This window comes from Micromonospora sp. NPDC050686 (genome assembly GCF_040654475.1).
In the GTDB taxonomy this organism is placed as follows: Bacteria; Actinomycetota; Actinomycetes; order Mycobacteriales; family Micromonosporaceae; genus Micromonospora.
Window position 1 is genome coordinate 1 of the sequence record NZ_JBFAID010000049.1, and the last position, 53,140, is coordinate 53,140.

Below are 53,140 nucleotides of genomic sequence, written 5' to 3' on the forward strand. Positions count from 1 at the left end.
TGGCACTGGCTTATCAATAGCACCCTGTTGAGTTCTCAAAGAACAACCACACACCATCCGAAGCCCCACAACCGCAGGACCCCATCCGGGGCAACTCGTCCACCATGCCCGCCGCTCTCGCGCCGGGCACTTTTACTACGTTACCCGGTGGTTTCCGCAGTGTCAAACCGATGTTTCGCGGTTTGTCGCGCTTCGAACCAATTCCGGGCACCACAATTGAGCCGGCTCCCGCCGGGCCCCGTCGTGGATTCGGCAGGACGGCCGCCGCGGTTGCCCGATCGTCCGTTTCCCTGCCAGCCGAGAACCTTACCCGGTCGGTTCCGCCTCGCCAAATCCGCCTCCCGGCGAATCCGGGGCACCGCCCGTTTTCCGGTCCCGCGCTCCGGCCGCTCCAGGTCTTTCGCCCTGTTTCGTCCGTTCCGCGCTGGCAGAGAGAAAGTTACGCGCCCGGCGGTTTGATCGTCAAATCCGCCGGGCGCGTCCCGCGTCACACCGTCGATCGGCAGCTATCTTGCCAGCTCAACCCCAGCGAAGGAGCGCTTGCCCCGACGCAGCACGAGGTACCGACCGTGCAGCAGCTCGTCGGTGGACACCGTGGCGCCCACGTCGCTGACCCGCACGTTGTTGACGTAGGCACCACCCTCGGTGATCACCCGGCGGGCCTCCTTCATGCTCGGCACCAGGCCCGACTCCTTCAGCAGGCCGGCGACGTCGAGCAGCTCCGTCAGGTGCACCAGGCCCGCCTCGGTCAGCGCGGCGCGCAGCGTCGCCGCGGAGAGTTCCGCCAGCGAGCCGCGACCGAAGAGCGCCTGGCTGGCCGCCACCGCTTGGGCCATCTCCCGCTCCCCGTGCACCAGGGTGGTGAGCTCCTCGGCCAGCGCCCGCTGGGCGAGCCGCGCCTGCGGCCGTTCCGCGGTCGCCTTCTCCAGCTCCTCCAGCTCCCCCCGGGAACGGAAGCTGAAGTAGCGCAGGTAGCGGCTGACGTCCCGGTCGTCGGCGTTGACCCAGAACTGGTAGAAGGCGTACGGGCTGGTCATCTCCGGGTCCAGCCAGACCGCGCCGCCCTCGGTCTTGCCGAACTTGGTGCCGTCGGAGCGGGTGACGAGCGGCGTGGTGAAGGCCTGCACCGGCCCGGCGCCGCGCCGGCGAATGTAGTCGACGCCGGCGGTGATGTTGCCCCACTGGTCGGAGCCGCCGTACTGGAGCTGGCAGCCGTGGCGGCGGTGCAGCTCGAAGAAGTCGTTGGCCTGGAGCAGCTGGTAGCTGAACTCGGTGAAGCTGATCCCGCTCTCCAGCCGGGCCTTCACCACCTCGCGCGCCAGCATCTTGTTGACCGGGAAGTGCTTGCCCACGTCGCGGAGGAACTCCACCACCGACATCTCGCCGGTCCAGTCCAGGTTGTTGACCAGCTGGGCCGCGTTCTCCCCGGTGTACGACACGAACGGGGCCAGCTGGTCGCGGATCCGCCGCACCCAGCCGGCGACGACCTCGGGCGAGTTGAGGGTGCGCTCCGCGCTCTCCTTGGGGTCGCCGATCTGCCCGGTCGCGCCGCCGACGAGCAGCAGCGGGCGGTGCCCGGCGAGCTGGAGCCGGCGGGCCGTCATGACCTGCATGAGGTGGCCGACGTGCAGGCTGGGCGCTGTCGGATCGAAGCCCACATAGAAGGTGGCCGTCCCGCCGTCGAGCAGCTCACGCAGCTCGTCGGGGCCGGTCGAGTCCTGGATCAGGCCCCGCCACCGCAGGTCTTCGGTCAGGGAGTCCCGCCCGTGCGGGAGGTTGCTGTCGGTCACGGCCACCGATTCTCCCCCATCACGGCGGCGGAACCGTACCGGGTTTGGCCGGGCGGGGCCGCCGGCGCCGTCCCCGGGCGGCGGGACGCGCGGGTCAGCGGTGGCTCAGCACGTTGATCACGCGGCCGTTGGGGTCGCGGACGAAGAACCGCCGCACACCCCACTCCTCGTCCTGCAGCGGGTGGACGATCTCCGCGCCGCTGTCCCGCACCGCCGCGTACGCCGCGTCGACGTCGTCGACCTCGACGCTCATGTCGGGGGTCACCGGGGCGGTCTGGTCGCTGCTCATGACGCTGACCTGTGCCGCCGGGCTGGACGGCGAGGCGAACGTCATGATCCAGCCGAGGTCCATGACTTCCTCGAAGCCCAGCAGGCCATAGAACTCCCGACTCTCCTGCGCGGCCTCGGACCGGATGACGGGCATGACACGACGTACGGCCATCGTTTCCTCCGTGGTGAAAGAGCACGGGTCCGGGACGGCCCAGTCCTACTACGGCCGGCCCCTCGCCGGCAAGCGCGGGCTACCCCGGGTGCCGGTGCGCCGGCCGGGCGGCCCGGCGCACTAGGCTGGCGCCGCAGCCGGGTGAGGTGGTGTTGAGCGGGGCCCCCGCCTTGCACCTCAGCTGGCGCCGCGACCGGGTGAGGAGGAGCAGCAGTGGAGCTGCCGGACATGAACACGGGCCTGGCGGCCCTGCTGGGCCTGAAGATGGACGTGATGACCGGCGATCGGGTGGTCATCCGCTGGCAGGTCCGGCCGGAGCTGCACCAGCCGTTCGGCATCCAGCACGGCGGGGTCTACTGCTCGGTGGTGGAGACGGCTGCCAGCATCGGCGGCGCGATCTGGCTGGGCGAGCGGGGCCGGGTGGTCGGCGTGGCGAACCAGACCGACTTCCTGCGGGCGGTCCGCGACGGGGAACTGACCGCCGTGGGCACCCCGGTGCACCGGGGGCGCAGTCAGCAGCTGTGGCAGGTGGAGATCACCGACGCCGAGGACCGGCTGGTCGCGCGTGGCCAGGTCCGCCTGCAGAACCTCGGCGCCTGACCGGAACGTACGCGGCGGAGGCGCCGCCACCGGCCGGCGTGACGCGGCCCGGTACGGGATGTACCAATTGTCCCGACAAGAGCGGATAGTTGGGAATATCGTCGCTGCGATGACACCCGACCGCCGTGCGCCGTGAAAAGGCTGCTGGCCGCCACCCTCGGGATCCTCTCCGCCATCGGCGGTTTCGTCGACGTCGGCGACCTGGTGGCGGCGAGCCAGGCCGGCGCCCGCTTCGGGATGGCGCACGCCTGGGTGCTGCTCGTCGGCGTGCTCGGCATCTGCGCGTACGCCGAGATGGCCGGCCGGATCGCGGCGGTGAGCGGCCGGGCGGTCTTCGACCTGGTCCGGGAACGGCTCGGACCCCGGGTGGCGTTGCTCAACCTGGTGGCGTCCTGGCTGGTCACGGTGATCACCCTGGCCGCCGAGCTGGGCGGGGTGGCCCTGGCGTTGCAGCTGGCCTCCGGAATCGGCTACCTGATCTGGGTGCCGGTGGCCGCCGGCGCGGTCTGGCTGGTGCTCTGGCGGATGCGCTTCGAGCTGATGGAACGGGTCTTCGGCCTGGCCGGACTGAGCCTGCTGATCTTCGTGGTCGTGCTGTTCCTGCTGCCCACCGACTGGGGACGGCTGGGGCACGGCACCCTGCACCTGAGCGCCGGTGGGCACGGCTGGGCCGCCTACTGGTTCGTGGCGGTGGCGCTGTTCGCCTCCACGGTCAGCCCGTACGAGGTGTTCTTCTTCTCCTCCGGCGGGGTGGAGGAGAAGTGGAGCGCGGCCGACCTGGCCCGGTCCCGGTCCAACGTGCTGATCGGCTTCCCGGCGGGCGGGCTGCTCGCGCTGTCGCTGATCGCCGCCGCAGCGGTGATCTACCACCCGAGCGGTACGTCCCTGACCTCCCTCGACCAGGTGGCGCAGCCGGTGGTGCTGGTGCTGGGTGGCGTGGGGCTGGCCATCGCCGCGCTGGCCTTCTTCGCGGTGACCTTCGGCGCGGCGCTGGAGACCGGCATCTCCGCCGCGTACGCCGCCGCGCAGTACTTCGGCTGGCAGTGGGGCAAGCGGGTCAGCCCGCGCGAGGCGGCCCGGTTCCACAGCGTGCTGCTGGTCGGCGTGCTGCTCGCGGTGCTGCTGCTGATGACCACCGTCGACCCGGTGCAGCTGACCGAGTACATGCTGGTGCTCAGCGCGGTGGTGCTGCCGCTGACGTACCTGCCGATCCTGGTGGTGGCCAACGACCGCGCCTACCTGGGCGACCGGGTGAACGGGAGGTGGAACAACCTGCTCGGCGCGCTGTTCCTGCTGATCATCGTCGTCGCGTCGGTCGCGGCGATCCCGTTGGCGATCGTGACGAGGATGGGACAGTGAGGGTCCAACTCGCCAAGCAGCTGCTCGACCGGCAGATCGTCGACTCCGACGGCGGGCTGGTCGGGCGGGTCGACGACATCGCCTTCGCCGTCGACGACGAGGGCTTTCCGTACGTGGCGTACCTGCTCACCGGGCAGGGCGCGCTCGGTCAGCGGATCGGCGGCCGGATCGGGCGAGTCCTGGTGGCGATCGCCAACCGGTTCGTCGACGACCCACCGGTGCAACCGCTGCGCATCCCCCTCGACCAGGTCGCCCACGTGGGCAGCGCGGTCCGGCTGCGCTGCCCGGCGTCCGTACTGCCGCCCTCGCCCGTGGAGTCGTGGCTGCGCCGGCACCTGCTCGACCGGATCCCGGGGGCGAACCGTGCGAGCGGGTGAGCTGCTCGGACGGACCGCGTACGACCTGCACGGGCGCCGGCTCGGGCGGGTGGTGGACGTGGTGGTCCGGGGCGGTTGGCCCCCGCAGCGGCTGCGGATCACCGACGTGATCGTCGCCGGGCACTGGTGGACCCGGGTGACCAGCCGGCTGATCGGGCCGGAGCTGCACCCGTCGGGGCCCTGGCTGCTGCGGGCCGTCGCCCGGCTGATCGGCCGCAGTACCCACCAGGTCCCCGCCGACCGGGTGCGGTTGGTGCCGCCGGTGCCCGGCTTCCCGTTCGGCCCACCCGCCGGCCGGCGCTGAGGCCAGCCAGGCCCGGCCGGCACTGAGGCCGACCCGGCGCCGACAAGGCGCTGAGGCCGACCGGGCACCGGCCGGCGCCCGAAGGCGGTCAGCGGCGCGCCTCGTCGAGCGCCGGGGCGTCGGCCGGGTGGATGCCGTCCGCCGGGTCGGTGCCGTCCGCGTCGCCGTCTGTCCGCTCGCGGCGCGGGCGACGCCGGATGTGCACCTCGGTGATGGCGCGCTGGTCGACGTCGGCCACCGCCAGCTCCCAACCGTCGATGGTGACCCGCTCCCCCGCCACCGTCGGGATGTGCCCGAGGCAGATCAGCACCAGCCCGGCGACAGTGGTGTAGTCGCCGGCCGGCCGGTTGGGCAGTTCCACCCCGAGGTCGGTGAGGTCGTGCACCGGGAAGGTGCCGGGCAGCACCAGCGTGCCGTCCGCCTCGGTGCGGACCGCCTGCAGGTCCCGGTCGGTCTCGTCGTAGATCTCACCGACGATCTCCTCGAGGATGTCCTCCAGCGTCACGATCCCGTCGACCGCGCCGCGCTCGTCCACCACCAGGGCGATGTGCTGACGCTCGGCCTTGAAATGGCGCAACGCGTCGACCACGGGCAGCGAGTCGGGCAGCAGCATCGGCGGGCGGGCGATCTCGTCGACCGACCGGTCGTCGGAGACGCCGACCAGGTCACGCAGGTGGATGACCCCGACCGCGTCGTCCAGGCCGCCGTGCCGGACCACCGGCGCCCGGGAGTGGCCGGTCGCCGCGAGGACGAGCCGAGCGGCGTCCGCGGTGGTGCCGCTGTCGAGCGTGAAGACCTGCAACCGGGGTACGAGGACGGCACGCAGCTGCCGGTCGGCGATCTCCACGGCGCCGGCGATGATCGTGCGTTGTTCCTTGGTGAAGCCGTGGTTGCCGGCCACGATGTCCCGCAGCTCGTCCGGGCCGATCTCGTCCGGCTCGTGCTTCGGGTCGAGGCCGAAGAGGCGGACCACCATGTCGCTGGTGGCGCCGAGCAGCCAGACCGCTGGCCGGGTCAGGCTCGCCAGCACGTCCAGCGGGCGGGCCACCACCAGCGCCCACCGTTCGGCGGACTGCATGGCGATGCGCTTGGGTGCCAGTTCGCCGAAGACCAGCGTGACGAACGTGAGCACCAGGGTGACCCCGACGATGGCGGCCGTCTCCGCGGCGTTGCCGAAGAAGCCGAGCAGCGGCACGAGCGGTCGGGCCAGGGAGACGGCCGCCGCCGCGGAGGCGAGGAACCCGGCGAGGGTGATGCCGATCTGGATGGTGGCCAGGAAGCGGTTCGGGTCCTTGGCCAACCGGGCCAGCGTGCGGCCGCCGCGGCCGCTGCGCTCCAACCGTTGCAGTTGGCTGTCCCGCAGCGAGACCAGGGCCATCTCGCTGCCGGCGAAGGCCGCGTTGACGATCACCAGCACACCGATCAGGGCCAACTGGCTCCAGTAGCTCTGCACGACCGGTTCTCTCCCTCGGCCCGATCCGGGTCGGCCAATGGCCGACTCGCCGGCCAGCAGATCCGGTCGGCGTGGCCCCTCTGTGCCCAACCTGCCGGCGACTGAATCCGGTGTAAAGACCGACGCCCTTGCTCGCCGGCGAGCTGGCGCTGGCCGGGATCCGGCCGGTGGTGTGCGACCGGCTGTCCGCGCCGACCACCGAGAACCGGGCCAACGGGCTGATCGGCCAGGTGGTCCGGCTGCTCGATCGGCGTGGCCTGCACCAGCGCCTCAGCGGGGACGCCGGGCCGCCGCGGCCGGCGCCCGGGTTCGTCTTCGGCGCGCTGCCGCTGGACCTGCGCGGCATCACCGACAACCCGCTCTACGGGCTGCCGGTGCCACAGCGGCAGGTCGAGCGGGTGCTCGCCGAGCGGGCCGCCGAGCTGGGCGTGCGGGTCCGTCGCGGGTGCGAGCTGACCGGGCTGCGGCAGCGGCCCGACGCGGTGGAGCTCGGCTTCGCCGACGGCACGACGCTCACCTGCCGCTACCTGGTCGGCGCGGACGGCGGGCGCAGCACGGTCCGGAAGCTGGCCGGGATCGGCTTCCCCGGCGTCACCACGGACCGCTCGGTCTCGCGTACGGCCCAGGTCAGCGTGCCGCCGGAGCTGATCGACCCGGCCACCGGCGGCCGCGCGGTGCCCGGGTACGGGATCGTCCCGCCGTTCCGCCACACCCGCACCGAGCACGGGCTCATCGTCTGGGCGCCGTTTCCCGACCGGCCGCCCCTGGTCAGTACGAGCGAGTGGCCGGACACGACGGAGACGGACGCGCCGATGACGCTCGCCGCGTTGCGGGCCAGCGTGGCCCGGGTGCTCGGCGACGAAGTGCCGCTCGGCCCGCCGGCCGGGGACGGGCCGCACCTGCTGCGCCGCCTGGTCGGCGGCAACACCCGCCTCGCCGAGCGCTACCGCGCCGGCCGGGTGCTGCTGCTCGGCGACGCCGCGCACGTCCACTCCGCGATCGGCGGGCCGGGGTTGAACCTGGGCCTGCAGGACGCGGTGAACCTCGGCTGGAAGCTGGCCGCCCGGCTGCACGGCTGGGCCCCGGACGGGCTGCTCGACACCTACGAGGCCGAGCGCCGTCCGGCGGCCCAGCGGGTCACCATGTCGACCCAGGCCCAGTCCGCGTTGATCGCGCCGGGAACCGAGGTCACCGCGCTGCGCGAACTCGTCGGCGAGCTGCTCGCCCGGCCGGAGAACACCGCCCACGTCGCCGGGCTGCTGGCCGGCGCCGACATCCGATACGACGAGGGACCGGACGGGGTCGGCAGCTGGGCGCCGGACCTGGTGGTGCACGGCGACGCCGGGCCGGTGCCGCTGGCCCGGCTGACCCGCGACGGGCGCCCGCTGCTGCTCGACGGCACCGGCACCCTCGACGCGGCGGCCGAGCCGTGGCGGGACCGGGTCGACGTGATCACCGGCCGGCTGGCGGGAACCGCGTCGACCGCGCTGCTGCTGCGTCCGGACTGCTACCTGGCCTGGACGTCCACCTCGGCGGCGCCGGACCGCGACGAGCTGCGCGCCGCGCTCACCCGCTGGTTCGGCCGGCCCCGGGACTGAGCGGGCTCAGGCCGGGCCGGGCAGGTCGAGCACGTACGCGTCGCCCTCCCGCCGGAAGCCGAGCCGGTGGTAGTACGGGGCGATCATGCCGGGCGGGCTGACCACCCGGTGGAAGCCCCGGTCGGTGAAGAGGCGGCTGCGCCGGTAGACGAACTCGCCCGGGGTGAAGTCGCGGAACGGCGGGGTGACGTAGTCCAGGTCGATCTGGGCGACCCCGCCGGCCTCGGCGTGCGACACCACCACGCCGACCACCTGGTCGCCGCGGACCACCAAGAACGCCGAGCGCTCGGCGGCGGCCGGGTCCCAGCGGAAGTCGGGGTTGAACCGGGCGATGTCGGCGGCGTGCACCCGCAGCGTGTGGGCCAGGAACGCGTCGCCGGTGCCCACCTCGACCACCTGGTACGTCTGCTCGTCGTGCCGGGTGGCCAGCATCCTCCGCAGGTACCAGACGTTGATCACGGCGAGCACCACGTTGAGCCCGACCATCGGCCAGACGTGCACGGCGGCGTTGTAACCGATCAGGATCAGGCAGCCGATCAGGTTCAACGCGCGCAGCCGCAGGATGCGTGTCTGCAGCAGGGACCAGACCAGCAGCGCGGAGCCGGCCCAGCCGACGAGTTCCAGCCAGTTCACCCGGGGGACCCTAGTGGTTGCCCAGCTCAGCGCCGTCGGCGGGCAGCCGCAGCACCCATTCCTCCACCTCGGCGCCGCGCCCGTTGGCGTACCCGGAGTCCTCGCCGACGACGGCGAAGCCGCACTTGCGCAGCACCGCCAGGGAGGCGGCGTTGTCCTTGGCGGCGCGGGCGTACACCGGCCGTTGCGGCAGCTCGCGCAGCAGCGCGGCGAGCGCGGCGGTGGCGTACCCGCGACCCCACCGGGCCGGGTCGATCCAGTAGCTGACCTCCGTCCGGTCGCTCACCGGGAAGGCGTTCACGTGGCCGACCACCTGGCCGCCGGCGGTGACGGTGCGGGCGATGATCCGCTGGTCGGCCAGGATGCGCTTCCAGTGCGCGTCGAAGGCCGCCCGGTCGGCCGGGTCCGCCGGGCCGAACGCGGCCATCCAGTTGGCCTGCGGGTCCTGCTCGTGGGCGAAGAACACGGGCAGGTCGTCGTCACGTACCGGGCGGAGCCGCACCTCACTGGTCACCGCCGGAGGATACGTGGGCCGGCCGACACACTCGGGACCTCCGGCCCGGCCCCGGTCCCGTCCGGCCCTGCCGCGCCCGCCGGTCGCCCCGGTACGAAGAAGGAGGAACGACGCAGCCGAGGTGGCCGGACCATGCCGAAGTACGTCTACGACTTCATCGAGGGTGACCGGCGGGCCCGGGGCCGGTTCGCCGAGCGGGGGTCACGGCCTACTGACCGGCGTGGGGTAGCCGTACAGGTCCAGCAGCCGCACCCGGGACGCCTGGAGCCGGTCCACCACCACGGCCATGAACCGAGTGGTCAACTCCCGGCCAAGGCGGTCGTCGGACGCCATCAGCCGGCGCACCCCCTCGGCGGTGAACTCCACCGTCGTGGTACGCCGCACGGCGACCGCCCCGAACTGCCAGCGGTACGGCGGGAAGAGCCAGGACCAGCCGAGCACCCCACCCGGGCCGATCGTCTCGATCCCCACGTCGCCTCGCCCCGGCACCGGGAAGTCCAGTGCCACCTCGCCGCCGCGGACGAGCCAGAACCGTTCCGCCGGTTGCCCGGCCCGGAACAGCCGATGGCCGGGATGCCAGACCACCGGCCGCGCATACCCGTCCAGCCGGGGCAGCCACTGCGCGGGCAGGTCGGCCAGGAAGGGATGTTCACGGAGCATCTCCAGTGGCGTCATGCGAGGTCCCTCCGGTGACGGGGCGGGGCCCGGCGGACGACCGGGCCCCTGTGGTCGGCTCAGCGCTTCCCACCGTGCTCGACGGTCACCGGGATCTCCTGTGCGGTCGGCTCGGCCTCGCCGACCGTCGCGGTGATCTGGAGGATCCCGTCGGCGTAGCGGGCGGCGATGGTCTCCGGCCTGACGCCCGCCGGCAGCGGGAGCAGGCGGGAGAAGGATCCGTAGTGGAACTCGGAGCGGACCTTGTCCGCGTGACCCTCCCGGCGTACCACGTCCAGCCGCAGCGTGTCACCGGCGCGGGTGATGCGGACGTCCTTGGCCGGGTCGATCCCCGGCAGCTCGGCGCGCACCACGTACCGGTCTCCGTCGAGGTAGTCCTCGACCCGGATCGTCGGCGCCAGCAGCGGGAACCAGGAGAGATTCGTCCAGTCGAACGGCGCGAGCGCGCCGCCCCGGAACTTCGTGACGGTGGACATCGTCGACCTCCTTGTCGCTGGTCCTGTCTCCATCCGACTCCGGTGCGCGGCCACGCGTCAGGGCCGTTGGTCCCGGCCTCGCCAGGCGCATCGCCTCTGTCCCCGAGGCCAGCGCGGCGGGAGGGTGAGACGGGACGGCGTGCCCGCGACGCGCCGCGCGAAGCGGGGAGGAGATCGGTGGCCACGACCGGCGGGCGAGGCGGGACGTTGGAAAGCACCGTGCGGCGCGAGCTCGTCCCGGCCGGGTTGCGCGCCGACGAGGCCGCCGCCCGGCTACGCGCCGACGGACCGAACTCGGTGCTCCCCCCGCCCCGCCGGCATCTCGCTGTCCGCGTCCTGCGCCAGCTCACCGATCCGCTGGTCGCGTTGTTGCTCGCCGCCGCCGTGGTCACCACGCTGCTCGGCGACCTGCCGGACACCGCGGTGATCGTCCTGGTGGTCGTGGTGAACACGGTGATCGGGGTGGTGCAGGAGGTACGCGCGGACCATGCCATCGCCGCGCTGGACCGGCTCGCCGCGCCGACCGCCCGGGTGATCCGCGACGGTGTCGACACGGTGGTGCCCGCCGCCGATGTGGTCCGCGGTGATCTGGTCCGCGTCGAGGCCGGCGACGTCGTCCCGGCCGACCTGTCGCTGGTCGAGGCGAGCCGGCTGCACCTGGACGAGTCGGCGCTGACCGGCGAGTCGGTGCCGGTCGGGCGGGAGGTCGGCCAGGAGGTTCTCGCCGGGACGGTGGTCACCACCGGCCGGGGTGCCGGCGTCGTGGTCCGCACCGCCGGGGCGAGCGCCCTGGGTCGGATCAGCACGCTGGTCGCCGGCACCCGCCCCACCGCCACACCGTTGCAGCGCCGGCTGTCCGCCCTGGGGCGGGTGCTCGGGCTCGTGGTGGTGGCGTTGTCTGGGCTGGTCTTCGCCATCGGGGTGCTCGGCGGGCGGCCGGTGGTGGACATGGCGATCACCGCGGTCAGCCTGGTGGTCGCGGCGGTACCCGAGTCGCTGCCGGCGGTGGTGACGCTCGCGTTGGCCGTGGGCGCCCGCCGGATGGCCGGCGCGCAGGCCATCCCGCGGCGGCTGCACGCGGTGGAGACACTCGGCTCGGTGACCGTGATCGCCTCCGACAAGACCGGCACCCTCACCGAGGGGCGGATGGCGGTGCAGGCGGCCGTCACCGCCGACGGCGCCGCGTACGGCGTGACCGGGGCGGGCTACGCCCCGCACGGCACGGTGCACCGCGACGGCACGACGGTCGACGTACCGGAGGAGCTGCGCCGGCTGGCGCGGGCCGGCCTGCTCTGCAACGACGCCACGCTGTCGCCGCCGGACGACGAGCGACCGGACTGGGGCGCGATCGGTGACCCGCTGGAGGCGGCGCTGGTCGCCTTCGCGGCCCGCGCCGGTCTCGACCCCCAGCGCACCCGGGCCGCCTGGCCCCGCGTCGCCGAGCACCCGTTCGACCAGGCCACCCGGCGGATGGTCACGGTGCACCGGTCCTGCGACCGGGGATACCTGGTGGTGTGCAAGGGCGCGCCGGAGAGCGTACTGGCCGCGCCGCTGGTCGACGCCACGGCCGAGGAACTCGCCGAACTGACCGCCACCGCGCGCCGTCTCGCCGGCGAGGGGCTGCGCGTCCTCGCGGTGGCCACCGCCGTGGTGGACACGCCACCCGATCCCGCCGCACCGACCGGGCTGCGGCCGGTGGGTCTGGTCGCCGTCGGTGACCCGCTGCGCGCCGGCGCCCCGGAGATCGCCGAGAGCTTCGGCACCGCCGGGGTGCGGCTGCTGCTGATCACCGGCGACCACCCGGCCACCGCCGCCGCGATCGGTGGTCAGCTGGGCCTGTGGCGCGACGGTGACCCCCTGGCCCGGGGCGACGACGACGATCCGGCCGCCGCGCACCCGGAGACCCGGGTCTTCGCCCGCACCCAGCCGGAACAGAAGCTCGACATCATCGCCGGCCTCCAGGCGCGGGGGCACGTGGTGGCGATGACCGGTGACGGGGTCAACGACGCCCCGGCGCTGCGCCGCGCCGACATCGGGGTGGCGATGGGCGGCGGCACGGAGGTCGCCCGGCAGGCCGCCGACCTGGTGCTGGTCGACGACGACCTGTCCAGCGTGGCCACCGCGATCGGTGAGGGACGCCGGATCTACGACAACATCCGCCGGTTCCTGCGCTACGGGCTCTCCGGTGGGGTCGCGGAGATCCTGGTGATGCTGATCGGCCCGCTGTTCGGGCTGGCGGTGCCGCTGCTACCGGCGCAGATCCTCTGGGTCAACCTGCTCACCCATGGGGTGCCGGGGGTGGCGCTCGGGGCGGAGCCGGCCGAGCCGGGCACACTACGCCGCCCGCCCCGCTCGCCGCAGGAGTCGGTGCTCGGTGCCGGCCTGGGCCGGGACGTCCTGGTCACCGGCACCCTGATCGCGGCCGTGGTGCTCGGCGCCGGGGTTCGCCGCCGCCCGGGAGCTGCCCTGGCAGTCGGTGGTGTTCGTGGTCCTCGGGCTGGCGCAGCTCGGCGTGGCGCTGGCGGTACGGGCACCTCGTCCGGCGGGGACGCGGCGGGCCAACCCGGGGTTGCTGGTCGCGGTCGCCGCGTCGGCGGCGTTGCAGGTCGCCGGGGTGCTCGTCGGGCCGCTGCGGGAGCTGCTCGGCACCGATCCGCTGGGCGGGGGCGTGCTGCTGGCCTGTGCGGCGGTCAGCGCGCTGCCCGGTCTCGCGCTGCGACTGGCCCGCCACCGCCCCCGGCCCGACGGGGACGGCTGTGCGACGGTCCGGGGCGGGGCGAAGGACCCGGGTCCGGGTGTCCGACGCCTCTGACCGCCGCCACGGCCCGGGGGGATGCTGAGGACGAAGGAAGGAGGACGTGATGACCATCAGATCCGGTGCTCCCGTCGTGGTGGGTGTGGACGGTTCGGCCGGCGCCCTGGACGCCGTACGGTTCGCCGCCCGGGAGGCCGCGCTGCGGCACCGTCCGCTGCGGGTGGTGCACGCGTTCATCTGGCCGCTCATGGGCCGGCCGCTCGGACCGGCGCCGGGCGCCCCGCCGAACGCGGGCCTGCGGCCCCAGGCCGAGCGGTACGTCACGGACGCGGTCGCCGAGGCCGGCAAGATCTCCCCCGAGGTCGCCGTGACCGGCGAGCTGATCGACGGCGCGCCCACGCCGGTGCTGCTGGGCGAGTCCCGCGACGCGGCGCTGATCGTGCTCGGCAACCGGGGACTGGGCGGCTTCGCCGGGCTGCTGATCGGTTCGGCGGCCGTGCAGGTCTCCGCCCGGGCCGACGGCCCGGTGCTGGTGGTCAAGGGCGAGCCGCGGGCCGACGGCCCGGTGCTGGTCGGTGTGGACGGCTCGGCGCTGTCCACCGAGGCGCTCGGCTTCGCGTTCGAGGAGGCGTCGCTGCGCGGCACCTCGGTGGTGGCGGTGCACGCCTGGCTGGCTCCGATGCCGCTCGGCCCGGGCGACATGCTTCCCTTGGTCTACGACGTGGAGGCGGTCGCCGCCGAGGAGAGGCGGGTGCTGGCCGAGGCCGTGGCCGGCTGGGCGGCGAAGTACCCGGACGTGCCGGTGCGCCAGCTCGTCGCGCACGGTTCGGCGGCCCGGGTGCTGGTGGAACAGTCCGCCACGGCGCAGCTGACCGTGGTCGGCGCGCACGGCCGGGGCGCCTTCACCGGGCTGCTGCTCGGCTCGGTGAGCCACGCGGTGCTGCACCACTCGCACAGCCCGCTGGCGATCCTGCGGCACCGCAAGGGGGACGCGGCGGCCTGACCCCGCACCGTCCGCGCCGGCCGCTGACCCGGCCGGCGCGGGCGTGCGGCATCCGGCCGGCCGTCGACCGGCGGTCCTCCCGGCGGGCGGGGTGCGGGTCGGACGCGTCGGCGCGTCCCGGCCGAATGCCCGCGCCACGGGCCGGGTACGTCGACAATTATCGGACCGACCGTGGAGAGTGCCGATGAACCGACCTGTCGTGGTGGGCGTCGACGGATCGCCGTCCAGCCTGGTCGCCGCCGAACACGCGGCCCGCGCCGCCGTGCTGCGGCGCCTGCCGCTGCACCTGGTGCACGGGTATCTGCACCCGCTCGGCTACGGGGTGCCGCTCAACCCGTACGACCTGGGGCTGCCGGCACCCACCGAGGAGTCGCGGCGGATGCTGGAGAAGGCGGCGGGCGGGTTGGTCGACCGCTGGCCCGGGCTGACCGTGCAGGTACGCCAGATCGCCGGTGGGCCGGGCGCGTCGCTGATCGAGGCGTCCCGCCACGCCGCACTCGTCGTGGTGGGCAGTCGCGGGCTTGGTGGCTTCGCCGGGCTGCTGCTCGGGTCGGTGGGCAGCCAGGTGGCGGCGCACGCGCACTGCCCGGTGCTGGTGGTCCGGCCCGAGGAGCAGCCTTTCCCGGTCGACGGGCCGGTGCTGGCCGCGGTGGACGGCTCGGACGGGGCACGGCTGGCCGTCGAGCGCGCCGCCGAGGAGGCAACGCTGCGCGGAGCGCCGCTGGTGCTGGTGCATGTCGGCCCACCCGACGGGGACCGTCCGGTGCCGGAGGAGGTCGAGGAGTCGCAGGCCGCGTACCAGGCGCAGGCGGTGCGGCTGCTCGCGGCGGCGTCCGCGGCGGTCCGCGCCGACCACCCGGACCTGGTGGTGCGCGAGCATCCGGTACGGGCGGCCGGCGTGGTGCAGGGCCTGGTGGAGGCGAGCGGGGCGGCGTCGATGATCGCCGTGGGGACCCGTGGTCGGGGCGGGTTCACCGGCCTGCTGCTCGGCTCGGTCAGCCAGGCGCTGGTGCAGCACGCGCACTGCCCGGTGCTCATCGCCCATCCGTACGAGTGAGGCTCAGTCCTCCCGGCCGCCCAGCAGCTGGGCGAAGTCGGTGGTGAGGGCGAACGGGTCCGCCGGGCTGGTCGCGGCGGGGCGGCGCTCCACCTCCTCGGCCAGCTCGGCGGCGGCCCGCCGGATGCGGGACCGCAGCGCGCTCTCGTCGCGGTCGCCGGACCAGTCCTCCGGCGCCGCGAAGACCGCGGTCGGCACCACCACAGACCGCAGGTACGCGAACATCGGCCGGACGGCGTGCTCCAGGGCGAGCGAGTGCCGGGCGGTGCCGCCGGTCGCGCCGATCAGCACCGGCCGGCCGGTCAGGGCGTCCCGGTCGACCACGTCGAAGAACGCCTTGAACAGTCCGTTGTACGAGGCGTTGAAGATCGGCGTGACGGCGATCAGCCCGTCGGCGCCGGCAACCGTGTCCAGCGCCTGGCGCAGGCCCGCCGACGGGAAGCCGGTGAGCAGGTGGTTGACCACGTCGTGGGCGTGCTCACGCAGCTCGATCACCCGCAGCTCGACGTCGGTGCCGCGCCGGGTCAGCTCGTCGCGGGCGGCGGCGGCGAGCTGGTCGGCGAGCAGCCGGCTGGAGGACGGCTGGTTGAGACCGGCGGAGACGACCGCCAGGGTGCGGCGGCTCATCGGGCGGCCTCCGTGGCGGCGGCGTCGCGGGCGGCGAGCAGGCTGGCGTGGGTGGGCGCCTCGGGCACGTGCGCGGGACGCAGTGAGTCGAACTCCTTGCGCAGCACCGGGACGACCTCCTCGCCGAGCAGGTCCAACTGCTCCAGGACGGTCTTCAGCGGCAGGCCGGCGTGGTCGACCAGGAAGAGCTGGCGCTGGTAGTCACCGACGTACTCGCGGAAGCCGAGGGTACGGTCGATCACCTGCTGCGGGCTGCCCACGGTCAGCGGCGTCTCCCGGGTGAACTCCTCCAGCGACGGCCCGTGCCCGTACACCGGGGCGTTGTCGAAGTACGGCCGGAACTCCCGGACGGCGTCCTGCGAGTTGCGGCGCATGAACACCTGGCCGCCGAGGCCGACGATGGCCTGCTCGGCGGAGCCGTGGCCGTAGTGCGCGAAGCGCTGCCGGTACAGCCCGACCATCCGCTGGGTGTGCTCCTTGGGCCAGAAGATGTGGTTGGCGAAGAAGCCGTCGCCGTAGTACGCGGCCTGCTCGGCGATCTCCGGGCTGCGGATCGAGCCGTGCCAGACGAACGGCGGGACGCCGTCGAGCGGGCGCGGGGTCGAGGTGAACGACTGCAGCGGGGTGCGGAACTTGCCCTGCCAGTCGACCACGTCCTCGCGCCAGAGCCGGCGCAGCAGGTCGTAGTTCTCGATGGCGAGCGGGATGCCGTTGCGGATGTCCTGCCCGAACCAGGGGTAGACCGGCCCGGTGTTGCCGCGTCCCATCATCAGGTCGACCCGGCCGTCGGCCAGGTGCTGGAGCATCGCGTAGTCCTCGGCGATCTTCACCGGGTCGTTGGTGGTGATCAGCGTGGTCGAGGTGGACAGCAGCAGCCGCTCGGTGCGGGCGGCGATGTGGCCCAGCATGGTGGTGGGCGAGGAGGGCACGAACGGCGGGTTGTGGTGCTCACCGGTGGCGAAGACGTCGAGGCCGACCTCTTCCGCCTTGAGCGCGATGGTGACCATCGCCTTGATCCGCTCACGCTCGGTCGGCTCCTGGCCGGTGGTCGGGTCGACCGTGACGTCGCCGACGGTGAAGATTCCGAACTGCATGACCAGCTCCTCGCACGGCCGACCGGGGTCGGGAGAACAGTACGTCGCGCACAACATATTTGACGAGTCAACTATTCCGCCGGGGATGGCGTCCGGGGTGGCCCGGATCACCCGCTCAGCGCCGGCTGCGCGGCACGTGCCGCCGGTACGCGCTCACCGCCGGATCGCCGGTCACCCAGAACCGCCACGGCACGTCGTGCGCCCCGGTCACCCCGACCCGGGGCCCGGCGGAGACCGCCGCGTCCGGAACCGGGACCGCGGCGGGGCGCAGCCGCACCGGGCCGTCGCCGAGCAGGTCCACGCCGTACGCCGCGCGGTCGATGCCGAGGGTGGCGCACAGCCGCGCCGGGCCGCGCGCCAGGTCCACGTCCCGGCGTACGGCCGGCCGGCGGGCGCGGGCCACGTCGAGGCCGTCGACCACCTCGCCGGCACGCAGCAGCACCGCCGACGCCTCCCCGTCCGGCCCGGTGACCACGTTGACGCACCAGTGCATGCCGTAGGTGAAGTAGACGTAGGCGTGCCCGGCCGGACCGAACATCACCGCGTTGCGCGGGGTGCGCCCGCGGTGCGCGTGCGAGGCCGGGTCGCCGGCGGTGCCCGCGTACGCCTCGACCTCGGTGATCCGCACGGTCACGTCGTGGGCGGTCAGGGTGCAGCCGAGCAGCCCCCGGGCGGCCGGCACCACGGGACCGGCGAGCAGGTCGGCCAGCGGGGCGAGATCGGTGCCGGTCATCCGACCCGGCTCCGGACGGTGCGGCGGGGCATGGCCCGACGATATCCGCCCGCGCCGGCGCCGGCCCGCGCCACCGGGTTCGGCACGAGGTCGGCCCAGCCGCCAACTGTCGGCCAGCCGACGCAACCGGACACCGCCACCAACGGTGTAACTGCTGTCACCGCCGGACGACCTCGCGTTGCCGGGCCGGGTGACCGGGCCGACGACAGCCCCGGCACGGGGCCGGGGGCACGCCGTCGCGGCACCATCCGCCGAGGAAGGACCACCATGAACCTGTCCCGCATCCGCGTCCCACTGGCCGGCGCCGCCCTCGCCCTGGGGGCGACCCTCTCCTTCGCCGCGCCGGCCCAGGCCGACGTCGCCACCCAGGCCGACCCGGGCTGGATCCAGTCGTTCGCGCTCGGCGACCCGCTGACCGTCGCCGGCAACGGCCTGGTCGCGTACGTGCCGGTCTCGATCACCTGCACCGACGCCTCGCCGGCGATCTCCGGGGTGAGCGTCAGCCTCCGGCAGACCCGGGGGCAGGACGTCATCACCGCCTACGGCAGCACCCGGCTGACCTGCGACGGCACCGCGCAGAACCTGGTGGTGACGGTGACCGCGCAGGACCAGCGGTTCCTGCCGCGCGAGGTGTACGCCACGGCGCACGCCCAGGCCTGTGACGCCTGGGGCTACGAGTGCAGCTTCGCCGACGACGCGGCGTTCACCCGACTGGTGTACGCCGCCGGCTGACCGGCCACTGGCCGCCGGGACCACGTAGCGGATGGTCCCGGCGGGCACAGCCACGGTACGCCGGGCGGTGTGATCCGCGCCGCCCGGCACGCCGCGCTTCCCGACGGGGACTACCAAATTAGGGCAGGCTTACCTTAGAGTCTGTCCGCGTGACCTCCCCGCCCGAGCTGCTGCCGGCCACCGGCGCGGTGCCCTTCGTCCGCGACCTGGCCAGCCACGGCAGCCGCCCCGCCGTCGTCACCGCCGATGGCACGCTCTCCTACGCCGAGCTGGCCGCCCGGGTCGAGGAGGTCGCCCGCACCCTCGGCGCGCGGCGGCGACTGGTCCTGGTCGCCGGGGCGAACACCGTCGACGCGCTGGTGGCCTACCTGGCCGCCCTGCGCGGCGGCCACCCGGTGCTGCTGGTGCCCGGCACCGGGCCGTCGACCCGGGCGCTGGTCGAGGCGTACGACCCGGACGTGGTGATCGGGCCGGTCCACGGGACCTGGACGATCCAGGAACGGCGCCCCGGCACCGCCCACGAGCTGCACCCCGAGCTGGCGCTGCTGTTGAGCACCTCCGGCTCGACCGGCTCGCCGAAACTGGTCCGGCTCTCCGCGGCGAACCTGACCGCCAACGCCGAGTCGATCGCCGGCTACCTGGGCATCCGGGACACCGACCGGGCGGCGACCAGCCTGCCGCTGCACTACTGCTACGGGCTGTCCGTGGTGAACAGCCACCTGGCCCGGGGCGCCACGCTGATCCTGACCGACCTGTCGGTGGCCGACCGCTGCTTCTGGGAGCTGTTCCGGGCCGCGCAGGGCACCACGTTCGCCGGCGTGCCGTACACCTTCGACCTGCTGGACCGGGTCGGCTTCGCCGGCCTGGACCTACCGCACCTGCGGTACGTCACCCAGGCCGGCGGCCGGCTCGCCCCGGAGACCGTGCTGCGCTACGCCGAGCTGGGCCGCCGCCGGGGCTTCGACCTGTTCGTCATGTACGGGCAGACCGAGGCGACCGCCCGGATGGCGTACCTGCCGCCGGACCTGGCGCGCACCCGCCCCGAGGCGATCGGGGTGCCGGTGCCGGGCGGGGAGTTCCGCCTGGCCCCAGCACCGGACCAGCCCGACGGCGTCGGCGAGCTGGTGTACACCGGCCCGAACGTGATGCTCGGCTACGCGCGGACCCCCGCCGACCTCGCGTCGGGGCGTACCGTCGACGAGCTGGCCACCGGCGACCTGGCCCGCCGGGGCCCGGACGGCCTGTGGGAGATCGTCGGCCGGCGCAGCCGGTTCGCCAAGCTCCTCGGCCTACGGGTCGACCCGCAGGCGGTCGAGGCGCTGCTGGCCCGGCACGGGGTCGACGTGGCCTGCCTCGGCGCCGACGACGAACTGGTGGTGGCCGTCGCCGGTGGCGCCGCACCGGCCCGGATCCGGCGGCTGGTCGCCGACGAGGTCGGCCTGCCACCCCGGGCGGTCCGGGTGCTGGCGGTGCCGCGACTGCCCCGGCTGGCCACCGGCAAGGTCGACTACCCCGGGCTGCGCACCCTCGCCGCCGTCCTCGACTCCCCCGCCGCGCCGGCCGTCGACCACGACCTGTGCCGGCTCTACGCCGAGGTGCTGGAGCGCGACGACGTCACCCCGGACCGCAGCTTCGTCGACCTCGGCGGCGACTCGCTGTCGTACGTGGAGATGTCGGTCCGCCTGGAGCGGGTCCTCGGCCAACTCCCGCCGGACTGGCACACCCGGCCGATCACGGCGCTGCCCGCCCCGACCGCCGGGCGCCCCCGCCGGCGGGCGCTGGAGACCAGCGTGGCGCTGCGGGCGGCGGCGATCGTGCTGATCGTCGGCTCGCACATCCCGCTGTTCACCCTGACCGGCGGCGCGCACCTGCTGCTGGCGGTGGCCGGGTTCAACTTCGCCCGGTTCCAGCTGACCGACGGCTCCCGGCCGGACCGGCTGCGCCAGATCCGGGCCGGGCTGGTCCGGATCGTGCTGCCCACCACCGCCTGGATCGCGGCGATGCTGGTGGTCACCGACCAGTACCGGCTGAGCACCCTGCTGCTGGCGCACAGCCTCATCGGGCCGGCCGACGGCGCGACCGAGTGGCACTTCTGGTTCATCGAGGCGCTGGTCTACCTCCTGGTGGCGGTGGGCGCGCTGCTCGCGCTGCCCCGGGTGGACCGGTGGGAGCGGCGGTTCCCGTTCGGGCTGCCGATCGCGCTGGCCGGGCTGGGACTGCTCGGCCGCTACGACGTGTTCGGCCTCGACGCCCGGTACGGGCTGCCCACCGCCCTCGTGGCGGGCTGGCTCTTCGCGCTCGGCTGGGCGGCGGCCCGGGCCCGCGACGCGCGGCAACGGCTGCTGGTGACCGTCGCGGCGGCGGCCACCGTGCCGGGCTTCTTCGGCGAGCCGGCGCGGGAGGCGCTGATCGTCGCCGGGTTCGCGCTGCTGACCTGGTTGCCGACCGTGCCCAGCCTCGGGGCGGTGAACCGGGTGGCCGGGGTGCTCGCCGGCAGCTCGCTCTACATCTACCTGACCCACTGGCAGGTCTTTCCGCACCTGCGGGACCAGCCGCTGCTGGCGTTGCTGCTGTCGCTGGCGCTGGGCGTGGCGTACGGGGCGGTGGTCGAGCGGCTCTGGCGACGGGACTTCAACAGGATGTTGAAAATGAGGCGTTGATGTGCTGGGGTGGGTCCATGACCGACTCCTTCACCACACCCGACGCCTTCACCGCCCCCGACGCGGCCCGCGCCCGGGCCGAGCGCACCTACGCGGCCCTGCACCGGATCACCGAACGGCACGCCGGCACCCCGGCCCGCCGGCACCGGCAGGCCAACCCGTACGTCGCCGACCCCTGGGAGGCGGTCACCCTGGTCACCGCGCTCGCCGCCGGCGGCGCCGAGCTGGCGGCCGGCGAGGAGCCCGTCGACGGCGCGGACGTGATCGCCGCGCTCACCCTGCTGCCCCACCTGCGCGCCGAGGTCGACGCGCTCGAGGCGGGCCTGCTCACGATGGCCCGCGCCCGCGGGCTCACCTGGCAGGCGATCGCCTTCGGCCTGGGCCTGGGCAGCGCCCAGGCGGCCAAGCAGCGGTTCGAGCGGCTGGCCGCCCGGACGAGCTGACGGCCACGGCCGGCGGACCGCCCGGCTGTCGGGGGTGGCGGGCAGACTGTCCGGCGAGGACGCTTCGACGGGAGGGCGCGATGACCCGCGCGGAACTGCTGGCGTACTGCCTGGCCAAGCCGGGCGCCTGGCTGGACCGGCCGTGGGAGGCCGACGAGGTGGTCAAGGTGGGCAGCAAGATCTTCGCCTTCCTCGGCGCGCCCGACGGCGAGCCCCGGGTCTGGGCCAAGTGCGGGCCGGACCGGGAGGAGGCCGACGAGTGGCTACGCCGCTTCCCCGACGACGCCACCGCCGCCCCCTACCTCGGCCGGTACGGCTGGAACGCGCTGCGGCTGGGCGGCGCGATCCCGGACGAGGACCTGCGCGACGCGGTCGACGGCTCGTACGACGCGGTGGTGGCGCGGCTACCGCGCCGCGAGCGGCCCTGAGCGCCGCCGACCCGGTTCCGATCAGCCGCCGAGCAGGGGCGCCAACGCGTCGAGCAGCGGGCCGGCGTCATCGACCGTGACGTCGGCCCCCTCGGCGACCTCGAACTCCGCGATCTCCACGCCGACGATCTCGTGCTCGGCGAGCACCGCGGCGGCGCCGGCGAGATCGGCCAGGGTCAGCCCGCCGGGCACCCGGTAGTCGGTCGGCACCAGGCCGGGTTCCAGCACGTCGCAGTCGAGGTGGACGTAGACGGGACGGCCCGCCACCAGCCGCCGCAACCGGGCGGGCAGGTCGAGGCCCACCCCGGCCAGCGCCACCGTCCCGTCGGCCACCAACCGCCGCTCGTCCGGGTCGAGGTCCCGCGCCCCGGCCAGCACCACGTTGCCCAGGGCGAGCCCGGCGCCGAGGCCGGAGTCCCAACGCCCGGTGACGCCGGAGAGCACCATTCCGCCGAGGTAAGCGCTGGCGCTGCCGTCCGGGACGTTGAGGTCGCCGTGCGCGTCGAACCAGACCACGCAGGCGTCCGGCCGGTGCCGGGCGAGCACCGGCAGGGTGGCCAGGGCCGCCGCGCACCGGGTGAGGGCGACCACCGGCACCCGACCGGCCGCCAGGATCGCGTCCTGGGTGGCCGCCAGCTCGCGCAGCGCGGGAAGCGCGACCGGCAGCTCGACGTCCCACCGGGCCGGCGCCGCCGGTCGCGGCTCCCCCACCACCGTCACCGGCAGCCGGAGCCGCCGGGCCAGCTCGCCGGCCACCAGCGCGGCGCCCGGCACCGCCCGGTCGTTGTGGTCGCCCGCGGGCCCCTGGTACCGGACCAGCGCGACCCGTTCGGCCGCGCCGGCCCCGTCCGCCCTCGTCACCGCCCGGGTACGACCCGCTCGGCGGCCCAGTCCCGCCAGCCGGCCAACCGGTCCGCCGCGGCGGCGAGCTGGTCGGCGACCGGCCCCGGCCCAGTGGAACCCGGGGTGATGCGCGCGGCCAGCGCGGAGCGCACCGAGAGCACGTCCCGCACCGACGGGTCGAGGTGCTCGCTGACCGTGGCGAGGTCGGCGTCGGACACCTCGTCGAGGGCGCAGTCCCGGGCCACGCAGAGCGCCACCAGCTTGCCGGTGATCTCGTGCGCGTCGCGGAACGGCACGCCCTTGCGGACCAGCCAGTCGGCCACCTCGGTGGCCAGCGAGAAGCCGACCGGCGCGGCGGCGACCAGCCGGTCGACGCGTACCGTCATCGTGGAGATCATCCCGGCCAGGGCCGGCAGCAGCAGTTCCAGGGTGTCGACCGCGTCGAACGCCGGCTCCTTGTCCTCCTGCATGTCCCGGTCGTACGTCATGGGCAGGCCCTTGAGCATGGTGAGCACGCTCATCAGCCCGCCGACGAGGCGGCCGGACTTGCCCCGGGCCAGCTCGGCGATGTCCGCGTTCTTCTTCTGCGGCATGATCGACGACCCGGTGGCGAACGCGTCGTCCAACTCCACCCAGCCGAACTCGTGCGACGTCCAGAGCACCACCTCCTCGCCGAGGCGGGACAGGTGCACGCCGATCATCGCGGTGACGAAGAGGAACTCGGCGACGAAGTCCCGGTCGGCCACCGCGTCCATCGAGTTGGCGAACGACGTACGGAAGCCCAGCTCCTTGGCGACGGCCACCGGGTCCAGCGGCAACCCGGAGCCGGCCAGCGCGCCCGCGCCGAGCGGGCTGACCGCCGTCCGGTCGTCCCAGTCGCGCAGCCGCTCCAGGTCGCGCAGCAGCGGCTGCACGTGGGCGAGCAGCCAGTGCCCGAAGGTGACCGGCTGGGCGTGCTGGAGGTGGGTCATGCCGGGGGCGGCGGTGTCGACGTGCCGCTCGGCCTGCTCGACCAGGGCCTCGGCCAGCTCGACCAGCCGCCCGGCCACTCCCCGGGCGTGATCGCGCAGATAGAGCCGCAGGTCGGTGGCGACCTGGTCGTTGCGGGACCGGCCGGCGCGCAGCTTGCCGCCGAGGCTGCCGAGCCGTTCCAGCAGGCCGCGTTCCAGGGCGGTGTGCACGTCCTCGTCGTCGACGGTGGGGCGGAACTGCCCGGAGGCGCAGGCCGCCTCCAGGTCGTCCAGCGCGGCGAGGATCCGGCCGAGTTCCTCCGGGTCGAGCAGGCCGGCACCGGCCAGCACCCGGGCGTGCGCCCGGGAGCCGGCGATGTCGTACGGGGCGAGGCGCCAGTCGAACTGGACGCTCACCGACAGCCGGGCCAGGGCCTCGGCGGGGCCGCCGGCGAACCGGCCACCCCACAGGCTGGTCCGGTTGGTGGCGGCGCTGTTCTCGGTCAGGCTCTTGTCGTCCACCCCACCCATTGTGAAGGTCACTACTGCGGCCCGCCCAACCGGGCGTCCCGCGCGGCGGCCATCTTGCTGGGCAGGCCCCAGAGCTGCACAAAGCCCTTGGCGAGGGACTGGTCGAAGGTGTCACCGGTGTCGTAGGTGGCCATGCCGAAGTCGTAGAGGCTGGCCTCGGAGCGCCGGCCGGTCACCACGGCCCGGCCGCCGTGCAGGGTGAGGCGCACCTCGCCGGTCACCTGCCGCTGGGCGTCGTCGATGAACGCGTCGAGCGAGTTCTTCAGCGGCGAGAACCACAGGCCGTCGTAGACCAGCTCGCCCCAGCGCTGGTCGACGCCGCGCTTGAACCGGGCCAGGTCCCGCTCGACGGTGACCGCCTCCAGCTCCTGGTGGGCGGTGATCAGGGCGATCGCGCCGGGAGCCTCGTACACCTCGCGGCTCTTGATGCCGACGAGCCGGTCCTCGACCATGTCGAGCCGGCCCACGCCCTGGGCGCCGGCGCGCCGGTTCAGCTCCAGGATCGCCTGGTACGGGGTGACCGTCTCGCCGTCGACCGCGACCGGCACGCCGGCGTCGAAGGTGATGACCACCTCGTCGGCGTCGCGCTCCTGCGCCGGGTCGGCGGTGTACGCGTACAGGTCCTCGATCGGACCGTTCCAGATGTCCTCCAGGAAGCCGGTCTCCACGGCCCGCCCCCACAGGTTCTGGTCGATCGAGTACGGCGACTTCGCCGTCACGTCGATCGGCAGCCCCTTCTCCTCGGCGAAGGCGATCGCCTTGTCCCGGGTCCAGGCGAAGTCCCGAGCCGGCGCGATGATCTTCAGGTCGGGGGCGAGCGCCGCCAGGCCCACCTCGAACCGGACCTGGTCGTTGCCCTTGCCGGTGCAGCCGTGCGAGACGATCGTGCCGCCGTGCTTCTTCGCGGCGGTAACCAGGTGCTTGACGATCAGCGGCCGGGACAGCGCGGAGACCAGCGGGTAGCGGTCCATGTAGAGGGCGTTGGCCCGGATGGCCGGCAGGCAGTACTCGGCGGCGAACTCGTCGCGCGCGTCGATCACCTCGGACTCGACCGCGCCGCAGTCCAGGGCGCGCTGCCGGATGACGTTCATGTCCTCGCCGCCCTGCCCGAGGTCGACCGCCACCGCGATCACCTCGGCGCCGGTCTGCTCGGCCAGGTACGGAATGGCGACGGAGGTGTCCAGACCTCCGGAGTACGCCAGGACGACCCGCTCGGTCATGTGGTGCTCCCTTCAACGTTCTCTTCCCGGCGGGCCCACGCGGCGAGCTGGTCGCCCAACGCGGCGCCGCCGTCGGCCTCGCGGGCCACGACGAGGATGGTGTCGTCGCCGGCGATGGTGCCGACGACCTCGGGCAGGCCCGCTCGGTCCAACGCGCTGGCCAGGTACTGGGCTGCGCCCGGCGGGGTGCGCAGCACGGCGATGTTGCCGCTGGAGTCGACCCCGTTGAGCAGCTCGCGCAGCAGCCGGACCAGCCGGGCCGGCGCGGCCTCGGCGTCGCGCAGCGGCCGGTGGCCGTCCTCCGGGATCAGGTAGACGCCCCGCCCGTCGCCGCCGCGCGCGGTCACCGCGCCCAACTCCTTCAGGTCCCGGGACAGGGTGGCCTGGGTGACCTGGATGCCGTCACCGGCGAGCAGTTCGGCCAGCTCGGTCTGCGAGTGGACGGCCCGGTCGCGGATCAGCTCGACGATGCGGGCGTGCCGGGCGGCGCGGGTCGACGGGGCGGTCATGGGGATGCCTCCAGGAGAAACGTCAGCAGCGCCTTCTGGGCGTGCAGCCGATTCTCCGCCTGGTCGAAGACCGCGCTGCGCGGCCCGTCGAGCGCCTCGTCGGTGATCTCCTCACCCCGGTGGGCGGGCAGGCAGTGCAGCACGATCACGTCGGCTGCGGCGTGGCCGAGCAGCGCGTCGTTCACCTGGTACGGCCGGAACGGGGTGGTCCGGTCCAGGCCGTCGGACTCCTGGCCCATCGAGGTCCAGGTGTCGGTGGCGACCACGTGGGCGCCGCGCACCGCCTCGACCGGGTCGGTGAGCGCGCGTACCGAACCGCCGGTACCGACGGCGATCTTCTCGGCCCGGGCGACGATCTCCGGGTCGGGCTGGAAGCCGGCCGGCCCGGCGACCCGGACGTGCATCCCGGCGGTCGCCCCGGCCAGCAGGTACGAGTGGGACATGTTGTTCGCCGCGTCCCCCACGTACGCCAGGGTCCGCCCGGCGGTGGCGCCGAACCGCTCCCGGACGGTGAGCAGGTCGGCCAGCAACTGGCACGGGTGGTACGTGTCGGTGAGCGCGTTGACCACCGGCACTCCCGCGTGCGCCGCGACCTCGGCGATCCGGTCGTCGCCGTGGGTGCGCAGCACGATCGCGGCGACGTAACGGGACAGCACCCGCCCCGCGTCGCCCAGGGTCTCGCCCCGCCCGAAGTGGGTCACCTGGGTGTCCACCACCAGCGGGTGACCGCCGAGTTCGGCGATGCCCACGTCGAAGGAGAACCGGGTGCGCAGGCTCTGCTTGTCGAAGAGCACCGCCACCGACCGCGGCCCGTCCAGCGGCTTGTACGCGTACCGGTCAGCCTTCATCCGGGCGGCGAGGTCGAGCACGGCCGACTGCTCGGCGGGCGTGAGGTCGTCGTCGCGCAGGAAGTGGCGGGTCATGCGGGGGCCTCCGTACGGCTCGTGGCGGTCGCCGCCGCCGCGACGGTGCCGGCGGTCGGAGTGGGCGCGGCGGCGGTGAGCGCGGAGGGCAGGGCGGCGAGGAACGCCTCCACCTGCGCGGCGGTCAGGACCAGCGGCGGGGCGAGCCGGACCACGCCGGGCTGCACCGGGTTGACCAGGAAGCCGGCCGCGCGCAGGGCGTCGGCCACCGCGCCGGAGACCGGCGCGGCGAGCGCCACGCCGAGCAGCAGGCCCGCGCCGCGTACCTCGCGCACCAGCGGGTGCCCGAGCGCCTCGATCCCCCGCCGCAGCCGCTCCCCGATCCGCTTGACATGGTCGAGCAGCCCCTCGTTGGCGATGGTGGCGATCACCGCGAGCGCCGCGGCGCAGCTAACCGGGTTGCCGCCGAAGGTGGTGCCGTGCGAGCCGGGGGTGAGCAGGTCGGCGGCCGGACCGAAGGCCAGGCAGGCGCCGATCGGCAGGCCGCCGCCGAGCCCCTTGGCGAGGGTGACCAGGTCCGGTTCGACACCCTCGGCCTGGTGGGCGAACCAGTGCCCGGTGCGGCCGACGCCGGTCTGCACCTCGTCGAGCACCAGCAGCGCGCCCCGGGCCGCGGTGATCCGCCGGGCCTCGGCGAAGTACCCGGGCGGCGGGACGACCACGCCGTTCTCCCCCTGGACCGGTTCCAGGATCACCATGGCGGTGGCGTCGGTGACGGCCGCGTCGAGGGCGGCGGCGTCGCCGTACGGGACGTGGGTGACGTCGCCGGGCAGCGGGCGGAACGGGTCGGCCTTGGCCGGCTGGCCGGTGAGCGCCAGGGCGCCCATGGTCCGGCCGTGGAACCCGCCCTGCGCGGCGACCACGTGGCTGCGCCCGGTCAGCCGGGAGAGCTTGAACGCCGCCTCGTTCGCCTCGGCGCCCGAGTTGGCGAAGAAGACCCGGCCGGGGCGGCCGGCCAGGGCCAGCAGCAGTTCGGCCAGGGCCACCGGCGGTTCGGCGACGAACAGGTTCGACACGTGCCCAAGGGTGGCGACCTGCCGGCTGACGGCGGCCACCACGGCCGGGTGGGCGTGGCCGAGGGCGTTGACGGCGATGCCGCCGAGCAGGTCCACGTACTCCCGGCCGGCCTCGTCGACCACGACGGCGCCGGCGCCGGAGACGAGCGCCAGCGGCGGGGTGCCGTAGGTGTCCATCATCGTCGCGCCCCAGCGCTGCACCAGCGTGCTCATGACGGAATCACCATCGTGCCGAACCCTTCCGAGGTGAAGACCTCAAGCAACGTGGAGTGGGCGACCCGGCCGTCGACGACGTGCGCGGCCGGCACTCCCCCGCGCACCGCCCGCAGGCAGGCCTCCATCTTCGGGACCATCCCGGACTCCAGCGTCGGCAGCAGCTTCGCCAGGTCGTCGGCGGTGATCTCGCCGACCAGGCTGGACGTGTCTGGCCAGTCCGCGTACAGGCCGGGCACGTCGGTGAGGACGACCAGCTTGCGGGCGTCCAGGGCGACGGCGAGCGCGGCGGCGGCGGTGTCGGCGTTCAGGTTGTGCAGCACCCCGTCGGCGTCCGGCGCGACGGTGGAGATCACCGGGATCCGGCCGGCCGCGATCAGATCGGCCACCGCGGAGACGTTCACCGACTCCACGTCGCCGACCTGCCCGACGTCGACCGGCTCGCCGTCCACATACGCCGGGCGGCGCACCGCGGTGAACAGGCCGGCGTCCTCGCCGGAGAGGCCGACCGCGTACGGGCCGTGCGCGTTGATCAGCCCGACCAGTTCCCGGCCCACCTGGCCGACCAGGACCATCCGGACCACGTCCATCGCCTCCGCGGTGGTGACCCGCAGGCCGCCCTTGAACTCGCTGGCGATGCCGAGCCTGGCGAGCATGGCGGAGATCTGTGGGCCGCCGCCGTGCACGACGACCGGCTTGAGGCCGGCGTACCGGAGGAAGACCATGTCGGCGGCGAAGGCGCGCTGGAGGTCGGGGTCGACCATGGCGTTGCCGCCGTACTTGACCACCACGGCGGCCCCGGAGAACCGGGCCAGCCAGGGCAGTGCCTCGATCAGGGTCTCGGCCTTGGCCTGGGCCCGGGTGAGGTCAGTGGAGAGGTTCATGTGGAATACGCCGAATTCTCGTGCACGTACGCGTGCGACAGGTCGTTGGTCCAGATGGTCGCGGCGGCGTCACCGGCGTGCAGGTCGATCCGGATGGTCACGTCCCGGCCGGTCAGGTCCACCTTGGACCGGTCCTCGGCGGCAGCGCCGTCGCGGCAGACCCAGACCCCGTTGACCGCGACGTCCACGCCGTCCGGCTCGAAGGCGGCGGCGGTGGTGCCTACGGCGGCGAGGATCCGCCCCCAGTTCGGGTCGTTGCCGAACAGCGCGGTCTTGACCAGGTTGTTCCGGGCCACCGAGCGCCCCGCCTCGACCGCGTCGTCCTCGTCCGCCGCGCCGGTCACCTCGATGGCGATCTGCTTGGTGGCGCCCTCCGCGTCGGCGATCAACTGCTGGGCCAGGTCGTGGCAGGCGGCGGTGACCGCCGCGGTCAGCTCCGCCTCGGTGGGTTCGACCCCGGACGCGCCGCTGGCCAGCAGCAGCAGGGTGTCGTTGGTGGACATGCAGCCGTCGGAGTCGACCCGGTCGAAGGTGACCCGGGTGGCGGCGCGCAGCGCGGCGTCCAGCAGCTCCGGCCCGGCCACCGCGTCGGTGGTGAGCACACAGAGCATGGTGGCCATCGCCGGGGCGAGCATGCCGGCGCCCTTGGCCATCCCGCCGACCGTCCAGCCGCTCCCCTTCGCCACGGTGGTCTTCGGCCGGGTGTCGGTGGTCATGATCGCCTCGGCGGCCGGCTGGCCGCCGTCGCGGGACAGCCGCCGTACGGCGGAGCGGACGCCGGAGAGCAGCGCGGGCATGGGGAGCCGCTCGCCGATCAGGCCGGTGGAGCAGACGGCGACCTCGCCGGCGCCGACCATCAACCGGGCGCTGCTGCCGGTGAGGGCGGCGGCGGCGTGCTCGGCGGTGGCGTGGGTGTCCTGGAAGCCGGCCGGGCCGGTGCAGGCGTTCGCGCCGCCGGAGTTGAGCACCACGGCGCGGACCACGCCGCCCCGCACGACCTGCTGGGTCCAGAGCACCGGGGCGGCCTTGACCCGGTTGGCGGTGAAGACACCGGCGACCGTGGCGTCCGGCCCGTCGTTGACGACGAGCGCGACGTCGGCGGCCCCACTGGTCTTCAGGCCGGCGGCGACGCCCGCCGCGCGGAAGCCCCGGGGGGTGGTGACGCTCATGGCTTCACTCCGAACACGGAGAGTCCGGTGGTCTCGGGGAGGTCGAACATCAGGTTGGCGTTCTGCACCGCCTGGCCGGCCGCGCCCTTACCCAGGTTGTCGACGGCGCTGACCACGATCACCCGGCCGGAGTCGACGTCGACGCTCGCCTGGAGGTGGCAGGAGTTGGAGCCGGCGGTGGCGGCGGTGTGCGGCCAGGTCCCCTCCGGCAGCACGTGCACGAAGGGCTCGTCCGCGTAGGCCGCGGCGAGGACCTCGCGCGGGTCGGCGTCCCCGGTCGGCACGGCGGTGACGGTGGCCAGGATGCCGCGCGGCATCGGCGCGAGAACCGGGGTGAAGGAGAGGCTGTGGGCGCCGGTGGCCTGCTTGATCTCCGGCACATGCTGGTGCGCGCCCACCTTGTAGGGCGACAGGTCGCCCATCACCTCACTGCCGAGCAGGTGGGCCTTGGCGGACCGGCCGGCGCCGGAGGTGCCGGACGCGGCGACCACCACGATGTCGGTCGGCCGGACCGCGCCGGCTGCGATCAGCGGGGCGAGCGCGAGGGTGGTGGCGACGGCGTAGCAGCCGGTGTTGGCGACCCGACCGGCGGCCGCGATCGCCGCCCGCTGGCTGGGCAGTTCGGGCAGCCCGTAGGTCCAGGCGCCGGCGTGCGGTCCGCCGTAGTAGCGGGCCCAGGCGTCCGCGTCGCGCAGCCGGTGGTCGGCGCCGAGGTCGACCACGGTGACCGTCTCCGGCAGGGCCGCGGCCAGGGCCGCCGACTCGCCGTGCGGCAGGGCCAGGAAGACCAGATCCGCGTCGGCCAGGGCCGCCGGGTCGGTCGCCCCGAGGACCAGGTCCAGGCCCGCGAGCTGCGGGTGTACGGCGGCGACGGGCTGGCCGGCCTGCGAGTGCGCGGTGGCGGCGGCGAGGTCGAACTCGGGGTGTCCGGCGATCAGGCGCAGCAGCTCGCCGCCGGCGTAGCCGCTCGCACCCGCGACCGCGACTCGGATACCCATACCCACCTCCGCATGACTATGCAGCTAAGCTAGCAGGATCATTGCGACGCTGCAAGTTCATACAGCAGGCCGCATGAAGTTCGACGCCGATGGAGCGGCCCGAGCGCGACCGACCGGTGCGGGCGGAGGCGGCGCGTCAGCCCCTGCCCGGCACATCCGGCGGTGGCGCCGCCTCCCTCGGAGACAGCCGCCAGGTGATCACGTTGGAGGTGGCGACGCCGGCCAGCACCAAGGCAGCGGCCAGGGCCACCACCAGGGGCGGCAGCACGTGGACCGCCGGGACCATGATCGCGAGCAGCACCAACGCGATCGGCCGCGACCAGGAGACGCGACTGAAGGAGGCGTAGTCGAGCATCCCCCGGCCGACCAGGAACAACGCCGGTCCGCCGAGGATGACCGTGATCCGCGCCGTCGTGGTCGCACCGAACGGTTCCATGATGATCAGCCGATCCCCCACGGCGCTGACCGCGACGCCGATGACCATGAGCAGGTGCGCGTACGACGCGACCTCACCGACATAGGCCGGGGCCCGGGACGACGCGATGGCGGCCGGGAGCAACTCGCCCGCCCGGTAGTAGTAGATCTGCCAGAGGAGCACGGTGATCACGAACGCCACCAGCAGGGCAGACGTCCGCTCGCGCTGGAAGCCGTACGGGCTGATCTGGATGCCGGAGGTCAGGATGGTCTCACCGAAGGCGATGATGAGCACCTGCCGGTAGCGCTCCGTCAGGTGCCCCTCCGCGATCGGTTGGCCCCGTAGCCCGGCGCGCCCCAGCCACGGGGTCGGGAAGTCCAGCAGCCCGGCGGCGTAGTCGACGAGAACCGCCACGGTCCAGCAGGCCAGTCGCAGGTCGCCGGCCGCGAAGATCCCCGCGATCCACGGCACCGCCGATACACAGGCCCAAAAGAGGATCCGGATGCTCACCCCGCGCGCGTAACCGTCCCCGCCAAACAGCACGAGCCAGAGGTGCCGGAGCACCTGGACGGCGACGTAGACCCCCGCGAAGACCGCCGCGTGAGCCTCCAAGGCTGCCGGCAACGAGGCGGCCATCAACAGGGCACCGAGCATGGTCACGATGACCATGACCTGGATCATCGGGCGGGTGGGGTCGTACCGGTTGGCCGTCCAGGCCATCCGGTACCAGAGCCACCAGATGGCCAGCGTCAGCACCATCGCCGAGTAGAAGCCGTGCCAGTTCAGGTGCTCGACCAGACGGTCGGAAAGGCGGGTGAGGGCGAAGACGAGCACCACATCGAACAGCAGTTCGACGAAGCCGGCCCGCTGTGGGGGCTTACGGCTTCCCGGCAGTTCCGCCGCCTCACCACGCGTGGTCATCTGGGTACCTCGTTTTGCCCAGTTTTGACCATTATCTTCAGTATCAGGCCGGATGTACGCCGGACCAGAGGATTCGACCCGACGCCGAGGAGCGCCTCGGCGATCAGCGCGGACAGGACACCGCGACCGGGCCGGATACGCCGAGGGCCCCGCCCGCCGCCGCGGAAGGGGCCCTCGATCGATAAGTCAGCCGCCTCGCAGGGTGGCGCCGAACCGCTCCGCCGCGCGGGCCACCGCCGCGTCGCGGGCGGCCACCGCCTCCTCGACGGTCAGCGTCCGGTCCGGGGCGCGGAACGTCAGCTTGTACGCCAGCGACCGGCGACCCGCGCCGAGCTGCTCCGAGGTGTACACGTCGAAGAGCCGGACGTCCTCCAGCAACGGGCCGGCGCCCTCGACGAGCGCCCGCTGCACCTCCGCGGCGGGTACCGCGGCGTCCAGCACCAGCGCCACGTCGATCAGCGCCGGTGGGAAGGAGGAGATGGCCGGCCCGGTCAGCATCGGCGGGGCCGGCAACGCGTCCAGGTTCAGCTCCATCGCGCAGCCGCGGCGGGGCAGTTCCAGGGTTGCCAGCACGGCCGGGTGCAGCTCGCCGGCGTACCCGACGACCTCGTCGTCCACCAGCAGCTCGGCGCAGCGCCCCGGGTGCCAGGGGGCGTGTTCGGCGGCCCGGACGGTGACCCGGTCGGCCGGGATGCCGGCGGCGGCGAGGACGTCACGGCCCGCCTCCACGGCGTCCGCCCAGCCGGCCGGGCGGCCCGCACCCCACCAGCCGGCCGGCTCGAGGTCACCCGCGGTCACCGTGGCCACGTGCCGCGGCTGGTCCGGCACCACCGCGTCGGCGGCGGCGAACTCCTCGTCGGTCGGGCGCCGGTCCACGCCCATCGCGGGCGGGGCGCCGACGCCGGGACGCGGGTGGAACACCGCCCCGATCTCGTAGATCGCCACGTCCCGCTGGCCCCGCCCGATGTTGCGCTTGAGCGTGCCGAGCAGCGGCCCGAGCAGCGAGGTCCGCATCAGCGGCTCCTCCTCCGACAGCGGATTCGCCAGCCGCACCGCCGGGCGGCGCGGGTCGTCGGCCGGCAGGCCGAGCTGGTCGGCCAGCTCCACCGAGACGAACGGGTGGGACAGCACCTCGGCGTACCCCCGTTCGGCCAGCGACCGGGCGACCGCCCGGCGGCGCCGCTGCTGCCAGGTCAGGCCACGGCCGGCGGGCGCGGCCGGCAGCACCGACGGCACCCGGTCGTACCCGTCGAGGCGGACCACCTCCTCGACCAGGTCGGCCGGGTCGGTGAGGTCGGGCCGCCAGCTCGGCGGGGTGACGACGAGCACCTCGCCGTCACCCGCGGCCACGCCGACCTCGCCCGGGTCCTCCCCGAGCCGGTCGGCGCCCCGGGTGACCGTGCAGCCGACCTGCTCCAGCAGCTCGACCACCCGCTCGGTGGAGTAAGTCACCCCGATCCGGCGCGACGGCTGGTCGGCCGGCAGGGTGACCGGCGCGCCCGGCCGGACGTGGTCGATGTCGAGGATCTCGGGGCCGGCGCTGCCCCCGCCGTGCTCGGTGAGCAGCCGGACCGCCTTCTCCAGCGCGACCAGCGCCAGGGTCGGGTCGACGCCCCGCTCCCACCGCTTGGCCGCCTCGCTGAACAGCTTGTGCCGCCGCGCGGTACGCCCGACCATCGCTGGGTCCCAGTGCGCCGCCTCGAAGAGCACGTTCGTGGTGGAGGCGATGACCTCGCTGGTCTCGCCGCCCATCACCGCGGCCAACGAGATCGGGACGCCGGCGCCCTCGCCGGCGACGGCGTCGGGAATCCCGGCGTCGCAGATCACCATGTCGTCGGCGACCAGGGTGCGGGTGACGCCGTCCAGCGTGGTCAGCTTCTCCCCCGGCTCGGCCCGACGGACCACCAGCGGGCCGGTGATCCGGTCGGCGTCGAAGGCGTGCATCGGCTGGCCGAGTTCCAGCATCAGGTAGTTGGTGATGTCCACCGGCAGCGAGATGCTGCGGATGCCGGCCACGGTGAGCCGCTGCGCCATCCAGCCGGGGGTCTGCGCGGTCGGATCCACGCCGCGGACCATCCGGGCGGCGAACCGGTCGCAGCCGACCGTGTCCCGCACATGCACCGGGTACGCCGGCTCGTCGGTCGCCCCGGGCGCCGCGGCCAGCGCCGGGTCGCGGAACGGCACGCCGAGGGCGTGCGACAGCTCGCGGGCGAGGCCGCGCACGCTCAACGCGTAACCCCGGTCGGGGGTGATCTCCAACTCGACCACGGTGTCGTCGAGGCCGACCACCGGGCGGGCGTCGTCGCCGGGCTTGGCCGGGGTGTCCTCGGGCAGCACGATGATGCCCGAGTGGTCGTCGCCCAGGCCCAGCTCCTTGGCCGAGCAGATCATGCCGTTGGAGTTGCGCCCGTACGTCTTGCGCGCGCCGATGGCGAAGTTGCCGGGCAGCACGCCGCCGGGGAGGATCACCACCACCCGGTCGCCCGGGGCGAAGTTGCGCGCCCCGCAGACGATCTCCTGCGGCTCGCCGGTGCCGTTGGCGGCGCCGACGTCGACCCGGCAGAACCGGATCGGCTTCTTGAAGCCGGTCAGCTCCTCGATCTCCAGGACCTCGCCGACCACCAGCGGGCCGGTGACGGTTCCCCGCAGGTCCACGATCGACTCGACCTCGATGCCGAGGTCGACGAGCGCCTGCTCCAGGTCGTCGGTGGGCAGGTCGGTGGGGAGGTCGACGTACTCCCGCAGCCAACTGACAGAAACTCGCATGACTCAGACCACCGTCTCCGTTGTCCGTACCCGCATCGCCTACGCCCCGGTGCCCAGCGCCCGGGTGAACCGCACGTCGCCCTCGAACAGGTCGCGGATGTCGCCGACCCCGTGCCGGACCATCAGCGTGCGCTCGATGCCCATGCCGAAGGCGAATCCGGAGTAGACCTCCGGGTCGATGCCGCAGGCGCGCAGCACCCGCGGGTTGACCATGCCGCAGCCGCCCCACTCGACCCACTGCGGGCCGTTGCGGTGCTCCGGGAACCACACGTCGAACTCGGCCGACGGCTCGGTGAACGGGAAGTAGTGCGGCCGCCAGCGGGTCTTCGCTCCCTCGCCGAACATCGCCCGGGCGAAGTGGTCCAGCGTGCCGCGCAGGTGCGCCATCGTGATGCCCTTGTCGACCACGAGCCCCTCGGCCTGGTGGAAGACCGGGCTGTGGGTCGCGTCGACCTCGTCGGTGCGGTAGACCCGGCCGGGCACGATCACGTGGATCGGCGGCCTGCGGCTGAGCATGGTGCGGACCTGCACCGTGGAGGTGTGGGTACGCAGCACCAGGCCGGAGCCCTCCGTGCCGGACGGCGCGGCGATGTGGAAGGTGTCCATCAACCCGCGCGCCGGGTGGTCGGCGGGGATGTTCAACGCGTCGAAGTTGCTCCACTCCAGCTCGACCTCGGGGCCCTCGGCCACCTCGTAGCCCATTCCGACGAACAGGTCGCTGATCTGCTCCATCAGGGTGGCCAGCGGGTGGCGGGCCCCCCGGGGCCGGCGGTCGTACGGCAGGGTCACGTCGACCCGCTCCTCGACCAGCACCCGCGCGGCCTGCTCCCGCTCCAGCACCTCCTGCCGGGCGGCGTACGCGGCCTCGACGGCGCGGCGGGCCTCGTTGACCCGCTTGCCGGCGTCGGACTTCGCGGCCGGCGGCAGCGCGCCGATCTCGCGGCGGGCCAGCGACACCGGCGACCGGTCCCCCAGATGGACGGGGCGCAGCGCGGTCAGCGCGTCCGGATCGGCGGCGGCGGCGAACGCCTGCTCGGCGTCGGCCACGGCCTCGGCCAGGGCGGCCGGGTCGAGCAGGGCGACCTGCTTCGGGTCGTACGGATCGTTGCGGTAGCTCATGGCGTACGGGCACTCCCTCACGGCGGCGCCGGCCCTCGCGGGCGGCTAGGCGAGTCTACGGACGCGCGGCTGTGCCGCAGCCCGCCGGTGGGAGGTTCGCAGGGAGCAGGTCAGGCCCGCCGCCCGCCGACACCGGCGGGCTGGCTAAACGAACGCCATGTCGCGTTCACGGGCGGACGCTCTCCTCTGCTGGGCGACCGCCGTGCCCCGCGGTTGCGACAGTTTCGCCGACACAACGGGTGGCACGCGCGGTCATCGATGTGCTCTCGCTGAAGCGTACAGGCAGACCGCCGCGGCCGCAGCCAGGTTCAGGCTCTCGGCGCGCCCGTGCAGCGGCACCCGCACCCGCTCGTCGGCGGCCTCGGTGAGCGCCGGGGGCAGCCCGTGCGCCTCGGAGCCGAAGAGCCAGGCGGTGGGGGCGGCCAGCCGGCCGGCGTCGGCCAGGTCGTCCAGGTCGGCGGCGCCGTACCCGGTGGTGGCGAAGATCGAGAGCCCGGCGGTACGTAGCGCTTCGACCGCGTGGACCGGGTCGGCGGCGCGGACCACGTCGACGTGGAAAAGGCTGCCGGCCGAGGCCCGCACGCACTTGCCGTTGTACGGGTCGACCGCGTCGCCGGCGAAGACCACCGCGCCGGCGCCGGCGGCGTCGGCGGTGCGCAGCACGGTGCCGGCGTTGCCCGGGTCGCGGATCTCGGCGAGCACCGCCACCAGCCGCGGCCGGCGGGCGAGGGCCCGCTCCAGGGGTACGTCGAGCTGCCGGCAGACGGCGACCAGGCCCTGCGGGGCGACGGTCTCGGCGAGCGCGGCGAGCGCCTCGTCGGTCACCTCGGAGACGGGCACGTCCGCCCCGGCGGCGGTCGCGGCGAGGTCGGCGTACCGGTCCAGGGCGGCCGGGGTGCCGAACAGCTCGACCACCGTGCCCGTGTGGGCCAGGGCCTCCCGGACTGCCTGCGGTCCCTCGGCCAGGAACCGGCCGGCGCCGTCTCGGTCCCGGCGACGCTGGAGCCGGCGGGCCGCGACGACCCTGGGGGTACGCGGGGTGAACAACCCGGGGACAGCGTCGAGGCGCCTCCCGCGCGATGGTGACGGCATGGGAGACGCCTCGATCTGTCGGTACGGGTGGATCAGGCGGCCTGGGCCGCGGCGCCACCGGTGCCCTCGGCCGCCACGGCGGCGCGGGCCAGCTCGACGATCGCGGCGAACGCCGCGGCGTCGTTGACGGCCAGGTCGGCCAGGATCTTACGGTCGACCTCGATGCCGGCCAGGCGCAGGCCCTGGATCAGCCGGTTGTAGGTCATGCCGTTGGCCCGGGCGCCGGCGTTGATCCGCTGGATCCAGAGCTGCCGGAAGTCGCCCTTGCGGTCGCGGCGGTCCCGGTAGGCGTACTGCATCGAGTGCAGCACCTGCTCCTTGGCCTTGCGGTACAGCCGGGAGCGCTGACCGCGGTAGCCGCTCGCGGTCTCCAGCAGGGTACGGCGCTTCTTCTGGGCGTTCACAGCCCGCTTGACGCGTGCCATCTCAACTTCTCCTTCAGGTCAGGTGGCGCGCGTCAGCGGCCGAGCAGCTTCTTGATGCGCTTGACGTCGGCCTTGGCCACCTCGACCGTGCCGGACAGCCGGCGGGTCTGGGTGGAGGGCTTCTTCTCCAGCTTGTGACGGAGGCCGGCCTGCTGGGCAACGATCTTGCCCTTGCCGGTCACCTTGACCCGCTTGCCCATACCCGTGTGGCTCTTCATCTTCGGCATGTGGAACGTCTCTCCCCTGTTACTGGCCGCTGGTGTCAGCGGTCGTGCCGGTCTCACCGGCTACTGCGGTCTCGCCGGCCGCCGGGGTCTCGCCACCTGCCGGGGCGGCCGACTCCTCCGCGACCCGTTCCCGAGGTCCACCACGGGACGCCGTCGCGGCGACCGCGGAGGCCTTCACGGCCCGGTGCGGAGCGAGAACCATGATCATGTTTCGGCCGTCCTGCTTCGGCGCGGCCTCGACGTATCCCAGGTCCGTGATCTCGGACTCGAGCCGGCGCAGGAGCCGGTAACCCAGCTCCGGGCGGCTCTGCTCGCGACCGCGGAACATGATCGTCACCTTGACCTTGTCGCCCGCCTTGAGGAACCGCACCACGTGACCCTTCTTGGTCTCGTAGTCGTGCGGGTCGATCTTCGGCCGGAGCTTCATCTCCTTGATGACGGTCTGCTGCTGGTTACGCCGCGCTTCGCGCGCCTTCAGTGCGCTCTCGTACTTGAACTTGCCGAAGTCCATGAGCTTGCACACCGGCGGGCGCGCCATCGGCGCAACCTCGACCAGGTCCAGGTCGACGTCCGCGGCCAGCTGCAGGGCGCGCTCCAGCGGGACGATGCCCACCTGCTCACCCTCAGGACCGACCAGTCGGACCTCACGTGCCCGGATCTGCTCGTTCACGCGTGGTTCGACGCTGATGGGGCCTCCTCGAGTCGAGTCTCCTGCGGTGCCGACCCCGCGAGCTCCCGGGTGGGAGCGACCCGGAAAGCAGTAAGGCCCCGGCGCATGCCAGGGCCCACTCGACCGGTCGGCACGACCCCATGGTCGCGCATCCGGAACCGGGATGTCCCCGGAACCGGTGACCGGACCCGGCCGCCGCGCGGCGACTCGGGTGGGAGCAGGCGCTCCGCTTCAACGACCGCCCACTCGTGAACACGGGACGGTCTGGTCGACTCCGCAACACTACACCCCCGGCCACCGGCCCCCCAACCCGGGGCACCCCGCACCGGGCGGCAGTCGGCCGGGGGAAGATCAGCGGCCGGGGTCGGCGGTCTCGGCGGGCGCGCCGAGGTGGGCCTGGTGCAACCGGCGCAGCGCACGCACCCCCTCGACCGCGAGATCCTTGTCCGCCGCCTGGAGGGCGACCATCGGCAGCAGGTCGTCGTCGTGCAGTTCGAGGCTGGCCCACGGGGCACCCCGGTCGAACCGGACACCCCGGACGACCTCCCAGGGCAGCTCGTAGGAGCCGATGATGTTCCGCACCCGGACACCCCGGGCGTCCGCCACCACCCGGGGGCGGGTGAACAGCAGGATGCCGAGCGCGCCGAGCACGCCCAGGCCGATCATCGCGAACTGGTCACCGCGCTGGAAGGTGCCGAAGCCGCTGCCGGTCGGGCCGGTCAGCGAGGTGGCCACCAGGCTGAAGACCACCAGCAGGGCGATCGCTCCCGTCCAGCAGACCATCCGGATCCGGCGGGGCCGCAGGCTGACCCGGTCGTCGTCACTCACCCCACCAGTCTGCCATCCGGCTCCCGCTCCGGTTCAGCTGACACCCGGGTCGCCGGCCGGCGCGGCCGGACGCCGGCCACCAGCACGGCCAACCCGGTCAGCACCGCGCCGGCCAGCACCGGCAGCCGCAGCCCGGCGCCACCGGGCACCAGCAGGTCGAGCAGGAGCGCCCCGGCGAGCTGACCGGCGACCAGGGCCAGCCCCGCGCGCAGCACCCCCACTGCGCGGACCCCGACCACCAGCGCCGCCACGATCCCCACCCCGAGCAGGCCGCCCAGGTAGAGGTGCCAGGCGTGCGGCCAGTCCGGCGCGGGGCCGGCCAGGACCCCGGCGGCCACCGCCACCAGCAGCACGACCGGGGTGCTGGTGGCGAAGTTGACCGCCACCGAGGCCGAGGCGGTGCCGGCCGCCGAGACCCGCCCGTTCAGGGCCGACTGCACCGCCACCGCCACCCCGCCGCCCACGGCCAGCAGCACCAGCCCGACCGCCAGGTCGCCGAGGGGCCGGCCCAGCTGGGCCAGCGCCACCGCGGCCACCCCGAGCAGCGCCCCGGCCAGCCGGGGCAGGGTCAGCCGCAGCCGCCCCACCGGGGCCAACCCGGCCCGGTCCACCGCGAGGCCGCCCAGGCTGCCGCCGGCCACCTGGGCGATGGTGAACACCGCCACCCCGAGCACCGGTACGACGTAGGTGCCGACCACCACGATCGCCGCGCCGCCCAGCCCACCCAGGTACGTCCACCAGGGCAGCCGGGCCCGGCGCAGCGCGGCCAGCCCGGCCCGCATCGACGGCGACGCGACCAGCCCGAGCAGGATCAGCAGCGAGCCGCCGAGATTGTTCGCCACCGCGCCGAGCACCGGGTTGCCGGCCCGCTCGCCCAACTCGGCGTTGACCACCCCCTGGGCCGCCGCGGCCACCCCGCCCAGGACGACGAGGACGAGCGCGACCGCCGGCGGCAGGTGCTTCACAGCCGGCAGGCGTGGATGTTGGTGACCAGAATGGCCCGGGCGCCCAGCTCGTACAGCTCGTCCATGATCCGGTGCACGTCGTCGCGGAGCACCATCGCCTGCACCGCGACCCAGCCCTCCCGGTGCAGCGGGGAGACCGTCGGCGACTCGATGCCCGGGGTCAACGAGCTGGCCCGGTCCAGCAACCCGGCCGGCACGTCGTAGGCGAGCATCACGTACCGGCGGGCCACCAGCACGCCCTGCAGGCGGCGCAGCAGCTGGTCGGCCTGGGCGCAGCCGGGTGCGCCGGCGCGGCGGACCAGCACCGCCGAGGAGCGCAGCAGCGGCTCGCCGAAGACGACCAGGCCGGCCTGGCGCAGCGTGGCGCCGGTCTCCACCACGTCGGCGACCACGTCGGCGACGCCGAGCCGGATGGCGTTCTCCACCGCCCCGTCCAGGCGGATCACGTCGGCCTTCACGCCCAGCTCGGCCAGGTGCCGCTCGACCAGCCCGGGGTACGCGGTGGCGATCCGGTGGCCACCCAGCTCCCGTACGTCGTCGACGTCGTCGGGGCGGGCGGCGAAGCGGAACGTGGCTCGGCCGAAGGCCAGGTCGATGATCTCCTCGGCCGGCGCGCCCGAGTCGATCAGCAGGTCCCGGCCGGTGATGCCGACGTCCAGGTCACCCGAGCCGACGTAGGTGGCGATGTCCTTGGGCCGCAGGTAGAAGAACTCGATGTCGTTGTCCTCGTCCCGGCGGACGAGGTCCTTCGGGTCGGTGCGCTGGCGGTAGCCCGCCTCGCGCAGCATCTGGGCGGCCTTCTCGGCCAGAGTGCCCTTGTTCGGTACGGCGACACGCAGCATGACGGAGTGCTCCTTCGATCGAATGTGATCAGCGAAAGGGGGCACTCACAGATGTCGGTAGACGTCCTTGAGCTCGAGACCGCAGGCGAGCATCAGCACCTGGACCTGGTAGAGCAGCTGGGAGATCTCCTCGGCGGTGCGCTCCGGCCCCTCGTGCTCGGCGGCCATCCACGACTCGGCCGCCTCCTCGACGACCTTCTTGCCGACGAAGTGCACCCCCTTGGACAGGGCGGCGACCGTGCCCGAGCCCGGGGTGCCGGCGGCGGCCTTGGCCTGCAGCTCGGCGAACAACTCCTCGAACGTCTTCACGGGAGACGATTCTTCCAGCCGGCCCCGGCGCCACCGCCCGCCGGGTCAGGCGAAGCCGACCCGGTGGGCGTTGGCGGCGGCCACGCCGCGGATGGCCAGGGCGGCGTCCAGCGCCGCCACGGTGGCCGCCCAGCCCTTGTCCTCGGCCGACCCCGGCAGCCCGGCCCGATCCCGGGCCTGCTCGATGGTGTCGACGGTGAGCACCCCGTGCGCCACCGGCTTCCCCTCGTCCAGCGCCACCCGGGTCAGCCCCTCGGTCACCGACTTGCAGACGTAGTCGAAGTGGGCGGTGGCGCCGCGGACCACCACGCCGAGGGCGACCACCACGTCGCAGCGGCGGGCCAGGGCCTGGGCCACCACGGGCAGCTCCACCGACCCGGCCACCCGGGCCACCACCGCCCGCGCGCCGCACGCCTGCGCCGCGGCGACCGCCCGGTCCAGCATGTGGTCGGTCAGGTCGCCGTGCCAGCGGGCCGCGACCACGCCGACCGTCAGGCCGGCGGCGTCCACCGCGTCCGTCCCGGGCTCGCCGAATCCCGCCATGTCCTACGCTCCGATCTCGTCGCCGGTGACCGGACGCCCCATCGGCGCCTCGGTCCGCTCGTCCAGGTCCTCCAGCAGGTGCCCCATCCGGTCCCGCTTGGTCCGCAGGTACCGCACGTTCTCCGGGTTGGACCGGACCGGCAGCCCCTCGCGGCCGGTGACGGTCAGGCCGTACCCCTCCAGCCCGGCCCGCTTGGCCGGGTTGTTGGTGAGCAGCCGCATGGACCGTACGCCCACGTCGTAGAGGATCTGCGCGCCGGTGCCGTAGTCCCGGGCGTCGGCCGGCAGCCCCAGGTCCAGGTTCGCGTCGACGGTGTCCCGGCCGAGGTCCTGCAACTGGTAGGCCCGCAGCTTGTGCAGCAGGCCGATCCCGCGTCCCTCGTGGCCGCGCACGTAGAGCACCACCCCGCGCCCCTCCCCGGCCACCCGGGCCAGGGCGGCCTGCAGCTGCGGGCCGCAGTCGCAGCGCAGCGAGCCGAACACGTCCCCGGTGAGGCACTCGGAGTGCACCCGGACCAGCACGTCCCGCCCGTCGCCGAGCTCCCCCATCACCAGGGCGACGTGCTCGGCCGGGTCGTGCTCGGCGCGGTAGCCCAGCGCCCGGAACACCCCGTACGGGGTGGGCATCCGGGCCTCGGCCACCCGCTCGACCTGCTTCTCGTGCCGCCGCCGGTACGCCACCAGGTCGGCGATGGTGACCAGGGTCAGCTCGTGTTCGGCGCAGAACTTCTCCAGCTCCGGCAGCCGCATCATGGTGCCGTCGTCGTTGACCAGCTCGCAGAGCACCCCGGCGGGGCGCAGCCCGGCCAGCCGGGTCAGGTCGACGGCCGCCTCGGTGTGCCCGGCGCGCCGCAGCACGCCGCCCTCGCGGGCCCGCAGCGGCACCACGTGCCCGGGGCGGGCCAGGTCGGTCGGGGCGGTCGACGGGTCGGCGAGCAGCCGGATGGTGTGCGACCGGTCGGCGGCGGAGATGCCGGTGCTGACCCCCTCCCGGGCGTCCACGGTCACCGTGTAGGCGGTGCCCCGCCGGTCCTGGTTGGTGTGGTGCATCGGCGGCAGGTCCAGTCGGTCGCACTCGCTCTCGGTCAGCGGCACGCAGACGTAGCCCGAGGTGTACCGGACCATGAAGGCCAGCAGCTGCGGCGTCGCCAGCTCGGCGGCGAAGATCAGGTCGCCCTCGTTCTCCCGGTCCTCGTCGTCGACCACGACGACGGGCCGGCCGGCGGCCACGTCGGCCAGGGCCTGCTCGATGCTGCCGAAAGTGTTCATGCCGCGACCTCCGAGTAGGTGGGCGGGATCGGGGTGACGGGGGCGGTGGCCCGACGCGAGGTGCGCCACCAGGCGACCAGCCCCCAGCCGCAGAACCCGCCGTAGACCAGGTACATCGCCGCCGAGGGATAGAAGCCGCCCTGGAGCAGCAACGGCACCCCGACCGCGTCGACGGCGATCCAGATCAGCCAGAACTCGACCCAGCCGCGGGCCATGCCGTACGTGGCGAGCAGGCTGCCGACCAGGATCCAGGCGTCCGGCAGCGGCCCCCAGGAGCCGAGCGCGGCGAGCACGGGGTACGCCGCCGCCGTGCCCAGCGCCGCGGCGGCCAGCAGGCCCAGCCGCTCCCGGCCGGTGGCCCAGCGCGGGGTCACGGCGGGCTGCTGTCCCGCGCCGGCCCGGCGGTTGCGCGACCAGCGCCACCAGCCGTAGACGCTGACCGCGAAGAAGAAGACCTGCCGGCCGGCCTGGCCGTAGAGGTCGTGCGCCTGCGGGGTGGCGAAGACCGCGCCGAGGAAGACGGTGAACAGCAGCGCGTTGCCGATCATGCCGACCGGCCAGGCCCAGACCACCCGGCGCAGGCCGAGCAGCGCGGAGCCGAGGCCGAAGACGTTGCCGACGATCTCCCGGACCAGCACCGGCGAGCCGGCCACCTGGACCTGGGCGTCGAGCAGCCAGCCGAGCGGGCCCATCAGCGCGCACCCCCCGGCGCCGGCGTGCCGAGCAGCCGCTCGACGTACTTGGCCAGCACGTCCACCTCGAGGTTGACCGGGTCACCGACGCCCTTGGCGCCGAGCGTGGTGAGCTGTCGGGTGGTGGGGATCAGTCCGACGTCGAACCAGTCGGCGCCGACCGCGGCGACGGTGAGCGACACGCCGTCGACGGTGATCGAGCCCTTCTCCACCACGTATCGGGCCAGCTCGGCGGGGAGCCGGAAGCGGACCGTCTCCCACTGCTCGGCGGGCTCCCGGGCGACGATCTCACCGACCCCGTCGACGTGCCCCTGGACCAGGTGCCCGCCGAGCCGGCTGCCCAGCGCCGCGGCCCGCTCCAGGTTGACCGGGGCGCCGGTGCGCAGCGCGCCCAACGCCGAGCGGCGCAGCGTCTCGCCCATCACGTCGGCGGTGAACACGCCGCCGTCGACGTCGACCACGGTCAGGCAGACGCCGTTGACCGCGATCGAGTCGCCGTGCCGGGCGTCCGAGGTGACCAGCGGGCCGCGGACGGCGACCAACGCCGAGTCGCCCCCGGTCGCGGTCACCCCGGCGACCTCGCCCAACTCCTCCACGATGCCGGTGAACATGTCAGCTCTCCCTCTTTCGGGGCTGGGCGGTGATCCGCACGTCGGGACCGATCCGGGTGACGTCGGTGATCTCCAGGTCGATGGCCTCGGCGATGGTGGTGACGCCGGCGTCGACCAGCGCGGTCGGCCCGGCGCCGAGCAGCCGGGGCGCGACGTACCCGACGACCTGGTCGACCAGGCCGGCGGCGAGGAACGCCCCGGCCAGCCGGGGGCCGCCCTCCAGCAGCGCGGCGCGCACGCCGCGCCGGTGCAGCTCGGCCAGGAGCGCGGGCAGGTCGACCCGGCCGTCCGGGCCGGCGCCAACCTCGGTGGCGGTGGCGACCCAGGTGGGCGCGGCGGCGTCGCGGACCCGGGCGTCGACCGGGGTACGCCCGGCGCTGTCCACCACGACGCGCAGCGGCTGCCGGATGGCCAGGGTGCCGTCGCGCAGGTTGCGGGCGGTGAGCCGGGGGTCGTCGGCGAGCACCGTGCCCACCCCGGCGATCACCGCGTCGACGGTGCCGCGCAGGGCGTGCACGTCCGTCCGGGCCGCCTCGGAGGTGATCCACATGCTGGTGCCGTCGGCGGCGGCCGAGCGGCCGTCGAGGGTGGCGGCGTACTTCCAGACCACGTACGGCCAGCCGCGCCGGGTGGAGGTCAGCCAGGCGACGTTGCCGGCCTCGGCCTCGGCGGCGCGGACGCCGAACTCGACCTGGACGCCGGCGTCGCGCAGGGTGCGGGCGCCACCCGCGGCGACCGGGTTGGGATCCGGCACGGCGATCACCACCCGGTTCACCCCGGCGTTGATCAGCGCGAGGCTGCACGGGCCGGTGCGGCCGACGTGGTCGCAGGGTTCCAGGGTGACCACCGCGGTGCCGCCCTTGGCCCGGCGGCCGGCCTGGGCGAGCGCGACGATCTCGGCGTGCGGTCCGCCGGCGTACGCGTGGAAGCCCTCACCGACGACCGCGCCGTCCGGGTCGAGCAGGACGCAGCCGACCACCGGGTTGGGGCTGGCGGTGCCGAGGCCCCGGGCGGCGAGCGCGACGGCACGCCGCATCGCCTCGTCGACTCCAACGCCGGCCATCGCCCTTGCCCTGCCCTCTCAACTCGCCGGTGGCGCGCGGGCGGTTCGGGAGGCGTGGCCACAGGGCCGCGGGCAGGCGGCGGCGGAGAATCCGGGGGACGGCACAGCCGACCCCGGGGAGCCCGGCGATGGTCGGACAGCGACCGGCGCAGGGCCCTCCCCCGTCCCGCGCGCTGTCTCCCATCCGGACTTTCTGGCAGCGGACGAGCCGCCACCAACCGTCGGCCCCGGATTCTCACCAGGTCCACCGTCCGGCCGAAGCCGTCCGGGTCGCGGGCTTACCACGGTCGGGCCGTGGATCACCGCCGGTTCGGAATTTCACCGAGCCCCGCCAGCGCGTGGTGGGTACTTCCGAAGTCTTACACGCAACCGGGGGGGTCGCGCCACCGAGGCGAGCTACCTCACAGCAAAGACCGCACGATCACGTAACGCCCCGTCGCCGGTCGACCGCGACGTACGAGCCGGGTTGGCTCTTGGCGACCGATTTCATCTCCGACGCGACGGCGATGGCCTCCAGCGGGTCGGTGAACCGCTTGCCGGGGTCGGAGAGCGAGACGCCGATGGAGAGGGTGACCAGCGCGGCCCGGCGGATGTTGCCCCGACGGTCCTTGAGCTCCACGAACCCGCGCTCCCGGTCGGTCGGGTCGTAGAGCGTGTCGGCGGCCTTCTCGAAGTCGACCACCGCCTGGGAGGTCAGCGGGCGGACCTGGTCGGGGGTGCAGACGATGACGAAGTCGTCGCCGCCGACGTGGCCGAGGAAGGCCGGCGGCAGGCCGATCGAGACCACCGCCCGGTGCAGGCTGCGGGCCAGTGCGGAGATGAATTCGTCGCCCCGGACGAAGCCGTACCGGTCGTTGACGCTCTTGAACCGGTCGATGTCGACGTAGCCGACGGCGTAGTCGGCCCGGTTGCGGACCCGGTCGGCGATCTCCCGGCGGATCCGGCTGTTGCCGGGCAGCCCGGTCAGCGGGGAGACCTCGCGGAACTCCTTGTTGCGGCGCAACGTGGAGGCGACCCGGGCCACCAGCTCGGCGGTGTCGAAGGGCTTGACCAGGTAGTCGTCCGCCCCGGCGCTGAGCCCGTGGACCTTGTCCACGGTCATCCCCTTGGCGGTCAGCATGATCACCGGCAGCGCCGAGGTCATCGGGTCGGCGCGCAGCCGCCGGGTCAGCTCCAGGCCGTCGACGCGGGGCATCATCAGGTCCACCACGGCCAGGTCGGGCCGCTGTCGCTCGATCAGCTCGAGGGCCTCCTGGCCGTCGCTGGCGTGGATCACCTCGAAGCCGTGCAGCCGCAGGTTGAACTCGACGAAACGGGCGATGTCCTCGTCGTCGTCGACGACCAGGATGACGTCGGGTCGTTCCTCGGCCGGGTCCACGTCAGCCCCCGGCGGCGGCGCGCTCCGCGAGGCCCCGCAGCCGGCGTACCGCCTCGGCCGGGTCGTCGGCGCCGTAGACGGCGGTGCCGGCGACGAAGGCGTCCGCACCGGCCGCCGCCGCCTGCTCGATGGTGTCGGCGGCGATCCCGCCGTCGACCTCGATGCGCAGCTCGAGGTGGCCGGCGTCGACGTGCCGCCTCGCGGTGCGCACCTTGTCCAGCAGGTGCGGGACGAACCGCTGCCCGCCGAAGCCCGCCTTGATCGTCATGATCAGCAGGGTGTCGAAGCCGGGCAGCAGGTCCAGGTACGGCTCGATCGGGGTGTCCCGGTCGATGGCCAGCCCCGCCTTGGCCCCCGCCGAACGCAGGTCCTTGGCCAGCGCCACCGGGTCGTCGCAGGCCTCCGCGTGGAAGGTCACGTTGTACGCCCCGGCGTCGGCGTACCCGGGCGCCCAGCGCCGCGGGTCCTCGATCATGAGGTGCACGTCGAACGGCAGCTGGGTCGCGGCCCGCAGGCTCTGCACCACCGGCAGCCCGATGGTCAGGTTGGGCACGAAATGGTTGTCCATCACGTCCACGTGCAGCCAGTCCGCGGCGTGCTCGACGGCGCGGACCTCATCGGCGAGGTGGGCGAAGTCGGCGGCCAGGATGCTCGGCGCGAGGATCGGCGGCGGTACGGTCACCGGGCCAGTGTACGAACGCCGCCATCGGCCGTCCGCAGCGCGGCACCCGCAGCGGCGTACGGTGAGCCGACCGTCACTCCCCGTGCAGGATTGACCGTTCCGGTGACGCCCGCAGGGACGAATATCGATGCGCCACTGGCCGAACGACCGAAACGGGGCAACACTCCATCGAGGACGGTGACATATGCTGCACGCCCGGTGGCGGCCGACGCCGCGCCGGCCGCGGTGTTCCGGCCGTCAGTTCCCGGGAGGGCGGACGATGCGACGGTGGCTCGCGCTGGTGCTGGCCGGCACGGTGACGGCGCTGCTCGGCGGCTGCGTACGGCCACACCAGGCGGACGGTGACCTCACCGACGACTGGCCGGCGCTGCACCCGCCGGCCCTGTTCGTCCCGGCCACCGACGCCTGCCTGCCCCGGATGTCCTCGGTCGTGCAGGCGGCCAGCTACGAGACCGTCGACTGCGCCCGCAGCCACCTCGCCGAGGCCGTCCACGTCGGCTCCTTCACCGGCCCGGTGGCCCGCGCCGCCCAGCGACCCGAGCCCGGCTCCGCCGCCCTGCGCACGGCCCGCGCCGAGTGCGACCAGCGGGCCCGCGAGGTGCTCGGCGGGGACTGGCACGCCGCCCGGCTGACCCTGACCATGGCGCTGCCCACCCTCGCGGCCTGGGCGGCGGGCGCCCGCTGGTTCCGCTGCGACCTGAGCGAGACCGACAGCATCGACAACACCCGGCCGGTGAACCGCGCCGGCAGCCTGCGCGGGGCGATGGTCGGCGACAGCCCGCTGACCCACCGCTGCTTCGACCCGAAGCTGATCGACGACAACCTGAACTACATGGCGCCGGTGCTGTGCAGCGAGCCGCACCGCGCCGAGTTCGTCGGGGTCTACCTGGAACGGGACATGCCGTGGGCCGCGTTCCTCCGGATCGACCAGCAGGTGCACCGCCGCTGCATGGCGCTGATCGCCCGGTTCGCCGCCGTGCCCGACAACAGCGACCTGCCGTACCGGGCCGGGTCGATCTTCTATCCCCCGTCCCAGCGGGAGTGGGAGGAGGGCGACCGGGGCATCCGCTGTTTCCTGTGGAGCGACGACCGGAAACTGACCCGGTCGATGAAGGGGGCCGGCCCCGAGGGCCTGCCGGCGGGCTGACCGGGCGGCCCGGCCCGCGCACGGCGGACCGGGACACCCGGCGGGGTCAGGTGCGGCGCAGCACCGCGAGGAACATGGCGTCGGTGCCGTGCCGGTGCGGCCACAACTGCACCGTCGGGCCGTCGCCCAGCCCCGGCATCCCGGCCGGCAGCAGCGGGCGGGCGTCGACGAAGTCGGCCGGCACCCCGGCCCGGCGGGCCGCCTCGGTCACCGTCACGTGCGTCTCCACGATGTGCGGGGAGCAGGTCACGTACGCCACCAGGCCGCCCGGTCGCACCGCGCGCAACCCCGCGCCGAGCAGCTCGCGTTGCAGCCGGGTCAGCGGCGGCAGATCCGACGGCTGCCGCCGCCAGCGGGACTCCGGGCGGCGGCGCAGCGACCCGAGCCCGGTGCAGGGCGCGTCGACCAGCACCCGGTCGAAGTGCTGCTCGGGCAGCTTCGGGTGGCCGCCGACATCCCGGCCGTCCATGGCCAGCACGGTCACCGGCAACCCCCGGGTGGCCTGCTCGACCAGCCGGGCCCGGTGCTCGGCCACCTCGACGGCGGTCACCCGGGCGTCCCGCTGCGCGGCCAGGGCGCCGAGCAGGCCGGCCTTGCCGCCCGGCCCCGCGCACAGGTCCAGCCAGCGCCCGTCCGGGCCGTCCAGCGGGGCGCCGGCCAGCGCGGCGGCCACCAGCTGGGAGCCCTCGTCCTGCACGTGCGCCCGGCCCTCGGCGACCGCGCGCAGCTCGCCCGGCGCGCCGCCGGGCAGGTACACCGCGTACGGGGAGAAGGCGCCCGGCGCGCCGCCGACCTGGTCGGCCAGCTCCACCGGGTCGGCCAGGCCGGGCCGCGCGCACAGGTGCACCGGGGGTCGCTCGTTGTCCTCGATCAGCAGCCGCTCCGTCTCGGCCAGGTCGCCGCCGAGCGCCTCGGCGAACGCCCGCACGATCCACTGCGGATGGCTGTACGCCAGCGCCAGGTGCCCGACCGGATCGGTCTCGGTGGCCGGGGCGAGCCGGGCCACCCAGGCGTCGTGGTCCCGGGTGGTGATCTCGCGCAGCACCGCGTTGGCGAACCCGGTCGCGCCCGGGCCGACCGCCCGGACCAGGTCCACCGTCGACGACACCGCCGCGTGCGCCGGCACCCGCGTGTGCAGCAGTTGGTACGCCCCGATCCGCAGCGCGTCGCGTACCGGCGGGTCGATCCGCTGCACGTCCCGCCCGGCGGCGTCGGTGACGATCGCGTCCAGGGTGCCGGTGTGGCGCAGCGTGCCGTAGGTCAGCTCGGTGGCGAACGCGGCGTCCCGGCCGGTCAGCCCCTCCTCGCGCAGCATCGCCGGCAGCACCAGGTTGGCGTACGCGTCGTCCCGGTGCACCGCCGCGACCGCCTGGTACGCGACGTACCGGGGCAGGTCGACGGGAGGCCGCCGGGGCCCGCCGCGCGGCCGCTCCCCCGGGCGCTCGCCGCGCCGGTTTGGCCGGTCGCCGCGGCCGGACCCGCCGCGCGGGCCGTCAGCACCGTCGAACCGGGCCCGCCGGGCGTCGCCCCGATCGGCGCGGTCGCGGGCACCGCCGCCCGCCGGCCGCCCGGTCGACTGCCCCCGATCGGCGGAGCGATCGTTGCGGGGCTCGACCGGCCCCGTCACGCGAGCACCTCGCCGGCGGCGACCCGGACGCCCCGCGCCCAGTCGCCGGCCGGCATGGCCTTCTTGCCGGCCGCCCGCACCTCGCCGAGCCGCACCGGGGTGGTGGCCGTGCCCACGAGCACCCGGGACTTCTCCACCAGCAGCTCGCCGGGCTTCAGCTCCGGGCCGTTCGCCACCGGGCTGACCGGGCCGAGCTTGACCCGGTCGTCGCGGAACGTCGTCCACGCCCCCGGGGCGGGGGTGCAGGCGCGGACCCGCCGGTCCACCGCGAAGGAGGGGTCCGACCAGCGCACCCGGGCGTCGTCCACGGTCAGCTTCGGCGCGAGGGAGACCCCGTCGGCCGGCTGCGGCTCGGCCCGCGCGGTGCCGGCCCCGATCGCGTCGAGCACCGCCACCAGCAGCCCGGCTCCCGAATGGGCCAGCCGCTCCAGCAGGTCCCCGGAGGTGTCGGTGGGCCGGATCTCGTCGGTCACCGTGCCGTAGACGGGGCCGGTGTCCAGCCCCTGCTCCAGCTCGAAGACGCTGGCGCCGGTCAGCTCGTCACCGTGCAGCACGGCGTGCTGCACGGGGGCGGCGCCACGCCAGGCGGGCAGCAGGGAGAAGTGCAGGTTGATCCACCCGTGCCGGGGGATCTCCAGCGCCACCGGCGGCACCAGCGCGCCGTAGGCGACCACCGGCACGCAGTCCGGGGCCAGCTCGCGCAGCCGGTCCAGGAATTCCGGCTCCCGCGGCCGGGCCGGGGTGAGCACCTCCACCCCGCGCGCGTCGGCCCAGGCGCCGACCGGCGAGCGGGCCAGGCCCCGGCCCCGGCCGGCGGGCGCGTCGGGACGGGTGACCACGGCCAGCAGCTCGTGGCCGGAGGCGGCGATGGCGTCCAGGGCGGGCACCGCGACGGCCGGCGTACCGGCGAAGATCAGGCGCACCCGGTCACCGCCCCAGGCCGAACGGGCTGCCGCTGGCGTGCGGGCTGAGCCTCACCGTCGGCGGGGCGGCCTCGTCGTACCACTCGGCCTGGCGGATCGCCTTCATCGCGGCCTTGCGCCCGGCCGGGTCGAGCCGGTCGACGAAGAGCACCCCGTCGAGGTGGTCGGTCTCGTGCTGGACGCAGCGGGCCATCAGGCCGGTCCCGACGATCTGGAGCGGGTCGCCGTACCCGTTGAAACCCTTGGCGATCACGTTCTGCCGGCGCTTGGTGTCGAAGTACAGCCCGGGAATGGACAGGCAGCCCTCGGGGCCGTCCTGTTCCTCCTCGTCGGGAAACTCCAGCACCGGGTTCACCAGGTGGCCGAGCACGTCGTCGACGTCGAAGGTGAACACCCGCAGGCCCACGCCGAGCTGAGGCGCGGCCAGGCCGGCGCCGCTCTGCTCACGCATCGTGTCGGTCAGGTCGGCGATGAGCTTGCGCAGCTCCACGTCGAAGTCGACCACCGGGTCGGCCGGCGTGCGCAGCACCGGATCGCCGAACAGACGGATGGGCTGAACGGTCACGCGGGCAGACTCCTTCGGTGGGACGGACGGTGCCGTACCAGTCTACGGAGTGGCCCCGGACGCACCGGCTCGCGTACCGCGATCGGTGAGCGGGGACTCGTCGCCCACGGTGACCGGCAGGCTGGCGTACCCACGCAGGGTCAGCCGCACCCGGCGCCGCGGCGCGCCGGCCAGCGCCAGGCCGGGCAGCCGGCGCAGCAGCAGCGGGAAGGCGACCTGTGCCTCCAGCCGGGCCAGCGCGGCCCCGAGACAGTAGTGCGGCCCGGCGCCGAAGGAGAGCGGGTGGAGCTGCGGGCGCCACGGGTCGAAGCGGTCCGGCTCCGGATAGCGGCGGGGGCTATTCGCAGGTGCCGCATCAAGCATCTCTGACGCTCTTAGGGTTGCTATGGTGGACGACCTATGAACTTGAAGGAGTGGGCGGCGTCGCAGGGCATCGCGTACGTCACCGCACGGCGGCAGTACGCAGCCGGTGCGCTGCCCGTTCCCACATACCGGCTCGGCCGGCTCATCATGGTCGGTGAACCACTCAGCCCCGCAGAGACGAACAGCGGGCAGGTCGTGGTGTACGCCCGCGTCTCATCCACCGACCAGAAACCCGACCTCGACCGGCAGGTCGCCCGGGTCGCTACCTGGGCCACCGGGCAGCGTCTTTCCGTGGACCGGGTGGTGACTGAGGTTGGGTCCGCACTCAACGGGCACCGCAAGAAGTTCCTCGCCCTACTACGCGACCCGGCCGTGACGACCATCGTGGTCGAGCACCGCGACCGGTTCGCCCGCTTCGGGGCTGAATACGTCGAAGCGGCGCTCGCCGCGCAGGGCCGCCGGTTACTGGTGGTCGACCCGGCCGAGGTGGACGACGACCTCGTCGGCGATATCACCGAGATCCTGACATCACTGTGCGCCCGCCTGTACGGCCGTCGCGCCGCAGCGAACCGCGCCCGCCGTGCCGTTGAGGCGGCGACGGAGGACCCGACGTGAAGACGATCCAGGCGTACCGGTTCGCCCTTGATCTCACCCCGGCGCAGGAACGCGCGGTGCTCGCGCACGCCGGT

54 protein-coding genes, 2 pseudogenes and 1 riboswitch are annotated in these 53,140 nt (G+C 74.2%); of the genes and pseudogenes, 15 read left to right on the top strand and 41 right to left on the bottom strand.

Features of this window, described 5'->3' with window-relative positions:
• Positions 1–506: 506 nt before the first annotated feature.
• The gene (gene tyrS / locus AB0H57_RS25510; protein ID WP_357510569.1) at positions 507–1,790 is read right to left on the bottom strand and encodes a tyrosine--tRNA ligase; all 1,284 of its coding nucleotides are present in this window, start codon (positions 1,788–1,790) and stop codon (positions 507–509) included.
• A 94-nt stretch (positions 1,791–1,884) separates the two neighbouring features.
• On the bottom strand, positions 1,885–2,232 hold the full coding sequence (locus tag AB0H57_RS25515) for a VOC family protein (RefSeq protein WP_357510571.1): 348 nt from the start codon (positions 2,230–2,232) through the stop codon (positions 1,885–1,887).
• Positions 2,233–2,460: 228 nt separating this feature from the next.
• Between AB0H57_RS25515 and AB0H57_RS25520 the strand changes: the two genes are divergently transcribed.
• From AB0H57_RS25520 to AB0H57_RS25535, 4 genes are all read left to right on the top strand, one after another.
• Positions 2,461–2,832, top strand: coding sequence for a PaaI family thioesterase (locus tag AB0H57_RS25520; protein ID WP_357510670.1), 372 nt, complete (start codon positions 2,461–2,463; stop codon positions 2,830–2,832).
• Positions 2,833–2,964: 132 nt separating this feature from the next.
• Positions 2,965–4,191 carry a divalent metal cation transporter gene (locus tag AB0H57_RS25525; protein ID WP_357510573.1) on the top strand — a complete coding sequence of 409 codons (1,227 nt, stop codon included), beginning with the start codon at positions 2,965–2,967 and terminating at the stop codon, positions 4,189–4,191.
• Positions 4,188–4,568, top strand: coding sequence for a hypothetical protein (locus AB0H57_RS25530; RefSeq protein WP_357510575.1), 381 nt, complete (start codon positions 4,188–4,190; stop codon positions 4,566–4,568). Before AB0H57_RS25525 ends, AB0H57_RS25530 begins: the two co-directional genes overlap by 4 nt.
• On the top strand, positions 4,555–4,872 hold the full coding sequence (locus tag AB0H57_RS25535) for a PRC-barrel domain containing protein (protein WP_357510577.1): 318 nt from the start codon (positions 4,555–4,557) through the stop codon (positions 4,870–4,872). The genes AB0H57_RS25530 and AB0H57_RS25535 overlap by 14 nt, the downstream gene beginning before the upstream one ends.
• 88 nt (positions 4,873–4,960) lie before the next feature.
• On the opposite strand, the gene AB0H57_RS25540 is transcribed toward AB0H57_RS25535, so the two are convergent.
• Positions 4,961–6,325 carry a hemolysin family protein gene (locus tag AB0H57_RS25540; protein ID WP_357510579.1) on the bottom strand — a complete coding sequence of 455 codons (1,365 nt, stop codon included), beginning with the start codon at positions 6,323–6,325 and terminating at the stop codon, positions 4,961–4,963.
• Positions 6,326–6,453: 128 nt separating this feature from the next.
• On the opposite strand from AB0H57_RS25540, the gene AB0H57_RS25545 reads away from it, so the two are divergent.
• Complete coding sequence (locus AB0H57_RS25545; protein ID WP_357510581.1) at positions 6,454–7,923, top strand: FAD-dependent monooxygenase; 1,470 nt, start codon at positions 6,454–6,456, stop codon at positions 7,921–7,923.
• A 6-nt stretch (positions 7,924–7,929) separates the two neighbouring features.
• Here AB0H57_RS25545 and AB0H57_RS25550 read toward each other — a convergent pair whose 3' ends face one another.
• From AB0H57_RS25550 to AB0H57_RS25565, 4 genes are all read right to left on the bottom strand, one after another.
• Entirely contained in the window at positions 7,930–8,556 is a 627-nt protein-coding gene (locus AB0H57_RS25550) for a hypothetical protein (protein WP_357510583.1), read from the bottom strand.
• A gap of 10 nt (positions 8,557–8,566) precedes the next feature.
• Positions 8,567–9,070, bottom strand: coding sequence for a GNAT family N-acetyltransferase (locus tag AB0H57_RS25555; protein ID WP_357510585.1), 504 nt, complete (start codon positions 9,068–9,070; stop codon positions 8,567–8,569).
• 201 nt (positions 9,071–9,271) lie between these two features.
• Positions 9,272–9,745 carry a cyclic nucleotide-binding domain-containing protein gene (locus AB0H57_RS25560; RefSeq protein ID WP_357510587.1) on the bottom strand — a complete coding sequence of 158 codons (474 nt, stop codon included), beginning with the start codon at positions 9,743–9,745 and terminating at the stop codon, positions 9,272–9,274.
• A 59-nt stretch (positions 9,746–9,804) separates the two neighbouring features.
• Positions 9,805–10,221, bottom strand: a complete 417-nt coding sequence (locus AB0H57_RS25565; protein WP_357510589.1) for an Hsp20/alpha crystallin family protein — start codon at positions 10,219–10,221, stop codon at positions 9,805–9,807.
• Between the two features lie 297 nt (positions 10,222–10,518).
• Here AB0H57_RS25565 and AB0H57_RS25570 point away from each other — a divergent pair.
• The 4 genes and pseudogenes from AB0H57_RS25570 to AB0H57_RS25585 all read left to right on the top strand — a co-directional run.
• Positions 10,519–12,600 (top strand): annotated as a pseudogene (locus AB0H57_RS25570) (cation-transporting P-type ATPase); the annotation flags it as partial.
• A 133-nt stretch (positions 12,601–12,733) separates the two neighbouring features.
• Positions 12,734–13,033, top strand: a complete 300-nt coding sequence (locus AB0H57_RS25575) for a cation transporting ATPase C-terminal domain-containing protein (protein WP_357510672.1) — start codon at positions 12,734–12,736, stop codon at positions 13,031–13,033.
• 49 nt (positions 13,034–13,082) lie between these two features.
• Positions 13,083–13,979, top strand: a complete 897-nt coding sequence (locus tag AB0H57_RS25580; RefSeq protein ID WP_357510591.1) for a universal stress protein — start codon at positions 13,083–13,085, stop codon at positions 13,977–13,979.
• A gap of 178 nt (positions 13,980–14,157) precedes the next feature.
• On the top strand, positions 14,158–15,036 hold the full coding sequence (locus AB0H57_RS25585) for a universal stress protein (RefSeq protein WP_357510593.1): 879 nt from the start codon (positions 14,158–14,160) through the stop codon (positions 15,034–15,036).
• A gap of 3 nt (positions 15,037–15,039) precedes the next feature.
• Here AB0H57_RS25585 and AB0H57_RS25590 read toward each other — a convergent pair whose 3' ends face one another.
• From AB0H57_RS25590 to AB0H57_RS25600, 3 genes are all read right to left on the bottom strand, one after another.
• A complete protein-coding gene (locus AB0H57_RS25590) occupies positions 15,040–15,663 on the bottom strand; it encodes a CE1759 family FMN reductase (protein ID WP_357510595.1) in 624 nt (207 codons plus the stop codon).
• Positions 15,660–16,757, bottom strand: coding sequence for an LLM class flavin-dependent oxidoreductase (locus tag AB0H57_RS25595; protein ID WP_357510597.1), 1,098 nt, complete (start codon positions 16,755–16,757; stop codon positions 15,660–15,662). The genes AB0H57_RS25590 and AB0H57_RS25595 overlap by 4 nt, the downstream gene beginning before the upstream one ends.
• Positions 16,758–16,872: 115 nt before the next feature.
• Entirely contained in the window at positions 16,873–17,490 is a 618-nt protein-coding gene (locus tag AB0H57_RS25600) for a DNA-3-methyladenine glycosylase (RefSeq protein ID WP_357510599.1), read from the bottom strand.
• Positions 17,491–17,757: 267 nt separating this feature from the next.
• Here AB0H57_RS25600 and AB0H57_RS25605 point away from each other — a divergent pair, with 267 nt between their 5' ends.
• From AB0H57_RS25605 to AB0H57_RS25620, 4 genes are all read left to right on the top strand, one after another.
• Positions 17,758–18,222, top strand: coding sequence for a hypothetical protein (locus AB0H57_RS25605; protein WP_357510601.1), 465 nt, complete (start codon positions 17,758–17,760; stop codon positions 18,220–18,222).
• A gap of 149 nt (positions 18,223–18,371) precedes the next feature.
• Positions 18,372–20,882, top strand: coding sequence for an AMP-binding protein (locus tag AB0H57_RS25610; protein ID WP_357510603.1), 2,511 nt, complete (start codon positions 18,372–18,374; stop codon positions 20,880–20,882).
• Positions 20,883–20,899: 17 nt separating this feature from the next.
• Positions 20,900–21,325, top strand: coding sequence for a DNA-binding protein (locus AB0H57_RS25615; protein ID WP_357510605.1), 426 nt, complete (start codon positions 20,900–20,902; stop codon positions 21,323–21,325).
• Positions 21,326–21,405: 80 nt separating this feature from the next.
• Entirely contained in the window at positions 21,406–21,753 is a 348-nt protein-coding gene (locus AB0H57_RS25620) for an MmcQ/YjbR family DNA-binding protein (RefSeq protein ID WP_357510607.1), read from the top strand.
• Between the two features lie 21 nt (positions 21,754–21,774).
• On the opposite strand, the gene AB0H57_RS25625 is transcribed toward AB0H57_RS25620, so the two are convergent.
• The 27 genes from AB0H57_RS25625 to rpe form a co-directional block, all read right to left on the bottom strand.
• Complete coding sequence (locus AB0H57_RS25625; RefSeq protein ID WP_357510609.1) at positions 21,775–22,614, bottom strand: arginase family protein; 840 nt, start codon at positions 22,612–22,614, stop codon at positions 21,775–21,777.
• Positions 22,611–24,077, bottom strand: coding sequence for an argininosuccinate lyase (gene argH, locus AB0H57_RS25630; RefSeq protein ID WP_357510611.1), 1,467 nt, complete (start codon positions 24,075–24,077; stop codon positions 22,611–22,613). The genes AB0H57_RS25625 and argH overlap by 4 nt, the downstream gene beginning before the upstream one ends.
• A gap of 11 nt (positions 24,078–24,088) precedes the next feature.
• The gene (locus AB0H57_RS25635) at positions 24,089–25,297 is read right to left on the bottom strand and encodes an argininosuccinate synthase (RefSeq protein WP_357510613.1); all 1,209 of its coding nucleotides are present in this window, start codon (positions 25,295–25,297) and stop codon (positions 24,089–24,091) included.
• Complete coding sequence (locus tag AB0H57_RS25640) at positions 25,294–25,806, bottom strand: arginine repressor (RefSeq protein ID WP_357510615.1); 513 nt, start codon at positions 25,804–25,806, stop codon at positions 25,294–25,296. Before AB0H57_RS25640 ends, AB0H57_RS25635 begins: the two co-directional genes overlap by 4 nt.
• Complete coding sequence (argF, locus tag AB0H57_RS25645; protein ID WP_357510617.1) at positions 25,803–26,729, bottom strand: ornithine carbamoyltransferase; 927 nt, start codon at positions 26,727–26,729, stop codon at positions 25,803–25,805. The genes AB0H57_RS25640 and argF overlap by 4 nt, the downstream gene beginning before the upstream one ends.
• Positions 26,726–27,958: an acetylornithine transaminase gene (locus AB0H57_RS25650; RefSeq protein WP_357510619.1), complete on the bottom strand. Its 1,233-nt coding sequence runs from the start codon at positions 27,956–27,958 to the stop codon at positions 26,726–26,728. The genes argF and AB0H57_RS25650 overlap by 4 nt, the downstream gene beginning before the upstream one ends.
• On the bottom strand, positions 27,955–28,842 hold the full coding sequence (gene argB, locus AB0H57_RS25655) for an acetylglutamate kinase (protein WP_357510621.1): 888 nt from the start codon (positions 28,840–28,842) through the stop codon (positions 27,955–27,957). The genes AB0H57_RS25650 and argB overlap by 4 nt, the downstream gene beginning before the upstream one ends.
• On the bottom strand, positions 28,839–30,011 hold the full coding sequence (gene argJ / locus AB0H57_RS25660) for a bifunctional glutamate N-acetyltransferase/amino-acid acetyltransferase ArgJ (protein ID WP_357510623.1): 1,173 nt from the start codon (positions 30,009–30,011) through the stop codon (positions 28,839–28,841). Before argJ ends, argB begins: the two co-directional genes overlap by 4 nt.
• Entirely contained in the window at positions 30,008–31,009 is a 1,002-nt protein-coding gene (argC, locus tag AB0H57_RS25665) for an N-acetyl-gamma-glutamyl-phosphate reductase (protein ID WP_357510625.1), read from the bottom strand. Before argC ends, argJ begins: the two co-directional genes overlap by 4 nt.
• 136 nt (positions 31,010–31,145) lie before the next feature.
• Entirely contained in the window at positions 31,146–32,345 is a 1,200-nt protein-coding gene (locus AB0H57_RS25670) for a low temperature requirement protein A (protein WP_357510627.1), read from the bottom strand.
• Positions 32,346–32,531: 186 nt separating this feature from the next.
• A complete protein-coding gene (gene pheT / locus AB0H57_RS25675; protein ID WP_357510629.1) occupies positions 32,532–35,111 on the bottom strand; it encodes a phenylalanine--tRNA ligase subunit beta in 2,580 nt (859 codons plus the stop codon).
• A gap of 39 nt (positions 35,112–35,150) precedes the next feature.
• Complete coding sequence (pheS, locus tag AB0H57_RS25680; RefSeq protein ID WP_357510631.1) at positions 35,151–36,230, bottom strand: phenylalanine--tRNA ligase subunit alpha; 1,080 nt, start codon at positions 36,228–36,230, stop codon at positions 35,151–35,153.
• A 252-nt stretch (positions 36,231–36,482) separates the two neighbouring features.
• Positions 36,483–37,322, bottom strand: a complete 840-nt coding sequence (locus AB0H57_RS25685; RefSeq protein WP_357510633.1) for an RNA methyltransferase — start codon at positions 37,320–37,322, stop codon at positions 36,483–36,485.
• Positions 37,323–37,354: 32 nt separating this feature from the next.
• Positions 37,355–37,747 (bottom strand): 50S ribosomal protein L20, encoded by a 393-nt coding sequence (gene rplT, locus AB0H57_RS25690; RefSeq protein WP_030335718.1) that lies wholly within the window; start codon positions 37,745–37,747, stop codon positions 37,355–37,357.
• A 32-nt stretch (positions 37,748–37,779) separates the two neighbouring features.
• Positions 37,780–37,974 carry a 50S ribosomal protein L35 gene (gene rpmI, locus AB0H57_RS25695; protein WP_357510635.1) on the bottom strand — a complete coding sequence of 65 codons (195 nt, stop codon included), beginning with the start codon at positions 37,972–37,974 and terminating at the stop codon, positions 37,780–37,782.
• Between the two features lie 19 nt (positions 37,975–37,993).
• Positions 37,994–38,644: a translation initiation factor IF-3 gene (infC, locus tag AB0H57_RS25700; RefSeq protein ID WP_357510637.1), complete on the bottom strand. Its 651-nt coding sequence runs from the start codon at positions 38,642–38,644 to the stop codon at positions 37,994–37,996.
• A gap of 351 nt (positions 38,645–38,995) precedes the next feature.
• Entirely contained in the window at positions 38,996–39,472 is a 477-nt protein-coding gene (locus AB0H57_RS25705) for a PH domain-containing protein (RefSeq protein WP_357510639.1), read from the bottom strand.
• Positions 39,469–40,437, bottom strand: coding sequence for a DMT family transporter (locus AB0H57_RS25710; RefSeq protein ID WP_357510641.1), 969 nt, complete (start codon positions 40,435–40,437; stop codon positions 39,469–39,471). The genes AB0H57_RS25705 and AB0H57_RS25710 overlap by 4 nt, the downstream gene beginning before the upstream one ends.
• Positions 40,434–41,279 (bottom strand): ATP phosphoribosyltransferase, encoded by an 846-nt coding sequence (gene hisG, locus AB0H57_RS25715; RefSeq protein ID WP_357510643.1) that lies wholly within the window; start codon positions 41,277–41,279, stop codon positions 40,434–40,436. Before hisG ends, AB0H57_RS25710 begins: the two co-directional genes overlap by 4 nt.
• Before the next feature lie 45 nt (positions 41,280–41,324).
• The gene (locus AB0H57_RS25720; protein WP_357510645.1) at positions 41,325–41,588 is read right to left on the bottom strand and encodes a phosphoribosyl-ATP diphosphatase; all 264 of its coding nucleotides are present in this window, start codon (positions 41,586–41,588) and stop codon (positions 41,325–41,327) included.
• A gap of 45 nt (positions 41,589–41,633) precedes the next feature.
• Positions 41,634–42,131, bottom strand: a complete 498-nt coding sequence (gene ribH / locus AB0H57_RS25725) for a 6,7-dimethyl-8-ribityllumazine synthase (RefSeq protein ID WP_357510647.1) — start codon at positions 42,129–42,131, stop codon at positions 41,634–41,636.
• Between the two features lie 3 nt (positions 42,132–42,134).
• Positions 42,135–43,400 (bottom strand): bifunctional 3,4-dihydroxy-2-butanone-4-phosphate synthase/GTP cyclohydrolase II, encoded by a 1,266-nt coding sequence (locus AB0H57_RS25730; RefSeq protein ID WP_357510649.1) that lies wholly within the window; start codon positions 43,398–43,400, stop codon positions 42,135–42,137.
• Positions 43,397–44,092 carry a nicotinamide riboside transporter PnuC gene (gene pnuC, locus AB0H57_RS25735; protein WP_357510651.1) on the bottom strand — a complete coding sequence of 232 codons (696 nt, stop codon included), beginning with the start codon at positions 44,090–44,092 and terminating at the stop codon, positions 43,397–43,399. The genes AB0H57_RS25730 and pnuC overlap by 4 nt, the downstream gene beginning before the upstream one ends.
• Positions 44,092–44,703: a riboflavin synthase gene (locus AB0H57_RS25740; protein ID WP_357510653.1), complete on the bottom strand. Its 612-nt coding sequence runs from the start codon at positions 44,701–44,703 to the stop codon at positions 44,092–44,094. The genes pnuC and AB0H57_RS25740 overlap by 1 nt, the downstream gene beginning before the upstream one ends.
• Position 44,704: 1 nt before the next feature.
• Positions 44,705–45,766 carry a bifunctional diaminohydroxyphosphoribosylaminopyrimidine deaminase/5-amino-6-(5-phosphoribosylamino)uracil reductase RibD gene (gene ribD / locus AB0H57_RS25745; RefSeq protein ID WP_357510655.1) on the bottom strand — a complete coding sequence of 354 codons (1,062 nt, stop codon included), beginning with the start codon at positions 45,764–45,766 and terminating at the stop codon, positions 44,705–44,707.
• A gap of 168 nt (positions 45,767–45,934) precedes the next feature.
• Positions 45,935–46,106: riboswitch (FMN riboswitch) on the bottom strand.
• 81 nt (positions 46,107–46,187) lie between these two features.
• Complete coding sequence (locus tag AB0H57_RS25750) at positions 46,188–47,252, bottom strand: response regulator (RefSeq protein WP_357510657.1); 1,065 nt, start codon at positions 47,250–47,252, stop codon at positions 46,188–46,190.
• On the bottom strand, positions 47,146–47,826 hold the full coding sequence (rpe, locus tag AB0H57_RS25755; protein ID WP_357510659.1) for a ribulose-phosphate 3-epimerase: 681 nt from the start codon (positions 47,824–47,826) through the stop codon (positions 47,146–47,148). Before rpe ends, AB0H57_RS25750 begins: the two co-directional genes overlap by 107 nt.
• A 259-nt stretch (positions 47,827–48,085) precedes the next feature.
• On the opposite strand from rpe, the gene AB0H57_RS25760 reads away from it, so the two are divergent.
• A complete protein-coding gene (locus AB0H57_RS25760) occupies positions 48,086–48,973 on the top strand; it encodes a septum formation family protein (protein ID WP_357510661.1) in 888 nt (295 codons plus the stop codon).
• Between the two features lie 46 nt (positions 48,974–49,019).
• On the opposite strand, the gene AB0H57_RS25765 is transcribed toward AB0H57_RS25760, so the two are convergent.
• The 4 genes and pseudogenes from AB0H57_RS25765 to AB0H57_RS25780 form a co-directional block, all read right to left on the bottom strand.
• Entirely contained in the window at positions 49,020–50,366 is a 1,347-nt protein-coding gene (locus tag AB0H57_RS25765) for a transcription antitermination factor NusB (RefSeq protein ID WP_357510674.1), read from the bottom strand.
• 230 nt (positions 50,367–50,596) lie between these two features.
• Positions 50,597–51,523: a methionyl-tRNA formyltransferase gene (fmt, locus tag AB0H57_RS25770; protein ID WP_357510663.1), complete on the bottom strand. Its 927-nt coding sequence runs from the start codon at positions 51,521–51,523 to the stop codon at positions 50,597–50,599.
• Between the two features lie 4 nt (positions 51,524–51,527).
• Positions 51,528–52,088, bottom strand: a complete 561-nt coding sequence (gene def, locus AB0H57_RS25775) for a peptide deformylase (RefSeq protein ID WP_357510665.1) — start codon at positions 52,086–52,088, stop codon at positions 51,528–51,530.
• Between the two features lie 42 nt (positions 52,089–52,130).
• Positions 52,131–52,424 (bottom strand): annotated as a pseudogene (locus AB0H57_RS25780) (cytochrome P450); the annotation flags it as partial.
• Positions 52,425–52,487: 63 nt separating this feature from the next.
• On the opposite strand from AB0H57_RS25780, the gene AB0H57_RS25785 reads away from it, so the two are divergent.
• The gene (locus AB0H57_RS25785) at positions 52,488–53,066 is read left to right on the top strand and encodes an IS607 family transposase (RefSeq protein ID WP_357510667.1); all 579 of its coding nucleotides are present in this window, start codon (positions 52,488–52,490) and stop codon (positions 53,064–53,066) included.
• The last annotated feature ends 74 nt before the right edge of the window (positions 53,067–53,140 follow it).

What these genes read in the sequence shown, in the direction of transcription:
- AB0H57_RS25515 (WP_357510571.1), bottom strand. Translation starts at nt 2,232, where the DNA reads ATGGCCGTACGTCGTGTCATGCCCGTCATCCGGTCCGAGGCCGCGCAG.
- AB0H57_RS25520 (WP_357510670.1), top strand. Translation starts at nt 2,461, where the DNA reads ATGAACACGGGCCTGGCGGCCCTGCTGGGCCTGAAGATGGACGTGATG.
- AB0H57_RS25560 (WP_357510587.1), bottom strand. Translation starts at nt 9,745, where the DNA reads ATGACGCCACTGGAGATGCTCCGTGAACATCCCTTCCTGGCCGACCTG.
- AB0H57_RS25565 (WP_357510589.1), bottom strand. Translation starts at nt 10,221, where the DNA reads ATGTCCACCGTCACGAAGTTCCGGGGCGGCGCGCTCGCGCCGTTCGAC.
- AB0H57_RS25580 (WP_357510591.1), top strand. Translation starts at nt 13,083, where the DNA reads ATGACCATCAGATCCGGTGCTCCCGTCGTGGTGGGTGTGGACGGTTCG.
- AB0H57_RS25590 (WP_357510595.1), bottom strand. Translation starts at nt 15,663, where the DNA reads ATGAGCCGCCGCACCCTGGCGGTCGTCTCCGCCGGTCTCAACCAGCCG.
- AB0H57_RS25595 (WP_357510597.1), bottom strand. Translation starts at nt 16,757, where the DNA reads ATGCAGTTCGGAATCTTCACCGTCGGCGACGTCACGGTCGACCCGACC.
- AB0H57_RS25600 (WP_357510599.1), bottom strand. Translation starts at nt 17,490, where the DNA reads ATGACCGGCACCGATCTCGCCCCGCTGGCCGACCTGCTCGCCGGTCCC.
- AB0H57_RS25605 (WP_357510601.1), top strand. Translation starts at nt 17,758, where the DNA reads ATGAACCTGTCCCGCATCCGCGTCCCACTGGCCGGCGCCGCCCTCGCC.
- AB0H57_RS25615 (WP_357510605.1), top strand. Translation starts at nt 20,900, where the DNA reads ATGACCGACTCCTTCACCACACCCGACGCCTTCACCGCCCCCGACGCG.
- AB0H57_RS25620 (WP_357510607.1), top strand. Translation starts at nt 21,406, where the DNA reads ATGACCCGCGCGGAACTGCTGGCGTACTGCCTGGCCAAGCCGGGCGCC.
- argH (WP_357510611.1), bottom strand. Translation starts at nt 24,077, where the DNA reads ATGGGTGGGGTGGACGACAAGAGCCTGACCGAGAACAGCGCCGCCACC.
- AB0H57_RS25635 (WP_357510613.1), bottom strand. Translation starts at nt 25,297, where the DNA reads ATGACCGAGCGGGTCGTCCTGGCGTACTCCGGAGGTCTGGACACCTCC.
- AB0H57_RS25640 (WP_357510615.1), bottom strand. Translation starts at nt 25,806, where the DNA reads ATGACCGCCCCGTCGACCCGCGCCGCCCGGCACGCCCGCATCGTCGAG.
- argF (WP_357510617.1), bottom strand. Translation starts at nt 26,729, where the DNA reads ATGACCCGCCACTTCCTGCGCGACGACGACCTCACGCCCGCCGAGCAG.
- AB0H57_RS25650 (WP_357510619.1), bottom strand. Translation starts at nt 27,958, where the DNA reads ATGAGCACGCTGGTGCAGCGCTGGGGCGCGACGATGATGGACACCTAC.
- argB (WP_357510621.1), bottom strand. Translation starts at nt 28,842, where the DNA reads ATGAACCTCTCCACTGACCTCACCCGGGCCCAGGCCAAGGCCGAGACC.
- argJ (WP_357510623.1), bottom strand. Translation starts at nt 30,011, where the DNA reads ATGAGCGTCACCACCCCCCGGGGCTTCCGCGCGGCGGGCGTCGCCGCC.
- argC (WP_357510625.1), bottom strand. Translation starts at nt 31,009, where the DNA reads ATGGGTATCCGAGTCGCGGTCGCGGGTGCGAGCGGCTACGCCGGCGGC.
- AB0H57_RS25670 (WP_357510627.1), bottom strand. Translation starts at nt 32,345, where the DNA reads ATGACCACGCGTGGTGAGGCGGCGGAACTGCCGGGAAGCCGTAAGCCC.
- pheT (WP_357510629.1), bottom strand. Translation starts at nt 35,111, where the DNA reads ATGCGAGTTTCTGTCAGTTGGCTGCGGGAGTACGTCGACCTCCCCACC.
- pheS (WP_357510631.1), bottom strand. Translation starts at nt 36,230, where the DNA reads ATGAGCTACCGCAACGATCCGTACGACCCGAAGCAGGTCGCCCTGCTC.
- AB0H57_RS25685 (WP_357510633.1), bottom strand. Translation starts at nt 37,322, where the DNA reads ATGCCGTCACCATCGCGCGGGAGGCGCCTCGACGCTGTCCCCGGGTTG.
- rplT (WP_030335718.1), bottom strand. Translation starts at nt 37,747, where the DNA reads ATGGCACGCGTCAAGCGGGCTGTGAACGCCCAGAAGAAGCGCCGTACC.
- rpmI (WP_357510635.1), bottom strand. Translation starts at nt 37,974, where the DNA reads ATGCCGAAGATGAAGAGCCACACGGGTATGGGCAAGCGGGTCAAGGTG.
- hisG (WP_357510643.1), bottom strand. Translation starts at nt 41,279, where the DNA reads ATGCTGCGTGTCGCCGTACCGAACAAGGGCACTCTGGCCGAGAAGGCC.
- ribH (WP_357510647.1), bottom strand. Translation starts at nt 42,131, where the DNA reads ATGGCGGGATTCGGCGAGCCCGGGACGGACGCGGTGGACGCCGCCGGC.
- AB0H57_RS25730 (WP_357510649.1), bottom strand. Translation starts at nt 43,400, where the DNA reads ATGAACACTTTCGGCAGCATCGAGCAGGCCCTGGCCGACGTGGCCGCC.
- pnuC (WP_357510651.1), bottom strand. Translation starts at nt 44,092, where the DNA reads ATGGGCCCGCTCGGCTGGCTGCTCGACGCCCAGGTCCAGGTGGCCGGC.
- AB0H57_RS25740 (WP_357510653.1), bottom strand. Translation starts at nt 44,703, where the DNA reads ATGTTCACCGGCATCGTGGAGGAGTTGGGCGAGGTCGCCGGGGTGACC.
- ribD (WP_357510655.1), bottom strand. Translation starts at nt 45,766, where the DNA reads ATGGCCGGCGTTGGAGTCGACGAGGCGATGCGGCGTGCCGTCGCGCTC.
- AB0H57_RS25760 (WP_357510661.1), top strand. Translation starts at nt 48,086, where the DNA reads ATGCGACGGTGGCTCGCGCTGGTGCTGGCCGGCACGGTGACGGCGCTG.
- AB0H57_RS25785 (WP_357510667.1), top strand. Translation starts at nt 52,488, where the DNA reads ATGAACTTGAAGGAGTGGGCGGCGTCGCAGGGCATCGCGTACGTCACC.